The organism is Mycobacterium interjectum, from assembly GCF_900078675.2.
Taxonomy (GTDB): Bacteria; Actinomycetota; Actinomycetes; order Mycobacteriales; family Mycobacteriaceae; genus Mycobacterium; species Mycobacterium interjectum.
On the sequence record NZ_LT546236.1, the window covers coordinates 646027 to 701995 of the forward strand.

The 55969-nt window shown below is 67.8% G+C and carries 58 protein-coding genes, 1 other RNA gene and 5 pseudogenes; 26 read left to right on the forward strand and 38 right to left on the reverse strand.

All coding sequences use genetic code 11. From position 1 onward, the window contains the following. From BN4348_RS33075 to BN4348_RS33095, 5 genes and pseudogenes are all read left to right on the forward strand, one after another. Positions 1-528: DUF4129 domain-containing protein (locus BN4348_RS33075; RefSeq protein WP_142308636.1), on the forward strand; the 528-nt coding region annotated here is incomplete at its 5' end. Further along, a complete protein-coding gene (locus BN4348_RS33080; protein ID WP_066908681.1) occupies positions 525-1007 on the forward strand; it encodes a hypothetical protein in 483 nt (160 codons plus the stop codon). The genes BN4348_RS33075 and BN4348_RS33080, both read left to right, overlap by 4 nt. Beyond that, positions 1004-1981: an AAA family ATPase gene (locus tag BN4348_RS33085; RefSeq protein WP_066908684.1), complete on the forward strand. Its 978-nt coding sequence runs from the start codon at positions 1004-1006 to the stop codon at positions 1979-1981. The genes BN4348_RS33080 and BN4348_RS33085 overlap by 4 nt, the downstream gene beginning before the upstream one ends. 7 nt (positions 1982-1988) lie before the next feature. Then, a complete protein-coding gene (locus tag BN4348_RS33090) occupies positions 1989-3266 on the forward strand; it encodes a DUF58 domain-containing protein (RefSeq protein ID WP_066908686.1) in 1278 nt (425 codons plus the stop codon). Positions 3267-3419: 153 nt separating this feature from the next. After that, positions 3420-4682 (forward strand): annotated as a pseudogene (locus tag BN4348_RS33095) (hypothetical protein); the annotation flags it as partial. An 18-nt stretch (positions 4683-4700) separates the two neighbouring features. Here BN4348_RS33095 and nuoN read toward each other — a convergent pair. From nuoN to BN4348_RS33230, 27 genes are all read right to left on the reverse strand, one after another. Further along, a complete protein-coding gene (gene nuoN / locus BN4348_RS33100) occupies positions 4701-6281 on the reverse strand; it encodes an NADH-quinone oxidoreductase subunit NuoN (RefSeq protein WP_066908695.1) in 1581 nt (526 codons plus the stop codon). Next, positions 6278-7867, reverse strand: a complete 1590-nt coding sequence (locus tag BN4348_RS33105) for an NADH-quinone oxidoreductase subunit M (RefSeq protein ID WP_066908890.1) — start codon at positions 7865-7867, stop codon at positions 6278-6280. Before BN4348_RS33105 ends, nuoN begins: the two co-directional genes overlap by 4 nt. Next, complete coding sequence (gene nuoL, locus BN4348_RS33110; RefSeq protein ID WP_066908698.1) at positions 7864-9750, reverse strand: NADH-quinone oxidoreductase subunit L; 1887 nt, start codon at positions 9748-9750, stop codon at positions 7864-7866. The genes BN4348_RS33105 and nuoL overlap by 4 nt, the downstream gene beginning before the upstream one ends. 11 nt (positions 9751-9761) lie before the next feature. Continuing rightward, complete coding sequence (gene nuoK, locus BN4348_RS33115) at positions 9762-10061, reverse strand: NADH-quinone oxidoreductase subunit NuoK (protein ID WP_047313174.1); 300 nt, start codon at positions 10059-10061, stop codon at positions 9762-9764. Continuing rightward, the gene (locus BN4348_RS33120; protein ID WP_066908701.1) at positions 10058-10852 is read right to left on the reverse strand and encodes an NADH-quinone oxidoreductase subunit J; all 795 of its coding nucleotides are present in this window, start codon (positions 10850-10852) and stop codon (positions 10058-10060) included. The genes nuoK and BN4348_RS33120 overlap by 4 nt, the downstream gene beginning before the upstream one ends. Continuing rightward, positions 10849-11394 carry an NADH-quinone oxidoreductase subunit NuoI gene (nuoI, locus tag BN4348_RS33125; protein WP_066908703.1) on the reverse strand — a complete coding sequence of 182 codons (546 nt, stop codon included), beginning with the start codon at positions 11392-11394 and terminating at the stop codon, positions 10849-10851. The genes BN4348_RS33120 and nuoI overlap by 4 nt, the downstream gene beginning before the upstream one ends. Then, positions 11387-12646, reverse strand: coding sequence for an NADH-quinone oxidoreductase subunit NuoH (gene nuoH / locus BN4348_RS33130; protein WP_096866091.1), 1260 nt, complete (start codon positions 12644-12646; stop codon positions 11387-11389). Before nuoH ends, nuoI begins: the two co-directional genes overlap by 8 nt. A gap of 5 nt (positions 12647-12651) precedes the next feature. Next, complete coding sequence (locus BN4348_RS33135; protein ID WP_066908709.1) at positions 12652-14208, reverse strand: NADH-quinone oxidoreductase subunit G; 1557 nt, start codon at positions 14206-14208, stop codon at positions 12652-12654. Next, positions 14205-15536 (reverse strand): NADH-quinone oxidoreductase subunit NuoF, encoded by a 1332-nt coding sequence (gene nuoF / locus BN4348_RS33140; RefSeq protein WP_066908712.1) that lies wholly within the window; start codon positions 15534-15536, stop codon positions 14205-14207. Before nuoF ends, BN4348_RS33135 begins: the two co-directional genes overlap by 4 nt. After that, a complete protein-coding gene (nuoE, locus tag BN4348_RS33145; protein WP_066908715.1) occupies positions 15536-16300 on the reverse strand; it encodes an NADH-quinone oxidoreductase subunit NuoE in 765 nt (254 codons plus the stop codon). The genes nuoF and nuoE overlap by 1 nt, the downstream gene beginning before the upstream one ends. Next, on the reverse strand, positions 16297-17601 hold the full coding sequence (gene nuoD / locus BN4348_RS33150; RefSeq protein ID WP_066908718.1) for an NADH dehydrogenase (quinone) subunit D: 1305 nt from the start codon (positions 17599-17601) through the stop codon (positions 16297-16299). The genes nuoE and nuoD overlap by 4 nt, the downstream gene beginning before the upstream one ends. Then, the gene (locus BN4348_RS33155; protein ID WP_066908721.1) at positions 17601-18329 is read right to left on the reverse strand and encodes an NADH-quinone oxidoreductase subunit C; all 729 of its coding nucleotides are present in this window, start codon (positions 18327-18329) and stop codon (positions 17601-17603) included. Before BN4348_RS33155 ends, nuoD begins: the two co-directional genes overlap by 1 nt. After that, positions 18326-18880, reverse strand: a complete 555-nt coding sequence (locus tag BN4348_RS33160; RefSeq protein ID WP_055402988.1) for a NuoB/complex I 20 kDa subunit family protein — start codon at positions 18878-18880, stop codon at positions 18326-18328. Before BN4348_RS33160 ends, BN4348_RS33155 begins: the two co-directional genes overlap by 4 nt. Before the next feature lie 8 nt (positions 18881-18888). Then, the gene (locus BN4348_RS33165; RefSeq protein ID WP_066908724.1) at positions 18889-19266 is read right to left on the reverse strand and encodes an NADH-quinone oxidoreductase subunit A; all 378 of its coding nucleotides are present in this window, start codon (positions 19264-19266) and stop codon (positions 18889-18891) included. A 265-nt stretch (positions 19267-19531) separates the two neighbouring features. Further along, positions 19532-19930: an Rv3143 family two-component system response regulator gene (locus BN4348_RS33170; RefSeq protein WP_066908729.1), complete on the reverse strand. Its 399-nt coding sequence runs from the start codon at positions 19928-19930 to the stop codon at positions 19532-19534. A 29-nt stretch (positions 19931-19959) separates the two neighbouring features. Then, the gene (locus BN4348_RS33175) at positions 19960-20496 is read right to left on the reverse strand and encodes a YceI family protein (protein WP_066908732.1); all 537 of its coding nucleotides are present in this window, start codon (positions 20494-20496) and stop codon (positions 19960-19962) included. A gap of 35 nt (positions 20497-20531) precedes the next feature. Then, the gene (locus BN4348_RS33180) at positions 20532-20933 is read right to left on the reverse strand and encodes a nuclear transport factor 2 family protein (protein ID WP_066908734.1); all 402 of its coding nucleotides are present in this window, start codon (positions 20931-20933) and stop codon (positions 20532-20534) included. An 8-nt stretch (positions 20934-20941) separates the two neighbouring features. Further along, positions 20942-21283: a DUF6285 domain-containing protein gene (locus BN4348_RS33185; RefSeq protein WP_066908737.1), complete on the reverse strand. Its 342-nt coding sequence runs from the start codon at positions 21281-21283 to the stop codon at positions 20942-20944. Then, positions 21280-22359 carry a phosphotransferase family protein gene (locus tag BN4348_RS33190; RefSeq protein WP_066908740.1) on the reverse strand — a complete coding sequence of 360 codons (1080 nt, stop codon included), beginning with the start codon at positions 22357-22359 and terminating at the stop codon, positions 21280-21282. The genes BN4348_RS33185 and BN4348_RS33190 overlap by 4 nt, the downstream gene beginning before the upstream one ends. Further along, the gene (locus tag BN4348_RS33195; RefSeq protein WP_066908892.1) at positions 22356-23603 is read right to left on the reverse strand and encodes an acyl-CoA dehydrogenase family protein; all 1248 of its coding nucleotides are present in this window, start codon (positions 23601-23603) and stop codon (positions 22356-22358) included. Before BN4348_RS33195 ends, BN4348_RS33190 begins: the two co-directional genes overlap by 4 nt. A 22-nt stretch (positions 23604-23625) precedes the next feature. Further along, a complete protein-coding gene (locus tag BN4348_RS33200; RefSeq protein WP_066908743.1) occupies positions 23626-24237 on the reverse strand; it encodes a TetR/AcrR family transcriptional regulator in 612 nt (203 codons plus the stop codon). Then, positions 24237-25130 (reverse strand): hydroxymethylglutaryl-CoA lyase, encoded by an 894-nt coding sequence (locus BN4348_RS33205; RefSeq protein WP_066908745.1) that lies wholly within the window; start codon positions 25128-25130, stop codon positions 24237-24239. Before BN4348_RS33205 ends, BN4348_RS33200 begins: the two co-directional genes overlap by 1 nt. Beyond that, positions 25127-26326 (reverse strand): CaiB/BaiF CoA transferase family protein, encoded by a 1200-nt coding sequence (locus BN4348_RS33210; RefSeq protein WP_066908748.1) that lies wholly within the window; start codon positions 26324-26326, stop codon positions 25127-25129. Before BN4348_RS33210 ends, BN4348_RS33205 begins: the two co-directional genes overlap by 4 nt. Beyond that, positions 26323-27498 carry an alpha/beta hydrolase gene (locus tag BN4348_RS33215; protein ID WP_066908751.1) on the reverse strand — a complete coding sequence of 392 codons (1176 nt, stop codon included), beginning with the start codon at positions 27496-27498 and terminating at the stop codon, positions 26323-26325. Before BN4348_RS33215 ends, BN4348_RS33210 begins: the two co-directional genes overlap by 4 nt. Beyond that, positions 27495-28589 carry a homogentisate 1,2-dioxygenase gene (locus BN4348_RS33220; protein ID WP_066908753.1) on the reverse strand — a complete coding sequence of 365 codons (1095 nt, stop codon included), beginning with the start codon at positions 28587-28589 and terminating at the stop codon, positions 27495-27497. Before BN4348_RS33220 ends, BN4348_RS33215 begins: the two co-directional genes overlap by 4 nt. Before the next feature lie 153 nt (positions 28590-28742). Further along, positions 28743-29714, reverse strand: a complete 972-nt coding sequence (locus tag BN4348_RS33225) for an NADPH:quinone oxidoreductase family protein (RefSeq protein ID WP_066908755.1) — start codon at positions 29712-29714, stop codon at positions 28743-28745. Positions 29715-29736: 22 nt separating this feature from the next. Then, positions 29737-30735 (reverse strand): acrylyl-CoA reductase family protein, encoded by a 999-nt coding sequence (locus BN4348_RS33230; protein WP_066908759.1) that lies wholly within the window; start codon positions 30733-30735, stop codon positions 29737-29739. Between the two features lie 22 nt (positions 30736-30757). On the opposite strand from BN4348_RS33230, the gene BN4348_RS33235 reads away from it, so the two are divergent. Continuing rightward, complete coding sequence (locus BN4348_RS33235) at positions 30758-31615, forward strand: oxidoreductase (protein ID WP_066908760.1); 858 nt, start codon at positions 30758-30760, stop codon at positions 31613-31615. Here the strand turns inward: BN4348_RS33235 and BN4348_RS33240 are convergent. The 3 genes from BN4348_RS33240 to hisN (BN4348_RS33250) form a co-directional block, all read right to left on the reverse strand. Continuing rightward, positions 31608-32813 (reverse strand): acyl-CoA dehydrogenase family protein, encoded by a 1206-nt coding sequence (locus BN4348_RS33240; protein WP_066908761.1) that lies wholly within the window; start codon positions 32811-32813, stop codon positions 31608-31610. The two genes, BN4348_RS33235 and BN4348_RS33240, sit on opposite strands and share 8 nt — an antisense overlap. A 19-nt stretch (positions 32814-32832) precedes the next feature. Then, on the reverse strand, positions 32833-34239 hold the full coding sequence (locus BN4348_RS33245; RefSeq protein WP_066908765.1) for an acyl-CoA dehydrogenase family protein: 1407 nt from the start codon (positions 34237-34239) through the stop codon (positions 32833-32835). Between the two features lie 92 nt (positions 34240-34331). Further along, positions 34332-35111, reverse strand: coding sequence for a histidinol-phosphatase (gene hisN / locus BN4348_RS33250; RefSeq protein ID WP_066908767.1), 780 nt, complete (start codon positions 35109-35111; stop codon positions 34332-34334). 23 nt (positions 35112-35134) lie between these two features. Between hisN (BN4348_RS33250) and BN4348_RS33255 the strand changes: the two genes are divergently transcribed. The 4 genes and pseudogenes from BN4348_RS33255 to BN4348_RS33270 all read left to right on the forward strand — a co-directional run. After that, the gene (locus BN4348_RS33255) at positions 35135-35455 is read left to right on the forward strand and encodes a hypothetical protein (protein WP_066908770.1); all 321 of its coding nucleotides are present in this window, start codon (positions 35135-35137) and stop codon (positions 35453-35455) included. Between the two features lie 45 nt (positions 35456-35500). After that, positions 35501-35890 (forward strand): annotated as a pseudogene (locus BN4348_RS33260) (EamA family transporter); the annotation flags it as partial. A 32-nt stretch (positions 35891-35922) separates the two neighbouring features. Continuing rightward, positions 35923-36768, forward strand: coding sequence for a maleylpyruvate isomerase family mycothiol-dependent enzyme (locus BN4348_RS33265; RefSeq protein ID WP_066908773.1), 846 nt, complete (start codon positions 35923-35925; stop codon positions 36766-36768). Positions 36769-36902: 134 nt separating this feature from the next. After that, a pseudogene (locus tag BN4348_RS33270) lies at positions 36903-37406 on the forward strand (ferritin-like domain-containing protein); the annotation flags it as partial. On the opposite strand, the pseudogene BN4348_RS33275 reads toward BN4348_RS33270, so the two are convergent. Next, a pseudogene (locus BN4348_RS33275) lies at positions 37406-38515 on the reverse strand (acyl-CoA dehydrogenase family protein); the annotation flags it as partial. The pseudogenes BN4348_RS33270 and BN4348_RS33275 overlap by 1 nt on opposite strands. Before the next feature lie 92 nt (positions 38516-38607). Next, positions 38608-39387: a histidinol-phosphatase gene (gene hisN / locus BN4348_RS33280; RefSeq protein WP_066908767.1), complete on the reverse strand. Its 780-nt coding sequence runs from the start codon at positions 39385-39387 to the stop codon at positions 38608-38610. Positions 39388-39410: 23 nt separating this feature from the next. Between hisN (BN4348_RS33280) and BN4348_RS33285 the strand changes: the two genes are divergently transcribed. Further along, positions 39411-39731: a hypothetical protein gene (locus tag BN4348_RS33285; protein ID WP_066908770.1), complete on the forward strand. Its 321-nt coding sequence runs from the start codon at positions 39411-39413 to the stop codon at positions 39729-39731. Here the strand turns inward: BN4348_RS33285 and BN4348_RS33290 are convergent. Beyond that, on the reverse strand, positions 39728-40888 hold the full coding sequence (locus BN4348_RS33290; protein WP_066908778.1) for a PPE family protein: 1161 nt from the start codon (positions 40886-40888) through the stop codon (positions 39728-39730). The genes BN4348_RS33285 and BN4348_RS33290 overlap by 4 nt on opposite strands. A gap of 387 nt (positions 40889-41275) precedes the next feature. On the opposite strand from BN4348_RS33290, the gene BN4348_RS33295 reads away from it, so the two are divergent. Next, entirely contained in the window at positions 41276-42073 is a 798-nt protein-coding gene (locus BN4348_RS33295) for a universal stress protein (RefSeq protein ID WP_066908781.1), read from the forward strand. A gap of 22 nt (positions 42074-42095) precedes the next feature. Continuing rightward, positions 42096-42719 (forward strand): response regulator, encoded by a 624-nt coding sequence (locus BN4348_RS33300; RefSeq protein WP_066908784.1) that lies wholly within the window; start codon positions 42096-42098, stop codon positions 42717-42719. A gap of 9 nt (positions 42720-42728) precedes the next feature. Here BN4348_RS33300 and BN4348_RS33305 read toward each other — a convergent pair whose 3' ends face one another. Further along, positions 42729-44090 (reverse strand): FAD-dependent oxidoreductase, encoded by a 1362-nt coding sequence (locus BN4348_RS33305; RefSeq protein ID WP_066908787.1) that lies wholly within the window; start codon positions 44088-44090, stop codon positions 42729-42731. Between the two features lie 90 nt (positions 44091-44180). Here BN4348_RS33305 and prfB point away from each other — a divergent pair, with 90 nt between their 5' ends. From prfB to BN4348_RS33355, 10 genes and pseudogenes are all read left to right on the forward strand, one after another. Further along, entirely contained in the window at positions 44181-45293 is a 1113-nt protein-coding gene (gene prfB / locus BN4348_RS33310; protein ID WP_066908790.1) for a peptide chain release factor 2, read from the forward strand. After that, positions 45283-46278, forward strand: coding sequence for a mechanosensitive ion channel family protein (locus BN4348_RS33315; protein ID WP_066908793.1), 996 nt, complete (start codon positions 45283-45285; stop codon positions 46276-46278). Before prfB ends, BN4348_RS33315 begins: the two co-directional genes overlap by 11 nt. Further along, positions 46275-46754 (forward strand): hypothetical protein, encoded by a 480-nt coding sequence (locus tag BN4348_RS33320; RefSeq protein ID WP_066908797.1) that lies wholly within the window; start codon positions 46275-46277, stop codon positions 46752-46754. Before BN4348_RS33315 ends, BN4348_RS33320 begins: the two co-directional genes overlap by 4 nt. Before the next feature lie 43 nt (positions 46755-46797). Next, positions 46798-47487 (forward strand): cell division ATP-binding protein FtsE, encoded by a 690-nt coding sequence (ftsE, locus tag BN4348_RS33325; RefSeq protein WP_066908895.1) that lies wholly within the window; start codon positions 46798-46800, stop codon positions 47485-47487. Continuing rightward, positions 47488-48381: a permease-like cell division protein FtsX gene (ftsX, locus tag BN4348_RS33330; RefSeq protein WP_066908800.1), complete on the forward strand. Its 894-nt coding sequence runs from the start codon at positions 47488-47490 to the stop codon at positions 48379-48381. 2 nt (positions 48382-48383) lie between these two features. Further along, a complete protein-coding gene (gene smpB, locus BN4348_RS33335; protein WP_066908803.1) occupies positions 48384-48893 on the forward strand; it encodes an SsrA-binding protein SmpB in 510 nt (169 codons plus the stop codon). 92 nt (positions 48894-48985) lie between these two features. Continuing rightward, a complete protein-coding gene (locus tag BN4348_RS33340; RefSeq protein ID WP_211145666.1) occupies positions 48986-49735 on the forward strand; it encodes an EamA family transporter in 750 nt (249 codons plus the stop codon). Between the two features lie 32 nt (positions 49736-49767). After that, positions 49768-49911: pseudogene (locus tag BN4348_RS60690) on the forward strand (maleylpyruvate isomerase N-terminal domain-containing protein); the annotation flags it as partial. A gap of 532 nt (positions 49912-50443) precedes the next feature. Further along, positions 50444-50811, forward strand: a transfer-messenger RNA (tmRNA) gene (gene ssrA / locus BN4348_RS33350). Between the two features lie 44 nt (positions 50812-50855). Continuing rightward, complete coding sequence (locus BN4348_RS33355) at positions 50856-52013, forward strand: tyrosine-type recombinase/integrase (protein ID WP_066908898.1); 1158 nt, start codon at positions 50856-50858, stop codon at positions 52011-52013. Here BN4348_RS33355 and BN4348_RS33360 read toward each other — a convergent pair. From BN4348_RS33360 to BN4348_RS33375, 4 genes are all read right to left on the reverse strand, one after another. Continuing rightward, positions 52010-52285 (reverse strand): hypothetical protein, encoded by a 276-nt coding sequence (locus BN4348_RS33360; protein WP_066908812.1) that lies wholly within the window; start codon positions 52283-52285, stop codon positions 52010-52012. The two genes, BN4348_RS33355 and BN4348_RS33360, sit on opposite strands and share 4 nt — an antisense overlap. After that, on the reverse strand, positions 52285-52752 hold the full coding sequence (locus BN4348_RS33365) for a hypothetical protein (protein WP_066908815.1): 468 nt from the start codon (positions 52750-52752) through the stop codon (positions 52285-52287). Before BN4348_RS33365 ends, BN4348_RS33360 begins: the two co-directional genes overlap by 1 nt. Positions 52753-53083: 331 nt before the next feature. Further along, entirely contained in the window at positions 53084-53356 is a 273-nt protein-coding gene (locus tag BN4348_RS33370) for a hypothetical protein (RefSeq protein ID WP_160040278.1), read from the reverse strand. 80 nt (positions 53357-53436) lie between these two features. Beyond that, the gene (locus BN4348_RS33375) at positions 53437-53913 is read right to left on the reverse strand and encodes a single-stranded DNA-binding protein (protein WP_066908821.1); all 477 of its coding nucleotides are present in this window, start codon (positions 53911-53913) and stop codon (positions 53437-53439) included. A gap of 1281 nt (positions 53914-55194) precedes the next feature. Between BN4348_RS33375 and BN4348_RS33380 the strand changes: the two genes are divergently transcribed. The 3 genes from BN4348_RS33380 to BN4348_RS59880 are packed head-to-tail and all read left to right on the forward strand — an operon-like array spanning position 55195 to position 55761. Further along, positions 55195-55422 carry a hypothetical protein gene (locus BN4348_RS33380; RefSeq protein WP_066908824.1) on the forward strand — a complete coding sequence of 76 codons (228 nt, stop codon included), beginning with the start codon at positions 55195-55197 and terminating at the stop codon, positions 55420-55422. 46 nt (positions 55423-55468) lie between these two features. Continuing rightward, positions 55469-55621: a hypothetical protein gene (locus tag BN4348_RS59875; protein WP_160040281.1), complete on the forward strand. Its 153-nt coding sequence runs from the start codon at positions 55469-55471 to the stop codon at positions 55619-55621. Continuing rightward, complete coding sequence (locus BN4348_RS59880) at positions 55618-55761, forward strand: helix-turn-helix domain-containing protein (RefSeq protein WP_160040284.1); 144 nt, start codon at positions 55618-55620, stop codon at positions 55759-55761. The genes BN4348_RS59875 and BN4348_RS59880 overlap by 4 nt, the downstream gene beginning before the upstream one ends. Positions 55762-55969 lie beyond the last annotated feature (208 nt).

Here is a 55969-nt window from a genome sequence, read left to right on the forward strand (position 1 = left end):
GGCGGCCCCCCGCCAAGCCAACAGCAACACCGGCCGAACGACTCCGGGGACATGTTCGGGGTTTTGCTCGCCGGGGCGATCCCGATGATGCTGGTGATCGTCGCCGGTTCGGTGATCATGGCGCGACGGCGCTGGCGCGCGGCAACGCCGGCCGTGCGCGCCGACGATCAGGTCGAAGTTGCGGCGCCCGCGCCGCGCGCGGAATCGCTGGCCCGCGCGGCCGAGGTCGGGCTGGCCGAGATCGGCGACCTCAGCCGGGAACCTCGCCAGGCGATCATCGCCTGCTATGCCGCTATGGAGCGGGAGCTGGCCAACGTGCCGGGCGCCGCCCCGCAGGACTTCGACACGCCGACCGAGGTCCTCGTCCGAGCCGTCGAACACCACGCGCTGCGGGCCGATAACGCGGAGCGGTTGGTGAATCTGTTCGAAGAGGCGCGTTTTTCCCCGCACGTGATGAACGAGGAACACCGTGAGATGGCGGTAAACGTTCTGCGCCTGGTCCTCGCGGAATTGCGGAGCCCGGTATGAAAAAACTGTTGGCCCTGGGTGTTTGCCTGGTGGTGGGGATAGAGCTGTTGGCGTTGATTCTGCACGGTCACCGGTTCCTGCTCGCGGCCGCGGGCATTGCCCTGGCCCTGGTGCTGCTCAACGTCCGCCGCTACCTGGGGCGCGGCAACGAACCGGTCGCCGAGCCGGGCTACGACGACCTCGGGGACTCGTTGCGTCGCTGGCTGGCCACCACCGAGACGACGATCCGCTGGTCGGACTCCACCCGTGCCGACTGGGACCGCCACCTGCGTCCCATGCTGGCGCGGCGGTACGAAATGACAACCGGCCAAAAGCAATCCAAGGACCCCATGGCATATCACGCGACCGGCCGGATGCTGTTCGGCGCCGAACTGTGGGAATGGGTCAATCCCAACAACGTCACGCGCACCGGTGACCACCACCCCGGCCCGGGCCGCGCGGCGCTGGAAGAGATTCTGCGAAAGTTGGAGCAAATATGACACTGCCGGCCGCGACCACCACCGCACAGTGCGAGGCGGTGCTCGACGAAATCGAACGCGTGGTGGTGGGGAAGCGCTCGGCGCTGACGCTGATCCTGATCGCCGTCCTCGCGCGCGGCCACGTGCTCATCGAAGACCTGCCCGGCCTCGGTAAGACGCTGATCGCCAGATCCTTCGCGGCCGCGCTGGGGCTGCGATTCACCTGGGTGCAGTTCACGCCGGACCTGCTGCCCGCTGACCTGCTCGGCTCGACGATTTACGACATGCAGTCGGGTCGTTTCGCCTTCCGGGCCGGACCCATCTTCACCAACCTGTTGCTCGCCGACGAGATCAACCGCACGCCGCCGAAGACGCAGGCGGCGCTGCTGGAGGCGATGGCCGAAGGCCAGGTGAGCATCGACGGCGAAACCCACAAGCTGCCAACGCCGTTCATCGTCTTGGCGACCGACAACCCGATCGAGTACGAGGGCACGTATCCGTTACCCGAGGCTCAGCTGGACCGGTTTGCCATCCGCTTGGAACTTCGATACCTCTCCGAGCGCGACGAGACCTCGATGCTGCGCCGCCGCCTCGAACGGGGTTCGGCCGAGCCCATCGTCAGTCAGGTGGTGGACGCCAACGACCTGCTGGCGATGCGGGAGTCGGTCGAGCAGGTGACCGTGCACGAGGACGTCCTGCACTATGTGGTGTCGCTGGCCACCGCGACCCGGCACCACCCACAGGTCGCGGTGGGTGCCAGCCCCCGTGCGGAACTCGACCTCGTCCAACTCGCGCGCGCCCGCGCGCTGTTGCTCGGTCGCGACTACGTGATCCCCGAGGACGTCAAGGAGCTCGCCGTCGCGGCCGTGGCGCACCGGATCACCTTGCGCCCGGAGATGTGGGTGCGCAAGATCCAGGGCGCCGACGTCGTCGGGGAACTGCTGCGGCGCTTGCCGGTGCCCCGAACCGGCGGGGGGCACGGGGGGACCGGGTGAGGCCGGCGTGATCCGAAGCCGCGAAGTCGAGTTCGCGTGGCGCGCATCGCCATTGGCCCGTGCGATCGCGACGTGCGCCGGGGTCGCGCTGGCCGCCGCCGTGATAGGGGCCCGGTGGCAGCTGATCGCCTTCGCGGCTCCGCTGCTCGGCGTGCTGTGTTCGATCAGCTGGCAACGCCCGGCGCCGAAGATCCGGGTGCACGGGGAACCCGATTCGCAGCGATGCTTCGAAAACGACCGAGCGCGGCTCAAAGTCTGGGTGACCCAGGAGAGCGGGGCACGCGGGGCTTGCGGGGAAGCTGCGGTTGAACTCACCATGTCGCCGGTCGCGGGCATGGAACTCGAGGCGCTCGAGCCGGATGCCCGCCATGCGAAAACGGTTGCGGCAACCGCACAACGCTGGGGCCGCTATCCGGTGCGGGCCCGCATCGAGGTGGTCGCGCGCGGCGGGCTGCTGCTGGGGACCGCCACCGTCGACGCCGCCGACGTCCTCGTGTTCCCGCTGACGCCGCCGCAGTCGACGCCGATCCCGCAGACGGAGTTGCTCGATCGCCTGGGCGCCCACCTCACCCGGCACATCGGGCCGGGCGTCGAGTACGCGGACATTCGCCCCTACGTGCCCGGCGACCAGCTTCGGGCGGTGAACTGGCCGGTGAGCGCGCGCCGCCGCCAGTTGCACGTGACGCAGCGCTTGACCGACCGCGCCGCCGACGTGGTGGTGCTGATCGACACGTATCGGCAGCCGGCGGGTCCGGCGACCGAGGCCACCGAACGAGTCGTGCGCGGCGCGGCGCAGGTGGTCCAGACCGCGTTGCGGCACGGTGACCGTGCCGGCATCGTCGCGCTCGGCGGCAACCGCCCGCGCTGGCTCGGTGCCGACATCGGGCAGCGCCAGTTCTACCGGCTGCTCGACACCGTGCTGGCCGCCGGCGACCAATTCGAGAACACCACAGGCACACTCGCGCCGCGCGCGGCCGTTCCGGTCGGCGCCATCGTGATTGCGTTCTCCACGCTGCTCGACACGGAATTCGCGCTGGCGTTGATCGACCTGCGCAAGCGCGGCCATGTGGTGATCGCGGTGGACATCCTCGACAGCTCACCATTCGACACCCAGCAGGACCCGCTGATCGACCGGATGTGGGCGCTGCAGCGCTCCGCGATGTATCGCGACATGGCGACCGTCGGCGTGGACATCGTGGGTTGGCGGGGGGACAGCACCCTGGATCAGTCGATGGGTCTGCTGCCGGACCGCCGCCGTCGCGTGCGGGGACGGCTGAGGGGATAGCCGTGGTATGAAATCGATCCCGCGTTCGGCCGCACTCGCGGTCTCGACGGTTTTCGGCGTGCTCATGGTCGGGCTGGCCGGCGTCGGCACCCACGGACCGGCACTCGTCGCGGCGACCGCGGCCCTGGCGGCGGTCGGCGCCGGGGTGGCNACCTGGGCGGCGGCAACATCGGCAACGTCAACCTGGGCGGCGGCAACCTGGGCAATTTGAACCTCGGCAGCGGCAACTTCGGCTTCGCCAACCTGGGCAGCGGAAATATCGGAAACACGAACCTGGGCCTGGGAAACTTCGGCAACTCCAACCTGGGTAGCGGGAACCTCGGCTCCGCCAACCTTGGCCTCGGCAACGGTGGCGGCGCGCTCGGCATCGGGAACGGAAATATCGGCAGCGGAAACTCGGGCAGGTTCAACCTCGGCGGCGGAAACCTGGGATCGTTCAACGTCGGCTTCGGCAATCAGGGCTCCTCCGACATCGGCGTCGGCAACCTCGGCAGCTTCGACTTCGGCTTCGGCAACGCCGGCAGCAACGACATCGGCTTCAACCTGCCGGCCGACAACATGATCGGCATCGGCGGGCTGAACGGGGGCCTCAACAACATCGGTTTCGGAAACTCGGGCAGCGGCAACATCGGACTCTTCAACTCGGGAAACGGAAACGTCGGCATCTTCAATTCGGGGAACGGCAACTTCGGATTGTTGAACTCGGGCAGCAACAACGCGGGCTTTTGGAACTCGGGCAACTTCAACACCGGCTTCGGGAACGGCGGAAGCCAGAACGTCGGGTTTGTCAACGCGGGGCCTGCCAACGTGGGGTTCGGTAATTCGGGTATCGAGAACGTCGGCATGGCAAACGCGGGCACCTTCAATACCGGAAGCTTCAACTCCGGCGGCTCCGCGAGCGGCGCGGGCGCAAACACAGGCTGGTTCAACGCGGGCAACGTGAACACGGGCTGGTTCAACTCGGGTAACACCAACACGGGTCTGTTCGATGCGGGCACCCTGAACACCGGGGTAGGCAGCTCGGCGGATCTCACCGGGATGGTCACCAACTCCGGCTTCGGCAACAGCGGCACCGGTGTTTCGGGCTTCTACAATTCGGGCGTCGACGTCTCCGGCTTCCAGAACAAGAACACCGGCGCATTGGGCCTGCCGACGTCGGGCTTGCTCAATGTGGGTGACGGGGATGTGGGCATCGACAATTCGGGGAGCCAGCTGATCGGCTTTGCCAATATGGGCGCCTTCAACGTCGGGATCGCGAACTCGGGCATGGACAACTCCGGTATCGCGAACTCGGCGCCCAACCCCGCCTCCACGGCCTCCGTGGGCGTCGGGAACTCGGGCAGCAACAGCGTGGGGCTGTTCAACGCGGGCGACGACCTGGTCGGCATCCTGGGTGGCGTCTTCGGCCAGCTGTAGCCGACCGGCGCGACCGATTCAGTGCAGCAGCTGGGCCGCCTGATCGGCGAGGTCGAGCAGCGGCTGCGGGAAGATCCCCAACAGCACGGTGACCAAGGCGCATACGGCGATCGCGGCCTTGCTCAGGATGCCGGGCGCCACCACGTGTGGGGTGTCGTCGGTCGCCTCGGTGAAGAACATCGAGACGATGACCCGCACGTAGAAGTACGCGGCGACGCCGCTGGCGACGACGCCGACGATGACCAGCGGCACCGCGCCGCCCTGGGCGGCGGCCTTGAACACCGCGAGCTTGCTGACGAAGCCGCTCGTCAGCGGGATGCCGGCGAACGCCAGCAGGAACATCGAAAACATCACGCCGACGATGGGGGAGCGCTGCCCGAGCCCGGCCCAGTGCGCCAGCGTCGCGTCCTCGACGCCGTCGGCGTTGCGAATCAGGCTCACGATGGCGAACGCGCCGACGGTGCTGAAGCTGTAGGCGACCAGATAGAACAGCGTGGCCGACAGGCCCGCCGCGTTGTCCGCGATGACGCCGGTGAGGATGAACCCCACGTGCGCGACCGACGAATAGGCCAGCATCCGCTTGACGTCGGTCTGGTTGACGGCCGTGATGGTGCCCACCGCCATCGTCAGGATCGAAATCGTCCACAGCACCGGGCGCCATTGATCGTGCAGCGGGGGCAGCGCCACGTAGACCACCCGGAGCAGCGCGCCGAACGCCGCCACCTTGGTGGCCGCCGCCATGAACCCGGTGATCGGGGTCGGTGCGCCCTGGTAGACGTCGGGAATCCAGGAGTGGAACGGCACCGCACCCACCTTGAACAGCAGCCCGACCGACAGCAGCGCGACGCCGATCAACGCCATCGAGCTATCACCATGCGCGGCAAGGGCATCCCGGATCCCGGACAGCAGCAGCGTGCCGGTCGCGCCGTAGAGCAACGCCACGCCGTAGAGGAAGAACGCCGAGGAGAACGCGCCCAGCAGGAAATACTTCATCGCCGCTTCCTGGGACAGCAGGCGGCGATGACGGGCCAGCCCGCACATCAGGTACAGGGGCAGCGACAGGACCTCCAGCGCGACGAACATCGTCAACAGGTCGTTGGACGCGGGGAACACCATCATGCCGCCGACGGACAGCATCAGCAGGGGGAAGAGCTCGGTCTGCGCCGCGCCGGCCCGCTCCGCCTCCCGCTCGGCGTCGCTGCCGGGAACCGCGGACGCCTGCGGCGTAAAGGAATCCAACCCGGCCGAACCGGCGGCGACGGCCACCTTGGCATCGGCCTTGGCCTGCGTCCGCTCGGCGATGAAGATCACCGCCAGGACGGCGACCAGCAGGACGGTGCCCTGCAAATACAGCGTCGGCCGGTCGATCGCCACCGCGCCCAGCACCGCGGCGCGACCCGACGCGGGGATCGACTCGGCGACCTCCACGTCCGCGAAAAACGCCGCGATCAGGCCGGCGAGGGCCAGCGTCACCTGGGTGGCGTAGCGAATCCGCCTGGGCGCAAACGCTTCCACGAGCACCCCGGCGATAGCGACGCCGAAGACGATGAGCATCGGGCAGAGCAGGAAGTATTCGACGCTGGGGGTCGGAAGGGTCATCGGTGCGGTCCTTCGGCTGTCCGGGGCACGCCAGTACCCGGTGGCACGCTCGGCGCGGGGTCATGCTGGCCGATGGTGGTCATCGTGTTCTCGACGGCGGGATTGATCAGGTCCAGTACCGGCTTGGGGTAGACGCCGAGCACGAGCAACAACGCGATCAGCGGGGCCACGACGATCAGCTCGCGCGCCTTCAGGTCGCCGATGCGTTCGTTGCCGGCGGCCACCGGCCCGGTCATCACCCGCTGGTAGAGCCACAACATGTAGATCGCCGAGAGCACCAGCGCGGTGACGCCGAACGCCGCGGCCAGCCAGTACCGGTTGAAAGTGCCCAGCAGGACCAGGAATTCGCTGATGAACGGCGCCAGGCCGGGGAGCGACAGGGTGGCCATGGCCGAGACGAGGAACGTGCCCGCCAGGATGGGCGCCACCTTCTGCACCCCGCCGTAGTCGGCGATCGCCCGGCTGCCGTGCCGGGAGATCAGGAAGCCCGCGATCAGGAAAACCGCCGCGGTGGACAGGCCGTGGTTGAGCATGTACAGCGTCGACCCGCTCTGGCCCTGCGTGGTCATCACGAAGATGCCCAGGATGATGAACCCGAAGTGGGAGATCGAGGTGTAGGCGATCAGGTGCATGATGTCGGCCTGCCCGATCGCCACGACCGCGCCGTAGATCACCCCGATCACGGCCAGCACGATGATCAGCGGACGGAAATACGTTGAGGCGCTCGGGAACAGCTGCAGGCAGTAGCGCAGCATGCCGAAGGTGCCGACCTTGTCCATCACCGCCATCATCAGCACCGCGGTCGCCGGCGTGGCCTCGACGGCGGCGTCGGGCAGCCAGCGGTGGAACGGCCACAGCGGCGCCTTGATCGCAAAGGCGAACATGAAGCCGAGGAACAGCGCCTTGAACACCGCGGGGTCGGCGCCGTAGCGGCCCGACGCGACGCCGGCGACGATGTCGCGGAAGTCGAACGTGCCCGACCCGTGCTGCGCGGTCACCACGTAGAGCCCGATGACGGCCGCCAGCATGATCAGGCCGCCGAAAAGGTTGTACAACAGGAACTTCACCGCCGCGCGCGACCTGCCCGGGCCGCCCCCGAAGCCGCCGATCAGGAAGTACATCGGCACCAGCATGGCCTCGAAGAACACGTAGAACAGCAACACGTCCAGCGCGACCACCGAGACCAGCACCATCGACTCGATGGCCAGCGTCAGCGCGACGTAGGCGTGCACGCTACGGGTGTTTTCCCGGGTGCGCTGGCTGCCGTCGTTCCAGCCGGCCACCTGCAGCAGCGGAATCAGCACCGCGGTCAGCAGCACCAGCACCACCGCGATGCCGTCGACCCCGAGGGAGTAACCCGCGCCGAACGCCGGGATCCACTGGTGGCTTTCCACGAATTGATAGGTGGGGCCGCCGGTTTTGAAGCCGACCGTGACGACGATCGCCACCGCCAGCGTCAGCACGCCGACCACCAGGCCGGCCCACTTGGCGAGCTGTCGCAGCCCGGGGGGCAGCACGACGATCAGCACCGAGCCCGCCAGCGGCAGCAGCCACAGGACGCTCAGCCACGGGACGTTCGAGCTCACCATCCCCGCACCGCCAGGATCAGCGCCACCACCAGCACCGCGCCCGCCAGCATGGACAGGGCGTAGTTGCGGGCGAAGCCGGTTTGGAAGCGCCGCAGGACGTTTGACGTCCGGCTCACCAGCGCCGCCAGCGCGTTGACCGAGCCGTCGACACCCGCGTTGTCGACTTCGACCAGCGCTTCGGTCAGTTGCGCACCAGGGCGCATGAACACCTCCTCGTTGAAGGCGTCGCCGTAAAGGTCGGCGCGCGCGGCGGTGGTGAGCGCCGAGACGCGGACCGGGGCGACCCTGGGGACCGGCGCGGTGGCGTACATCCGGTAGGCCACCGCGATGCCGATCGCGACGACACCGAGCGCCACGACGGTGGTGACCCAGGCCGGCAGGGCGTGCGCGGCCTCCTCGCGCACCCCGACGACGGGTTCGAGCCAGTGCTGCAGGGCGCCCCCCCACCACAGCAGCAAGCCGGAGAACGCCGAGCCGACGGCGAGCAGGATCATCGGCCACGTCATCACGGCCGGCGCCTCGTGCGGATGGCTGCCGGGGGCCCAACGCTTTTCACCGAAGAACGTCATCAGCATGACGCGGGTCATGTAGAAGGCGGTGACGCCGGCACCCAGCAGCGCGGCCCCGCCCAGCACGTAGCCCCGGGTGTCCCCGGTGGACAGCGCCGCCTCGATGATCTTGTCCTTGGAGAAGAAGCCCGCGAACGGCGGCACCCCGATGATCGCCAGGTATCCCAGGCCGAACGTGGCGAAGGTGATCGGCAGCGCCTTGCGCAGGCCGCCGTAGCGGCGCATGTCCTGCTCCTCGTGCATCGCGTGGATCACCGCGCCGGAGCCGAGGAACAGGCCGGCCTTGAAGAAGCCGTGGGTGAGCAGGTGCATGATGGCGAAGGCGTAGCCGGCCGGGCCGAGGCCGGCGGCCAGCACCATGTAGCCGATCTGGCTCATCGTCGATGCCGCCAGCGCGCGCTTGATGTCGTCCTTGGCGCAGCCGATGAACGCCCCGAACAGCAGGGTGACGGCGCCGACGATGACCACGCCCAGTTGCGCGTCGGGCGACAGGTTGTAGAGCGGATTGGACCGCACGATCAGATACACGCCGGCGGTCACCATGGTGGCGGCGTGGATCAGCGCGGACACCGGCGTCGGGCCCTCCATCGCGTCACCCAACCAGGCCTGCAGCGGAACCTGCGCGGATTTGGCGCAGGCGCCCAGCAGCAGCAGCAACCCCATCGCCGTCAAGGCGCCCCGGCCGGCGGCGGGCGCGCCGGCGAACACCCCGGCGTACGACAGCGTGCCGAAAGTGCTGAACATCAAGAACATTCCGAGGGCGAGCCCGGCGTCCCCGACGCGGTTCATCACGAACGCCTTCTTGGCCGCGGTGGCCGCCGTGGGCTTGTGATACCAGAAACCGATGAGCAGATAGGAGGCCAGGCCGACGCCCTCCCAGCCGACGTAGAGCACCACGTAGTTGTCGGCGACGACCAGCAGCAGCATCGAGGCCAGGAACAGGTTGAGGTAGCCGAAAAACCTTCGGCGATCCGGGTCTTCGGCCATGTAGCCGACCGAATAGATGTGGATCAGCGACCCCACCCCGGAGATCAGCAGCACGAAACACACCGACAGCTGGTCGATCTGCAGGCCGAGGTCCACCTGCAGTTGGCCGACCGGAATCCAGGTGAACACCTTCTGGTGGATGACCCGGTCGTCGGTGCCGCGGCCGAGCAGCTCGGTCAGCAGGCTCAGCCCGACGCCGAATGCCGCCAGCGCGGTGGCGCAGCCCAGCAGGTGGCCCCACCCGTCGGTACGCCTGCCCCCGAACAACAAGATCGCGGCGCCCGCCAATGGCAGTGCCACCAGCAGCCAGGTGTAGTCAGTCATCGTGGCGTTGTTCAGCCTTTGAGTAGGTTCGCGTCGTCGACCGACGCGGATTTGCGGGCACGGAAAATCGTCATGATGATGGCCAGGCCGACGACAACCTCGCACGCGGCCACCACCATCGTGAAGAAGGCGATCATCTGGCCGTCGAGGTGGCCGTGCATCCGCGCGAAGGTGACGAACGCCAGGTTGACGGCGTTGAGCATCAGCTCGACGCACATGAACATCACGATGGCGTTGCGGCGCAGCAGCACGCCCGCGGCACCGATGGTGAACAGCAGCGCCGAAAGGTACAGATAATTGGCCGGATTCACGACGCACCGCCCTTCACGGCCTCGGCGGGCCGGGTCCCCTCGGTCTGGGCAAACACGGTGCCGTCCGCGCCACGGATCCGCAGGATCGGGGACACCGACAGTTCCGAGTAGGAGCCGTCGGGCAGCATCGCGGCCACGTCGACGGCGTTGTGGCGTGCGTAGACACCCGGGTTGGGCAGCGGGGTGGCGTGCCCGCCGGGGCGGAACCGCTCCTCGGACATCTCGCGTTGCGTCTTGCGGCGTTCGAAACGCTCGCGGTGCGCCAGCACCATCGCGCCGACGGCCGCGGTGATCAGCAACGCGCTGGTCAGCTCGAACGCCCACAGGTAGCGCGAAAAGATCAGCGCGGCCAAGCCTTCCACGTTGCCGTTGGCGTTGGCCGTGGTCAGCCCCACGAAGCCACCGGTCGCCACGCTGCCGATACCTGCCAGCAACAGGACGCCGAACCCGACTCCCGTCAGCACCGCCGCAACGCGCTGGCCGCGCAGCGTCTCCTTCAGTGATTCCGCGGAGTCCACGCCGATCAGCATCAGCACGAACAGGAACAGCATCATCACCGCGCCGGTGTAGACCACGACCTGGACGACACCCAAGAACACCGCATCCTGGATCATGTAGAACACCGCCAGGATGATCATCGTCATCGCCAAGAACATCGCGGAGTAGACCGCGTTGACCGCCAGCACCACGCCGAGCGCCCCGACCAGCGCCAGCGCACCCAGCACCCAGAACGTGACGGCTTCGCCGGTCGAGGTGCGAACGATGGTGTCGGCGGCGAGCGTTGCGATCATCTTGTGTCTCCGGCGCTCTCGTGCTCGCGCAGCCCCTGCGCGGTCACGTTGCCCTGGTAGTAGTCCTTGTCGGTGGCGCCGGGCGCCCTCGGGTGCGGCGGCGCGAGCATGTCCTGCAGCAGGGGGGCGAGCAGCCGGTCCTTCTCGTAGATGAGGTCGGCGCGGTTGTCGTCGGCCATTTCGTAGTCGTTGGTCATCGTCAGCGCCCGGGTGGGGCAGGCCTCGATGCACAGGCCGCAGCCGATGCAGCGCAGGTAGTTGATCTGGTACACGCGGCCGTAGCGTTCACCCGGCGAGTAGCGCAGCTCCTCGGTGTTGTCGGCGCCCTCGACATAGATCGCGTCGGCCGGGCAGGCCCAGGCGCACAACTCGCATCCGATGCACTTTTCGAGGCCATCGGGGTACCGGTTGAGTTGGTGACGGCCGTGATACCGGGGCGCGACCGGGCCCGGCTTCTCCGGATATTCCTCGGTGACCCGCTTTTTGAACATCGAGCCGAGCGTCACGCCGAATCCGGCTACGGCGTCGAGAAATCTAGGCACGTGCTTCCTCCTTGCTGGCGCCGACCTTCCGCGCCGGCAGCGGCGGCGTCGGGAACGCCGGCTCGGTGGTTGCGGGGGAGGGGGTTTCGTCGCGCTGCCGGCGCAGCTGGCGCTCCATCGCGCGAATACTGGGTGCTGTGAACGGTTTTCGCAACAGCAGCACGAGCGCACCGGCCACGACGACGCTGCTGACCACCAGCACCGGCGTCCAATGCGCGTATCCCTGGTTGCGGGCCGTGCGGATCACCGCCGCGATCAACACCCACACCAGCGAGGCCGGGATCAACAGTTTCCAGCCCAGCGCCATGAACTGGTCGTAGCGCAACCGGGGCAGGCTGGCGCGCAGCCAGAAGTAGATGAACAGGAAGGTCCACATCTTGGCGGTGAACCAGAGCACCGGCCACCATCCGGTGTTGGCGCCGGCCCACATGTTCAGCGGCCAGGGCGCATGCCAGCCACCGAAGAACATGACCGTGGCCAGCGACGAAACCGTCATCATGTTCACGTACTCGGCCAACATGAACATCGCGAACTTCAGCGACGAGTACTCGGTGTGGAACCCCGCGACCAGCTCGCCCTCGGCCTCGGGCAGGTCGAAGGGCGCGCGGTTGGTCTCGCCGACCATGGAGATCAGGTAGATCACGAACGACGGCAGCAACAGGAACACATACCAGACCCGGTCCTGGGCGGCCACGATTTGCGACGTCGACATGGAGCCGGCGTAGAGAAACACCGCGGCGAAGGACAGCCCCATCGCGACTTCATAGGAGATGACCTGGGCGGTGGAGCGCACTCCGCCCAGCAGTGGGTACGTGGATCCCGACGCCCAGCCGCCGAGCACGATGCCGTACACGCCGATCGCCGAGAGCCCCAGGATGAACAGCACCGCGACCGGCAGGTCGGTCAGCTGCAAGGGCGTGCGGTGGCCGAACACCGACACGACCGGGCCGAACGGGATGAACGCGAACGCGGTGAACGCGGGAATAACCGAAAAGACCGGCGCCGCAAAGTAAACGAACTTGTCGATGCCGCCCGGGGTGATGCTCTCCTTGAGGGCCAGCTTGATTCCGTCGGCCAGGCTTTGCAGGACGCCCCACGGCCCCGCCCGGTTGGGGCCGGGCCGCAGCTGCATCCAGCCGAGAATCTTGCGTTCGAGCAGGATCGCGACCAGCACGTTGAGCATGAGGAACACGAAGATGGCCAGCGCCTTGCCCAGCACCAACCACCAGGTGTCGTGCCCGAAGGCGGCCAAGGCGGTCATATGCCCACTCCGATTTTCACTGTGCTGCCGATGGTTACGCCCAATTTCCGGTGCACCGCCGAACCCGGTGAGTTCAGCGGCAGCCACACCACCCGGTCGGGCATGTCGGTGATGTTCAGCGGCAGGCTGATCGATCCGCGCGGTGTGCTCACCGTGACGTTGTCGCCGTCGGCGGCGGCGATCTCGGCCGCGGTGTCGGCCGACAGCCGGACGACGGGCTGGCGCGCGGTGCCGGCCAAATGCGGCTCGCCGTCCNCGCGGGTGGCGAACGGCGCGATCGCGTACACAGCCAGCCCGTGCTTGCGGGCGGCCTTGCGCAGCCGCAGGAACACGATGGGCGACTCGTCTTCCGGCTCGAACCCGACCAGCACCACCACCGGCGCGGCCTCCAGGTCGGCGTAGCTGACCGTCACCGGCCGGCCGGCCACCCGGGCTGCCAGGAAGGCGGCCTCCTCGGCCGAGTGTGGCCGGGCGCGGAAGTCGATGTCGTTGGTGTCCAACGTGATTCGCGCGAACTTGCTGTAGGCGTAGGCGTCTTCCCACGTCGCCCGTCCGCCGACCAGCACGCCGGTACGTCCCCGGGCCGCCTCGAGCCCCTGGGCAGCCGCGACGATCGCGTGCGACCACGACGCCGGCTGCAGCTCGCCGTTCGCGTCCCGGACCAGCGGGGTGGCGATCACGTCCGCCTGGGTCGCGTAGGTGAAGGCCCACCGGCCCTTGTCGCAGTTCCATTCCTCGTTGACTTCGGGGTCGTCGCCGGCCAGCCGGCGCAGCACCTTGCCGCGGCGGTGGTCGGTGCGCTGCGCACACCCCGAAGCGCAGTGCTCGCACACGCTCGGGCTGGAGACCAGGTCGAAGGGGCGGGCCCGGAAGCGGTACGCGGTCCCGGTCAGCGCGCCCACCGGGCAGATCTGCACGGTGTTGCCCGAAAAGTACGAATCGAACGGCTCATTGGCGTAGATGCCGACCTGTTGCAGGGCGCCGCGCTCCTGCATGTCGATGAACGGGTCGCCCGCGATCTGCTCGGAGAACCGCGTGCAGCGGGCGCACAGGATGCAGCGCTCGCGATCCAGCAGCACCTGCGCGGAGATGTTGATCGGCTTGGCGAAGGTGCGCTTGACGTCGGTGAAGCGGGAGTCGGTGCGGCCGTTGGACATTGCCTGGTTCTGCAGCGGGCATTCGCCGCCCTTGTCGCACATCGGGCAGTCCAGCGGGTGGTTGATCAGCAGCAGCTCCATGACGCCGTGCTGGGCCTTGTCCGCGGCCTCGGAGGTGAGCTGGGTGCGCACCACCATGTCGTCGGTGGCGACCGTCGTGCACGACGCCATCGGCTTGCGCTGTCCCTCGACCTCGACCAGGCACTGGCGGCACGCGCCGACCGGGTCCAGCAGCGGGTGGTCACAGAACCGTGGGATCTGGATGCCCATCAGCTCGGCCGCGCGGATCACCAGAGTCCCCTTGGGAACGCTGATCTCGGCGCCGTCGATGGTCAACGTCACCATCTCCGGCCGACTAACCCCGTCGCCGGTCTGAGGTTTGGCCGCCTGGGTCACGCGTTACCTCCGTTGAGCATGGAATCCCGGGGGTCGAATGGGCAGCCGCCCCCCTCGACGTGGGCGACGTACTCGTCGCGGAAATACTGGATCGACGACATCACCGGGCTGGCGGCGCCATCGCCCAACGCGCAGAACGACTTTCCGAGAATCGTGTCGGAGATGTCCATCAATTTATCGATGTCCTCGCTGGTGCCCCCGCCGGTTTCCAGCCGCTCGTAGATCTTGTCCAGCCAGAAGGTGCCCTCGCGGCAAGGCGTGCACTTGCCGCACGACTCGTGCTTGTAGAACTCGGTCCAGCGGCGCACCGCGCGCACCACACACGTTGTCTCGTCGAAGATCTCCAGCGCCTTGGTGCCCAGCATCGAGCCGGCGGCGCCCACGCCCTCGTAGTCCAGCGGCACGTCGAGGTGCTCGTCGGTGAGCAACGGCGTCGACGACCCGCCGGGCGTCCAGAACTTGAGCCGGTGCCCGGCCCGCACGCCGCCGGCGTAGGCGAGCAACTCGCGCAGCGTGATCCCCAGCGGGGCCTCGTACTGGCCCGGCCGGGTGACGTGCCCGGACAGCGAATACAGCGTGAAGCCAGGCGATTTCTCGCTGCCCATCGAGCGGAACCATTCGGCGCCGCCCAGGATGATCGGCGGGACACTGGCGATCGTCTCGACGTTGTTGATCACCGTCGGACAGCCGTAGAGGCCGGCCACCGCGGGGAACGGCGGCCGCAGCCGGGGCTGCCCGCGCCGGCCCTCCAGCGAGTCGAGCAGCGCGGTCTCCTCGCCGCAGATGTAGGCGCCCGCGCCGGCGTGCACCACCAACTCGAGGTCGAAGCCGGAACCGTTGATGTCGCGGCCCAGGTAACCGGCGGCATAGGCCTCGGCCACCGCGTTCTGCAACCGGCGCAACACCGGCAGCACCTCGCCGCGCACGTAGATGAACGCGTGGCTGGCCCGGATCGCGTACGCCGCGATGATCACGCCCTCGACGAGCACGTGCGGCGTCGCGAGCATCAGCGGAATGTCTTTGCACGTGCCGGGTTCCGACTCGTCGGCGTTGACCACCAGGTAGTGCGGCTTGGCGGCCGCGCCGGTGTCGCCCTGTGGGATGAACGACCACTTCGTCCCCGTCGAGAAGCCCGCGCCGCCGCGGCCGCGCAGGCCGGAGTCCTTGACGACCCCCATCACCGCGTCGGGCTCCATGCTCAGCGCCTTCTGCATCGCCCGATAGCCGTCGTTGCGGCGGTAGGTCTCCAGCGTCCACGACTCGGGATCGTCCCAGAAGCGGCTGATCACCGGCGTCAGCGGCGTCGCCTGGGCGGTGGGGGCGGCCATCACTGGTCCTTCCCGGACGACGGGGCTTCGGGCGCCTCCATGCCGAGCTCCCTCGCCACCCGCAGGCCGGCCAGGGTCGCGGCGCCCGCGCCGCCCTGGCCCTGGTCCGGACGCTCGTCGGGCAGGCCGGCCAGGATGCGCGACGTCTCGCGGAAGGCGCACAGCGGGGCCCCGCGGCTGGGCGACTTCGGCTCGCCGGAGAGCAGCGAGTCGACCAATTCGCGCGCCGACTCGGGGGTCTGGTTGTCGAAGAACTCCCAGTTGACCATCACGACCGGTGCGAAATCGCACGCGGCGTTGCACTCGATGTGTTGCAGGGTGATCTTGCCGTCGGGGGTGGTCTGGTCGTTGCGGACGCCGAGATGGTTGACCAGCGTTTCGAAGATGGCGTCGCCGCCCATCACCGCGCACAGCGTGTTGGTGCAGACACCGACCAGGTAATCGCCGGTGGGTCCGCGGCGGTACATCGTGTAAAAGCTTGCCACCGCGGACACTTCGGCGCCGGTCAGCCCCAGCTGCTCGCCGCAGAACTCCAGGCCCGCCGGGGTCAGGTACGAGTCCTCGGATTGCACCAGGTGCAGTAGCGGCAGCAGCGCGGAGCGCTTGTTGGGGTAGCGGCCCATGATCTCTTTGGCGTCGACCTCGAGCCGAGCCCGCACCTCCGGCGAATACGACTGCGGCGCACCCTCGACCACGAACGCGTTGGGCTCGTCGGGCGGCGGCCCGAGCCGGATGAACACCGGCTGCCCCTGCGGCCCCGTCATCGGTCGACCCCGCCCATCACCGGGTCGATGCTGGCGACGGCGGCGATCAGGTCGGCGACCATCCCGCCCTCGCACATCGCGGCGACCGACTGCAGGTTGGTGAAGGACGGGTCCCGATAGTGCACGCGGTACGGCCGGGTGCCGCCGTCGCTGACCATGTGCACACCGAGCTCGCCGCGCGGCGATTCCACCGCGGTGTAAACCTGGCCCGCGGGAACGCGGATGCCCTCGGTGACCAGCTTGAAGTGGTGGATCAGCGCCTCCATCGAGCTGCCCATGATCTTCGCGATGTGCTCGGGGGAGTTCCCCATGCCGTCCGGGCCCACCTTCAGGTCGGCCGGCCAGGCGATCTTGCGGTCGGAGATCATCGTCGGGCCCGGCCGCAACTTGTCCAGACACTGCTCCACGATCTTGATCGACTCCCACATCTCTTTGACGCGAATGATGTAGCGCCCGTACGCATCACAACCGTCGTCGGTGATCACGTCGAACTCGTAGTTCTCGTAGCCGCAGTAGGGCTCGCTCTTGCGCAGGTCGTGCGGCAGCCCGGTGGAGCGCAGGATCGGGCCGGTGATGCCCAGCGCCATGCAGCCGGTCAGGTCCAGGTAGCCCACGCCCTCGGTGCGCGCCTTCCAGATGGCGTTCTCGTTGAGCAGCTCGCCCATTTCGCGCAGCGGTTGCTTCAACTGCTCGAGGGCCTCGGCGATCTCGGTTTCCGCGCCTAGCGGCAGGTCCTGCGCGACGCCGCCGGGCCGGATGTAGGCGCTGTTCATCCGCAGACCCGTGATGGACTCGAACAGGTTCAGGACGATCTCGCGGCCGCGGAAACCGACGAACATCGGGGTCATCGCGCCCAATTCCATGCCGCCGGTCGCCAGCGCGACCAGATGCGACGAGATCCGGTTGAGCTCCATCATCATCACCCGGATGACGTTGACGCGCTCCGGGATCTCGTCGGTGATGCCGAGCAGTTTCTCGACGCCCAGGCAGTACGCCGTCTCGTTGAAAAACGGTGACAGGTAGTCCATTCGGGTCACGAAGGTGACGCCCTGGGTCCAGTACCGGTATTCGAGGTTTTTCTCGATCCCGGTGTGCAGGTAGCCGATTCCGCAGCGGGCCTGGGTGACGGTCTCGCCCTCGATCTCGAGGATCAGGCGCAACACCCCGTGGGTGGACGGGTGCTGGGGCCCCATGTTGACGACGATGCGTTCACCCGGGTCTGCGTTGCGGGCGGCCTCTACGACCTGGTCCCAGTCCTGACCGCCCGCGACCAGGACAGTGCCAGTGTCGGTGTCGCTCATCAGTTGTAGCCTCTGCGCTCGTCGGGTGGGGGAATCTGCGCGCCCTTGTATTCGACCGGGACGCCACCCAATGGGTAGTCCTTGCGCTGCGGATGCCCTTGCCAGTCGTCGGGCATCTCGATCCGGGTGAGCGACGGGTGGCCGTCGAAGATGATCCCGAAGAAGTCGTAGGTTTCCCGCTCGTGCCAGTCGTTGGTCGGGTAGACCCCATACAGCGACGGGATGTGCGGATCGCTGTCCGGCGCAGCCACTTCCAGCCGCAGCCGACGGTTATGGGTGATCGATTGCAGCGGATAGACGGCGTGCAATTCGCGGCCGGTCTCGTGCGGATAGTGCACGCCGCTGACGCCCAGGCACAGCTCGAAGCGCAGGTCCGGTTCGTCGCGCAGCCGCTGGGCGACCTGCGGCAGCAGATCGCGGCGGACGTGCAACGTCAGTTCGCCGCGGTCGACCACGACTTTCTCTATCGCGTCGTCGAATTCGACACCGCTGCGGCCCAGCGCCTCGGCCAGCCGGTCGGCGATGTCGTCGAAGTAACCGCCGTAGGGCCGGGGGCTGCTGCCGGGCAGCGTGACCTCGCGCACCAGCCGCCCGTACCCGGAGGTGTCGCCGGTGCCCCTGACCCCGAACATGCCGCGACGAACGTCGATGACCTCTTCGTCGGCGCTGGGGACCGATCCCCCCACCTCGCTGGCCGCTACCTTCGGGTCGTGGTCCGGCGAGCTCATCGCAGCAGCCCGCGCATCTCGATGGTGGGCCGGGCGGCCAGCGCCGCCTGCTCGGCCTCGGCGATGGCTTCTTCGCGGTTGACGCCCAGCGGCATCTGTTGAATCTTCTCGTGCAGCTTGAGGATTGCGTGCAGCAGCATCTCCGGCCGCGGCGGGCAGCCGGGCAGGTAGATGTCCACCGGCACCACGTGGTCCACGCCCTGCACGATCGCGTAGTTGTTGAACATCCCGCCCGACGACGCGCACACACCCATGGCCAGCACCCACTTCGGCTCGCCCATCTGGTCGTAGATCTGGCGCAGCACCGGGGCCATCTTCTGGCTGACCCGCCCGGCCACGATCATCAGGTCGGCCTGCCGCGGTGTGGCCGAGAACCGCTCCATGCCGAACCGCGCGATGTCGAACCTCGGCCCCGCGGTCGCCATCATTTCGATCGCGCAGCAGGCCAGCCCGAAGGTGGCCGGCCACAGCGAGTTCTTGCGGACGTAGCCCGCCACCTTCTCGACCGTCGACAGCAGGATGCCACCGGGCAGCTGTTCTTCCAGCCCCACGTCTTACCTCAATCCCACGTCAGGCCGCCGCGGCGCCACACATAGGCGTAGGCCACGAAGACCGTGAGCATGAACACCACCATCTCGACCAGAGCAAAGGTCCCCAGCGCGTCGTAGCTGACCGCCCAGGGATACAAGAACACGATTTCGATGTCGAAGACGATGAACAGCATTGCGGTCAGGTAATACTTCACCGGGAACCGCTGCCCGGCCGTCGCGTGCGGGCCGCTCACGGGGGATTCGGTGGGCTCGATGCCGCACTCGTACGCCGCCAGCTTCGACTTGTTGTACCGGGTCGGGCCCGCCAAACTCGCGATCGCCACCGAGCCCACGGCAAAGGCGGCGGCGATCGCGCCCAGCACCAGGATGGGTATGTAGACGTTCAACTCGCTCCATGATCCGTCGTAATGTGGCCGCCCTCCCAAACTGAGCGGGCGGCCAGGCGGTAACCGGGCTGCTGTGACGGACCGGGTCTGTAGCCCGTCGCAGTGACCTTCAACATAGCGTCGTTGCGGCCGGCCCACGTGCCCGGGGTGGTGCTATTTGCCCGGTTTTAACGTGCCCGCATCCGGGCGCGTCACGGCGCGGATGCCAAGCGACCGCCCACACGGCGCGTGTTTCCGTGTCGGCGCAGGTGAAAGTGCTAAACGCTTAGCGAGTGGGGGTGCGGAGCAGCCCAAGCACCGTGCGGCCCAAAACGATGGGGTCCAGCGGGTGCGGCACCGCGCCCTCGGCGCGCGACCAGCTGGCCAGCCACGCGTCGTCGCGGCGGCCGGTGAGCACGACGATGGGCGGGCAGGTCGGCAGTTCGTCCTTGAGCTGTTTGGCGATGCCCATGCCGCCGGTCGGGGTGGCTTCCCCGTCGAGGATGGCCAAGTCGATGCCGCCCTCGTCCATCGTGCGGATCACCATCGGGCCGGTCGCCACCTCCACGTAGCTCAGCTCGGGGAGGTCCGGGTGCAGCTGCTTGCCCAGTGCCCGCATCACTTCCTCGCGGGTTTCGGCGTTGTCGCTGTAGACAAGGATCCGCAGGGCGTTGGAGTCGGCCACGCTCAGATGGTAGCGGTGGCGCGGCAGCCCTACCGGGTCGCCCGAACGAAGACTGCCCGCGCGGCCGCGGTGGCCGTCGCGCCGACCATGCCGAACCTGTTCCAGCCCAGGTCGAATTGGGATCGATCGACCTTGGTCTCGCCGGAGATCTGGATCGAGCCGTCCTCGAGTTCGGTGACCGTGACGGGCAGGGGCAACGCCGCGGTGACGCCCTTGATCGTGAAGTTGGCGCGCAGGTCCGCGGCGTTCCCCTTGGTCGGGTGCACCCCGGTGACGACGACGCTGATCTCACCGAAGCGCTCGACGTCGAAGAAGTCGGCCGAGCGCAGGTGCCTGTCGCGGCGGCCGATGCCCGTGCTCAGTGACGCGGTCGCGATGTCGAGGCGGCCGAACACGGCGCCCTTGCCGGTCAGCTGCCCGTCGCCGGTGAACTCGGTGAAGCGGCCCTTGACGTTCAGCAGGCCCCAGAAGTTTCTGACCTTGAAGGTGATGGCCGAGCGTTCTTTAACGATGTTCCAGACGCCGGCCACGTCGGGATCGTGCAGCAGTGTTTCCAGAGTCGTCATTGTGACCCCCATCTGACTCGTGGCGAATCTAACCCCTAGCCGAGCAGCGGCGCGATCTCGGCGGGGTCGAAGTACTCGTCGATCCGGTCGATCAGGCCGCCCGTGCCCACCCTGATCACGATGCAGACGCGCATGGAGATCGATTGGCCGGCATGGCCCGTGGCGTGCAGGATGTGCTGCTGAACGAAGCCGCCGTCGAAAAGTTGGCGGTCGAGGATCTCGTAGCGACGCTGGGTGGTCGCGGTGACGAACCAGTCGATTACCCGCATCGCGCGGCCCTTGTCATCGGAGGCGGTGGGGCCGCGGCGCGCGCCGACGCGCCACACCGCAACGTCGTTGCTCCACAGGCGATCGACGCCCACCACGTCGCCCCGCTCGATCGCCGCGAACAGGCGGTCGGCCACGTCGAGGATGGTTTCCGCGGTGGTGGTCGGCATGGTGGCTCCTAATCTGTTCGGTCGTATCCGGGGTGGGCGACCGCCAGCCGGTTTCGTACCAGCGTGCGCAGGCAGGCGGTGACCTCGTCGGCGCGCCCGTCGAGCTCGCCGGCCCGGATCGCGGCGGCGAGTTGGTCCTCATCGGCGAAGCCCACGCCGGCCAAGGCGGCGGCGGTCTCCGCCTCGCTCTCGTCGAGCAGTTCGCGCTCGACGATGCGCAACGCGTTGGCGGCCACTCTGGCGTGAAAGTGGACCTGCCCGCTGGTCGCCTCCCGGACGTCGGTCTCCAGGAATTCGGCGACCGCCGCCACGAGTTCGGCCGCGAGCGGCCGGCCATAAGAGCCGATCATGCGCGCACCTCCTCCGATTGCCCGCCTCCTCCTCGCGCCGCTGCGCGGCTGGGGGTGCCCCCACCTCGCGCCGCTGCGCGGCGCGCATCGTCACCGGGCGCTTCGAGCAGGTCGAGCAGGTCCCACTCCGTTTCGCAGACGCGGCGGCCGATCGTCGCCAACTCCACCGAGCGGAATTCGCCGCTGAGATGCCGCTCGGCCTGGTAGCGGCAGATGACGCCCCAACGCAGCGTCGCCAGCACCAGCCACCAGTGCAACGCCACCCGGTCGACGGTGGTCGCACTGGCCTCCTCATAGGCCCGCACGAAGCTTTCGATGCTGCCGAGCCCGCCGGCGCTCAGGCTGGCCGGGGCGCCGAACCGCCACGCCCGGATGCAGAACCAGGCCAGGTCTTCGCATGCCTCGCCGACGTGCACCAGCTCCCAGTCGAGGACGGCGGCCAGGTTTGACCCGTCGACGATCAGGTTGCCCATTCGGTAGTCCCCGTGCACCAGGACCGGGGTCGACGGCTGGGGCCGGTGGGCGCCCAGCCAGCGGAACGCCCACTCGAAGGTGGCGGTGGTGTCGCCCATGGCGTCGAGCCGCTCGCGCCACTGCACGAGTTGGTCCTCGTGGGCAAGGCCGGGGATTTTCGGATCGGCCCGGTGGATGGCGGCCAGCGCTTGCGCGCATTGCCGCAGCAGCTCGGTTCGACGCGCGTGCCCGCCGTCGGCTTCGAGCCGGCGCTGGATGCGCCGGACGATGGTCTCGCCCTTGATCTCGTCGCAGATCAGGAACGGGTTGCCCAGGGCGGCAACCGAATCGGCGGCCACCAGGATGTGGGGGACCGGTGCGCCGGACGCGGCGGCCGCGGCCTGGGCGCGGGCCTCGAGCTCCATGCCGGCGTGCACGTCGTCGGGCGGGCCGGTGCGCAGGATCAGCGCACGGCGCCCGTCGCCGGTCACGGCGTCGAACGCCCACGTGGTGCGGCTGGCGCCGCCGGTCAACGCGCGCAACCGCTCGATCGCGACGCCCGCGCCGAGCTCGGGCGCCAGGACCCGCGCCAACTTGGCGGCCAACTCTTGGGTGTCGGTCACCTGTGGCCAAACTTGAACAGCCGCTGCGCGACCCGGCGGATCTGGATCTCCTCGGCGCCCTCGGTGATCCGGTAGCGGCGGTGGTGGCGGTAGATGTGCTCGAACGGTTCGTGGCGGCTGTAGCCGAGGCCCCCGAAGATCTGCATCGCCCGGTCGGCGGCGTCGCAGACCAGCCGGTTGGCCCGGTAGTTGGCCATCGACACCTTGTCCGAGACCTCCATGTGGTGGTCGCGGTCCAGGTGCCAGGCCGCGTACTGCACCAACAGCCGCACCATCTGCGCCTCGGTCTGCAGCTCGGCCAGCGGCCATTGCACGGCCTGGTTGACCGAGAGCGGCTTGCCGAAGACGGCGCGCTTGCCGGCGTAGTCGGCGGCGCGGTCGATGCAGTATTGCGCGGCGCCCAGGCTGCTGGCCGCCTGCCGAATCCTGTTCTCGTGCAGGAATGTCTGCGCGACCTCCAGCCCGCGGTCCACCTCCCCGAGCACCGCATCGGACGGCACCCGCACGTCGGTCAGCTCGACTTCGCCGTGGTCGGTGGGCATGTTGAACGTCCACCAGTAGTAGGGGATGTTGAATCCCGGGGTATCGGTCGGGACCAGGAACGCGGTGATGCCCAGCGCGGCCCCGGGCTCGCCGGAGGTGCGGGCGAAGATCAGGTCGTGGGTGGCGCGGTGGACGCCGGTGTTGAATCGCTTGGAGCCGTTGATCACCCAGCCTCCATCTCCCGAGCCGTCGGGTTGTGCGTTCGTCTCCAGCCACGTCGCGTCGGAGCCGTGCCGCGGTTCGGTGAGGCCGAACGCCATGGACCGCTCCCCGGTGATCAACGCCTCCGACCACCCGCGGCGTTGTTCGTCGGTGCCGAAGCGCTCCATCATGATCACCTGCGGGAAATTCCCGACGATCGACGACTCGTTCTGCAGGTCATTGTGCAGGCCGAGGCCCTTGTGCGCCAGGTGCTCCCGGATGACGGCCATGTCGAGGTTGGTGCCGTCGCGGCCGCCCAGCGACGCCGGCAATCCGTAGCGCAGCCAGCCAGCCTTGTCGGCTCGCCTGCGCATCTCGGCGAGCAGGTCCTCCCATTCGCGCGTCGGGATGCCGTCGTTGTCCCAATCGGTGCGGGCGTGCTCCCGGCGCTGGTCGAAGTACTGGATGTGGTCGCGTTCCAGCGGCTTGATCTCGGCCTCGATGAACGCGTCCATCTCGTCGAGCAGTCCCGGAAGATGCTCTGGGAGGGTGAAATCCACGGTGATCACTCCTTTGGCTGGCTCAAGCGCCGTACAGGGTCTTCTTCCACACCGTCGACAGGGTGGCGATGGCGTCCTCGTCGTTGATCTCCAGGCCCAGGCCCGACGGCCCGACGAACACGGTGGTGAAGTTCTCGAACAGCAGCGCGATGGCCGCCGCGGTGTGTTCGGGGTTGAGCTCGGCGCCGTAACCCTGCTCCTGGGCGCGCCGGACCGACGCGGCCACGATGTCCATGCCGAAGCGCCGGAATTCGTTCTGGACGGTAGCGAAGCGCCGCTGGGTGGCGGCGAGCTGGGCCACGGCGATCATGATGCCGATGTTCTGCTTGAACATGCTCCAGTACCCGGTGACCACCCCGGTGAAGAACGCGTCGTCGTCCGGCGATTCCGGCAGCTCGACGCTCAGCCCGGACGGCCTGACGACCTCGTGCAGAAACGACTCCGCCAGTGCGGCCAACAGGTCTTCCTTGTCGGCGAAATACCGATAGAACACGGCGGACGATTTGCCCGCCGCCGACGTGATGTCGGCCAGGGTGGTGCCATGAAAGCCGCGTTCCGCGAACAGTTTTCGGGCGGCTTGTTCGATGGCCTGCCTGGTCTGGCGGCCCTTGGCGGTCAGGGTTTCGGCCGGCATCAGTTCCGGATCCGGTCGCCGGCGCGCAGCAGCGCACTCGGCAAGTCGTGGCCCACAACGGATTTGGCGATCTCGGCGGCGGCGATGGCGGCCCGCAGGTTGACGTCGACGTCGACGTCGCTGTCGCTGAGTAAATAGACCAGGTCTTCGGTGGCGATGTTGCCGGTGGCGCCGGGTGCGAAGGGGCAGCCGCCCAGCCCGCCGACCGAGGCGTCCAGCCTGGTGACCCCGGAGCCGACCGCGGCGTAGGCGCTGGCCAGGCCGGTGCCGCGGGTGTTGTGGAAATGCCCGCCCAGCGGCATGTCGCCGATCACCGGACGCAGTTGTGCGATCAGCGAACTGACTCGCCGCGGGGTGGTGGTGCCGATGGTGTCGGCGATCGAGAAACGGTCGACGCCGTTGTCGCGCGCGGCCGCGCCGATCTCGAGCACTTGTCGCGGCGCGGTCGGCCCCTCGAACGGGCAGTCCCACGCGGTGGCGACGATGACCTCGACGGTGACGCCGGCGTCGTGGGCGATGGCGACGATCTCCTCGATCTGGCCGGTGGCCTCGGCGGTGGGCCGCCCGACGTTGGCCTCGCTGAACGCGTCGCTGGCGGCCACCACGTACTCGATCGACCGTAGCCCCGCGGCAACGGCGCGCTTGGCGCCGTTCGGACTGGCCACCAGGGCGGAGAACTCGATGTCGGGGTAGTCGCGCAGGTGCGCGGCGAGTTCGGCGGCGTCGGCCATCGAAGGCACCTTGGACGGGGACACGAACGCCGTCGCTTCGACCTCGCGCACCCCGGTGGCGGCCACCGCGGCCAGCAATTCCAGCTTGGCGGCCAACGGGATTGGTTTTTCGATCTGCAGGCCGTCGCGCAGCGACACCTCGCGGATGTCCACGTGAGTCATAGCACCTCCTCGGCCCTTAGCCCCTCGAGCTCGTCGTCGGTCTTGCCCAGCAGTCCGAGGTAGACGTCGTCGTTGTGCTGGCCCGGGCGCGCGGGCCCGGCGTTGCGGACACCGCCCGGGGATTCCGAGAGCACCGGGACGACGCCCGGCCCCAAAACGCTCCGCTGGACCCTTTCATCGAAGTGCTCGACCAGCATGCCGCGGGCCCGCAGCTGCGGGTCGTTGACCACCTCGGCGACCGTGTTGATCGGACCCGTGATCACGCCTGCGGCGGAGAGGGTTTCGATGATGTCGGCGGGTTGCCGATCGGCGGCCCATGCGCCGATGATCGTGTCGAGTTCGTCTTGATTGCGGCCGCGGGCGACGTGCGTGGCGAACCGGTCGTCGGTGACCAGCTCCGGGCGCCCCATGGCCTTGCACAGGCGGGCGAACACGGTGTCCTGGTTGGCGGCGATCACCACCCAGGACCCGTCGGCGCTGCGGTAGATGTTCGACGGCGCGATGCCCTCCAGCCGGGTGCCCGACGGCCCGCGCACCACGCCGCCGACGTCGTAGTCGGGAATCGTGGATTCCTGCACGGCCAAGCATGATTCGGTCAGCGCGACGTCGACCACCTGTCCGTGCCCGGTGACGCTGCGGCGGTACAGCGCGGCCAGCGCGCCCTGGGCGCCGAACATGCCGGCGAGGCTGTCGCCGAGCGAGAGCGCGAGCCGGGGCGGCGGGCCGCCCGGGAAGCCGTTGAGGTGCCGTAGGCCGCTGGCGGCCTCGGCCACCGAGGCGTAGCCGGCCTTGTGCGCCTCGGGCCCCGTCTGTCCGTAGCCGGACACCCGGACCAGGATGATGCCCGGGTTCCGCTCGCTGAGCACGTCGTAGCCCAGGTTCCATTTCTCCAGCGTGCCCGGGCGGAAGTTTTCCACCACGATGTCGGATTTCGCGACGAGGTCTAAGAACAACTCGCGGCCGCGCGGCTTGCGCAGGTCGAGCGTGATGGCCCGCTTGTTGCGCGCGTGGACGGTCCAGAACACGTGGTGTCCGTCCAGTTCGGACTGCCCCCAGGTCCGCAGCGGGTCCGGGGCGCCGGGCGGTTCCACCTTGATGACGTCGGCACCCATGTCGCCGAGCAGCCGGCCGGCGAACGGGCCGGCGATCAGGGTGCCCAGCTCGAGCACCCGGATGCCGTCCAGCGCACCTGTCACTCTTTGCTCGCGAAGTCGTGCCGGATCAGCCAGTCGGTGACGACGTCGACGGCGTGCCGCAGCTTGTCCCGTTGGTCGGGACCCGCGTAATAGTGTGTGGCACCGGGAATCTCGTGCATCTCCTTGTCGGGGTGCCCGATCGCCTCGAAGAGCCGTCGGGTGTGGCTGGGTGTGCAGGCGTCATCGGCAAGGTTACCGATCACCAGCGCCGGGACCGCAAGGTCGCGCCCGCACGCCACCCCGTCGCCGCGCGCGTCGTCGTAACTCCATTGCGACAGCCAGCCGCGCAGCGTGGAAAACCGGGCCAGCCCGACCGGGCTCATGTTCACCACTCGAGGATCGCCCAGATAGCAGGTTCCCGGGGGGCGTTCGTTGGGATCGACGGTCGGGTCGAGCCAGCGCGGGTCGGCCATGGTGCCGTGCACGACGAAGCAGAATTCGTCATCCGGGCGCCCGGCGGCTGTGAGTTCCGCCAACTTCTCTTTCACCCACGCGGTGATGCGGCGGTTGCGGTCGATCTGCGCCTGCCGGTAGCGGGCCAGGAATTCCTGGCTGTAGGGCGGTTGGTTGGGATTGTCCGGGTTGTACAGGTCCAGTTCGGGATCGCGCTTGGTCGGGTCGGATTCGTCGAGGATGGACGCGTCCAGCCATTCGGTCAGCGTGCCGTGTCGGCTGACGTGCGCGGCCAGCAGCATGATCCCGTCGGCCTCGGGCAGGTCGAGCTTGGTGAGGTCGGGACCGTCGCCGGACGGGCTCGCCGTGATCGTCGGTTTCTGGGCCTGCTGCTGGTAGAACATCGACAGCGAGCCGCCGCCGCTCCACCCGGCCAGCACCACTTGGGAGTAGCCCAGCCGGTTCTTGGCGTCCTTGATGCACTCGCCGAGGTCCTCGACCACCTTCTCCATCAGCAGCGCGGAGTCGGTGCCGCGGAACCGGCTGTTGCAGTAGATGACGTGGTGACCCGCCCGGGCCAGCGCGCCCGTCATCGGCAGGTACGCGCCGCCGCCGATCGGGTGCATGAAGACCAGCACGGTGTCCGACGGCTTGTCCTTCGGCTTGAGCAGATAGCTTTCCAGCACGGTGATCTCGGCCAGACCGCCGTAGACGTCGCGCACCGCGGAATTGTTCTGGAAGGCAACCAGATACGGGATTCGGTCGTAGTCGTGCTTCACGAGTGCTGCCCGAGGTCGTGGGCGAGCACCTCGGCGGACGGTGTCAGCCGGCGGCGGGTGTCGACGGCGATCACCTGCCAGTCCACCCGCGAATGTTCGTCGAACTTGCGGCGCGCCCGTTCCCGCGCCTTCTCCGGCGCGCCGTGGTGAACCCCTTGCGGCGCGTGCGTGATCAGCCCGGGCGGCATCGGGATGCCGTAGAGCGACCCGCCGTGGAAGAACGCGATCTCGTCGTAGTCGACGTTGCGGTGATACCAGGGCGTGCGCTCGGTACCGGCGACGCCCTCGGCCGGCTTGGGCAGGAAGTTCATCACGTAGACGCCGGTGGCCTGCATGAAGAGGTGGACCGTGGGCGGCAGGTGGACACTGTCCGAGGTGATCACGTTGTAGTCGGCGATGTTGAAGGTGAACGCGAAGTTGTCGCCGCGCCAGCCCTCGACGTCCAGCGGATTGTGTTGGTAGAACAGCGTTGTCGGACCGCCCTCGTGGACGAGCCTCACCTCGTACTCGTCGCGTTCGTCGTCGGTGATCGGGACCGGCTCCGGAATGGTGGCCTGCGACGGGTCGAACGGGAAGTGGCGGCCCAGCGCGCCGGGCGGCGGCACCCGGAATTCGTCGCTGGCCTCGATCATCAGCAGGGTGGTCTCGCTGTCGGGTAGCTGACGCCAGGTGCACGCCTTCGGGAGGTAGACCCAGTCGCCCTCCCGGTAGCGCAGCGGCCCGAACTCGGTCTCCAGCAGCCCCGCCCCGCGGTGCACGAAGCACAGCAGGTCGCCGTCGACGTGCCGGGCGTAGAACGGCATCGGCTCGTGACGGCGGCTCAACGAGATTCGGCAGTCGTCGTTGCTGAACATCAGCAGCGGCCCGCCGTTGGCGTCGGTGGCGTCGCCGGGCTTGAGCTCGCCGGCGAGCACGTCGACCGGGCGCAGGGGACCGACGGCCCGATAGGCGGTGGGGTCGTTGCGGCGGTACATGTTCGCGGTCCGGCCGGTGAATCCACCCCGGCCCAGTTCGTCGTCCTTGAGCCCGTCGAGGTCGGCGTGCAGCCGGCGCGGTGTTTTCCCTTTTCGCAGGTGAACGAAGGATTCCATGAAGACTCCAGGCTCGGCGGGCTACAAAACTGAAAGTGACATTACTTTTTGTTTATCCGCCGCACAAGGTGCTCGGCGGTCCAACTCCGCGAGACATCATCCGTTGCGCACCGCGTCGGCGTGTCGTTGCAAACGTTTCTGTGTCGCGCGGTCTCAATCGCGGACGCGCACCACGACTTTGCCTTTGGCCGTGCGGTTCTCGAGCGATGCGACCGCCGCGCCGGCCTGCTCCAGCGGGTAGACCTCGGGCGTCGGGGCGGCCAGCCGGCCCGAGCTGAGCAGGGCCTCCAGTCCCGCCCACTGCTCGGCGAGCGCGTTCGGGTGCGTCCCCGCCCAGGCTCCCCAGCCCACGCCGACGACGTCAATGTTGTTGAGCAGCAGCCGGTTCACCTTCACGGTCGGGATCTCCCCGCCGGTGAACCCGATGACCAGCAGCCGGCCGGCCGGGGCGAGGGAGCGCAGCGAATCGGTGAACCGGTCGCCGCCGACCGGGTCGACCACCACGTCGACGCCGCGGCCGCCGGTGAGCTCCTTGACCGCGTCCTTGAACCCCTCGGCCAGCACCACATCGGTGGCGCCGGCCGCCGTCGCCACGTCCGCCTTGTCTTCGGTGCCGACGACCGCGATGCTGCGCGACGCCCCGAGCAGCGACCCCAGCCGCAGCGCCGACGTCCCGATGCCGCCCGCCGCGCCGTGCACCAGCATCGTCTCGCCCTGGGCCAACCGGCCGCGCACGGTCAGCGCGAAGTACACGGTCAGGTCGTTGAACAGCAGGCCGGCGCCGGCCTCGAAGCTGACGTTGTCCGGCAGCTTGAACACCCGGTCGGGCTGCAGGATCGCGACCTCGGCCATGCCCCCGGACAGCATCGTCAGCCCGACGACCCGGTCGCCGGGTTGTACGTGCGCGCCCTCCGGCGCCGACCGCACCACGCCGGCGATTTCGGCTCCGAGCACGAACGGCGGCTCCGGCCGGTACTGGTAGAGGCCGCGGGTCAGGAGCGCGTCGGGAAACGCCGCGCCCGCGGCGTACACGTCGACGACCACACCGTCACCCGAGGGTTCGTCGACCTCGGACACCTCGATCGCGTCCGGACCATCCAGTCGCGTCACCCGTGCAGCCCGCATGGTCGGTCAGCCTACTGCCGACTCAAAATCCGCCGGCGACCCGCACCACCGCGCGGCCGGAGAAGGCGCCGGCGCGCAGCTGATCCAGCACGCCGACGACGTCCTTGACGTCGACGTCGCTGATCACCGCCTCCAGGTGACGCGGCCGCAACGAATCACCCAGCAGCGCCCACAATTTGCGGCGCCGGCCGATCGGCATCAGCACCGAGTCCATCCCGAGCAGCGCGATGCCGCGCAGGATGAACGGCATCACCGTGGTGTGCAACCCCGGCCCACCCGTCAGGCCGCTGCAGGCCACCGCCCCGCCGTAGTCGACGGCGCTGAGCACGTCGGCCAGGGTCGCCCCGCCCACGCAATCCACGGCGCCCGCCCAGCGCGCCTTGGCCAGGGGCCGCGGCTTGGCGTCGGGGTCCTCGGGCAACCTCCCGATAACCTCCGCGGCGCCAAGCTCTTTCAGCAGCCCGCCCGCCCGCTCCTTGCCGGTGGACGCGACCACCCGGTAGCCGGCTCCGGCCAGCAGGTCCACGCTCACGGAGCCGACGCCGCCGGAGGCGCCGGTGACGACGACCGACCCGGCGCCGGGTTGAAGGCCCCAGTCGATCAGCGCCTGCACGCTCATCGCGGCGGTGAAGCCGGCGGTGCCGATCGCGGCGCCCTCGCGCGGCGTCAGGTCGCCGAGCGCCACCACCTGGTCGGCGGGCAGCCGCGCATATTCGGCGTAGCCGCCGTGGTGGCCGGTGCCGATCGCGTACCCGTGGGCCAGCACCTTGTCGCCGACGACGAAGTCGGGGGAGTGCGATTCGACGACTTCGCCGGTCAGGTCGATGCCCGGCACCACCGGGTAATTGCGGACCACGCCGCCGCCCGGCGTCAGCGCCAGCGCGTCCTTGTAGTTGACGCTCGAGTACTCCACCCGGATCGTCACCTCGCCGGGCGGTAGGTCGGAGGCGCTCAGCGTCTCGACCGACGCGGTGATCCGGTCACCATCTTGGCGCGCGACGAGCGCCTGAAACGTGTCCATACGACGACGCTAACCTCACCCCATGGATTCCTTTCCACTCGGTGGCTTTTCCGTCGCGCGCATCGGCTTCGGCGCGATGCAGCTGCCCGGCCCGAACGTGTTCGGGCCGCCGCGGGACCGCGACGAGGCGCTGGCGGTGCTGCGGCGCGCCGTCGAACTCGGCGTCGACCACATCGACACCGCCCAGTTCTACGGTCCCGACGTCGCCAACGAGCTGATCCGCGAGGCGCTGCACCCCTACCCGGACAACCTGGCCCTGGTGAGCAAGGTCGGCGGGCGCCGCGACGACACCGGCGCCTGGCTACCGGCGGGCGAACCCGCCGAGTTGCGCAGCGACATCGAAACGAACCTGCGGACTTTGGGGGTCGACCGGCTGGCCGCGGTCAACCTGAGGCTCTTCGAGAGCAACGGGCCGGATCAGCTGTTCGACGATCAGCTGACGGCCATGGTGCAGGCCCGTGACGAGGGTTTGATCGGCGGGATCGGGCTGAGCAACATCAACCGTGAACACCTGCTGCACGCCCTGGGTCGCACCCAAATCGTTTGTGTGCAGAACGCTTTCAACCTTGTTGATCGCGACTCAGCCCCCGTGCTCGAAGAGTGCACGAGGCAGGGCATCGCGTTTGTCCCGTTCTTCCCGCTGGGGGCGGCGTTCGCGCGGCCGAACCCGGTGCTGAGTCACCCGTTGGTGACCGAAACCGCCGAGCGACTCGGCCGCACACCCGCGCAGGTCGCCCTGGCGTGGACGCTGAGCGTGGCGCCCAACGTGCTGCTGATCCCGGGCACCTCGTCGGTGCGGCACCTGGAGGAGAACGTGGACGTCGCATCCATCGAGCTCGACGCGGACACCCGCGAGCGGCTGAACGCGGTCGCTACTTGAGTTCGGCCGACGACAGCCCCAGCAGGCGACGGGCGACCACCAGTTGCTGGATCTGCTGGGTGCCCTCGAAGATGTCCAGGATCTTGGAATCGCGCGCCCACTTCTCCAGCAGCGACTGCTCGGAATAGCCTGCGGTGCCGGCCAATTCGACGGACTTGAGCGTGACGTCGCTTGCCATCCGCCCCGCCTTGGCCTTGCTCATCGACGCCTCTTTGGAGTTGGGGATCTTGTTGTCGGCCTGCCACGCCGCCCGCAACGACAACAGGTAGGCGGCCTCCCAGTCGGCCTCCATCCGCAGGAACTCGGCCGCCGCGGCGCTCTGGGCGTGTGACGGCCGGTCGTAGCAGATCTCGACACCCGCCTCGGTGAGGATCTTGCGGATCTCCTCCAGCGCGGCGCGGCCGACCCCGATGGCCATGGCGGCCACGATCGGCCGGGTGTTGTCGAAGGTCTCCATCACACCGGAAAAGCCCTTGCCGACCTCGATTTCGGGGTTGCCCAGCAGGTTGTCCTTGGGGATGCGGACGTTGTCGAACCGGATCGCCGCGGTGTCGGAGCCCTTGATGCCGAGCTTGTGCTCGAGGCGCTCGACCGTGACGCCCGGATGGTCGCGCGGCACGATGAACGATTTGATCGCGGCGCGGCCCGCCGACTTGTCCAGCGTGGCCCACACCACGATGTGGGTGGCCCGCGAGCCGGCCGTGACGAAGATCTTCTCGCCGTTGATCACGTACTCGTCGCCGTCCAGCTTGGCGGTGGTGGACACCGCCGCCGAATCGGATCCGAACCCGGGCTCGGTGATGGCCATCGCCGCCCACACCTTGCCGAGGCGCTCCAGCTGCTCGTCGGTGGCGACCGCGGAGATCGCCGCGTTACCCAACCCCTGGTAGGGGACCGACAGCATCATCGCGACGTCGCCCCAACTGGCCTCCAGTGTCTGCAGCAGCGCGGCCATGTTGGCGCCGTTGTGGTTTCGGTCCCTGTCCTCGTCCTCGTCGCGAAGCGCGTCGGCCCCGGCGAAGGCGACCGATTCGGAGGCGCCCTCGAACAGGTTGATCAGGGTGTCCAGCTCGACCGGATACGCGTGCTCCTTGAGGTCGTACTTGCGCGCGATCGGCCGCATCATCTCGGCGGCGCCCTGATGGGTCTTGACGCTCACCGCCTGCAGCTTGCGGGGCAGTTCCAGATTGATTGCCATGATTGGTCTTTCGCTCGAGTTAGATTACGACGACGCCCTCGGCCACGCCGATGGCCCGCAGGTCGCGGTACCAGCGCTCGACCGGGTGCTCCTTGGTGTAGCCGTGACCGCCGAGCAGTTGCACGCCGTCCAGGCCGATCTGCATGCCCTTGTCGGTGCCGAGCCGCTTGGCCAGCGCCGCCTCGCGGGCGAACGGCAGGCCCTGTTCGGCGCGGGCGGCGCCGCGCCAGGTGATCAGCCGCAGGCCGTCCAGTTCGATGGCGATGTTCGCGCACATGAAGGCCACGGCCTGGCGGCGCGCGATCGGCTCGCCGAAGGCCTCGCGCTCCTTTACGTAGGGGACCACGTAGTCGAGCACCGCGTGCGAGGTGCCGACCGCCAGCGCCGCCCAGCCCAGCCGGGACAGCGCGATCGCCTCGGAGTAATCGTGATCGGAGGCCTCGTCCTCGCCCAGCCGCGCACCCAGCGGCACCGTCACGCCGGACAGCTCGACCCGGCCCAGGGCCGCCGCGCGGATTCCCATGCTCGGATCCGCTTTGACCGTAAGGCCTTTGGTGGACGACTCGACGATGAACAGCGCGGGCTTGCCGTCCAGCTGCGCGGCGACGACGAACAGCTCGGCGTCGGCCGCGGCGGGGACCAACGACTTCACGCCCTCGAGCCGGTAGCCGCTCGGGGTGCGCACCGCGGTGGTCTTCAAGCGGGTGGGGTCGAACAGCGGTTGCGGTTCGGCGATGGCCACGCAGGCCTGCGGGACGTTCTCGCCGGCGAACTCGTGCAAGTAGGTCGCCTGCTGGTCGGCGCTGCCCCAATGGGTGAGCGCCGACGCCACGCCGCCGGGCGCGAGAATCGGCAACGCCAGGCCGATGTCGCCGTAGGCGAGCGCCTCGGCCACGAGCACGTTGGTGACGCTGGAGCGGTGGGCGGCGATGCCCTCGAAGTCCTCGGGGATGTTGATCGCGGTGATGCCCAGCTCGGCGGCCTTGGCGATCAGATCGGGCGGGTAGGCGGCCGCCTCGTCGGCGTCGTGGGCGGCGGGGCGCAGCACCTCCTCGGCGAACTCCTCGAGGGTCTCGACGATCATCTTCTGCTCGTCGTCGGGCGTCAGATCGAAATAGTCCTTGCCGCTGGACTTGAGCCGGGTCGGTCCGCCCCGGAGGTTCTGGACCCGCTTGAACTGGCGGGACGCGGCCCCCGCCGTGGAGAAGACCGTCTTCGTGCCGTAGCGCAGGCCGCGGTTGAGCGGGTCGCGCAGGTGGTATTTGTCCAGAAACTCCTGGCCGACGAGCGGGGTGAGCAGCGCCAGGGTGATGTCGATGCCGGTCCGCTTGTGCGGTTGCAGCCCGACGCCGGTTTTGCGGCCGCGCCGTCTCGAGCGTGCGCGGGTGGTCTTTGAAGTCTGTTCCGAACCGGAGGTCTCGGTCATTTCAGCAGCCTCTGTCGTTGGGGCGATGCGGATATTCCTATCTTACTCCGGAGTAAGATAGATGGGACTGCGTGTTAACTAATTCACAAAGACTAGGCCCGCAGGCGGGAAAGCACCTGCTCATGCAAGAGGCCGTTGGTGGCCACGGCGCTGCCGGCGTGCGGGCCCGCGGTCCCGTCCAGGCCGGTGAAACTTCCGCCCGCCTCGCGCACCAAGATGTCGAGGGGCGCCAAGTCCCACACCGACACCTCCGGTTCGGCCGCGATGTCCACCGCGCCCTCGGCGACCAGGCAATAGGACAGGAAGTCGCCGTAGGCTCGGACCCGCCACAGCGCGTCCGTCAGCCCGATGAAGCGATCACGCAGGCCGCGTTGCGCCCACCCCGACAGGCTGGAGAACGACAGGCTCGCCGAATCCAGCTGTGCCACAGAGGAAACCGTGAGCCGCCGCGCTGGGCCGCCGTCGACGGCGGCGAACGCGCCCAGTCCCCGCGCCGCCCACCAACGCCGGTGCAGCGCCGGCGCGCTCACGACGCCGACCGAGGGGACGCCGTCCTCGAGCAACGCGATCAGACTGGCCCACACCGGCACCCCGCGCACGAAGTTCTTGGTGCCATCGATCGGGTCGATGATCCACTGCCGCCCGCTGAAGGTGGCGGTCCCGCCGAACTCCTCGCCGACGACGCCGTCCGCCGGCCGTTCGCCCCCCAGCACGTCGCGCAGGTCGGTCTCGACCCCGCGATCGGCGTCGGTCACCGGCGTCAGATCCGGTTTGGTGTCGATCCGCAGGTCGAGCGCCCCGAACCGGGCTGTGGTCAGCGCGTCGGCGCGGTCGGCCAGGGCGAGCGCCAGCGTCAGATCGTCGCGACTCATGGGAGCAGTCCTACCATGGCCGGGTGTGGGAATTCGGTGTGCTGATCCTGCTGGTGGCGGTTCTGGGGGTGCTCCTGGCCCAGCGGTTCATCCCGCGCGGTGAGCTGGCGAGCGGGACGCTGCTGGTGACCGGGGTCAGCCCGCGGCCGGACGCCACCGGCGAGCAATTCGTCACCATCGCCGGCGTCATCAACGGGCCCACCGTCAGCGAGCACGCCGTCTATCAGCGCATGGCGGTCGACGTCGACCACTGGCCGACGATGGGTCAGCTGCTCCCGGTGGTGTATTCGCCCAAGAACCCGGACAACTGGCGGTTCGCACCGGCCGAGCCGCCGGCCGCCTAGCCGCCCGCGGGCGGGCGCGTCATCACGGTGAGCCGGGTCCCTGTNACTGTGCTGGCCGGGTCGGCGATGGGGCTCAACATGGTGTTCCTTCATCAGGCGCCACACGCGACCAAGCTCTGGCCGCTGGTGTTCGCCCGGCTGGCGGCCACCGCGGTGGTGGTCGGCATGTCCGCGATGAGCAATAACTTGCGACTGCCGCAGGGCAGGCCGATGAAGATGGCGCTGACGGTGGCCCTGCTGGACATCTGCGCCAACGTGACGATGCTGCTGGCGCTGCACACCTGGCTGCTCTCGCTGGCCAGCATCTTGATCTCGCTGTATCCGGCCGCGACGGTCGTGTTGGCGATGGTGGTGCTCCGCGAGCGGGTCAGTCGCCTGCAGGGTGTCGGCATGGTGATGGCGATGGGCTCGGTCGCGATGATCGCCGCTAGCTGACGATTGGCCCGTGATCGGCCTACTATCCGTCCATGGCCGATCGACCGGTGACCAAACTCGACAAATCCGAGGTGCTCGCTGGCCTCTTCGCGGTGTGGGACGACATCGACGCCCTGCTGGACGGGCTTGAGGAGGCCGACTGGCAGGCGGCCAGCCCGCTGCCCGGGTGGGACGTCAAGGCGCTGGTGGCGCACATGATCGGCACCGAGTCCTTCCTCGCCGGCGTCGCCGCACCCCAGCCCGACATCGACGTCGCGGCGCTCGAGCACGTCCGCAACGACATCGGCGTCATGAACGAGTGCTGGGTCCGCCACCTCAACTCGGAAGCCGGCGCCGACGTGCTGGCACGGTTCAGGGACATCACCAGCGACCGGCGCAAGGCCCTGACGAGCATGTCCGCCGAGGAGTGGGACGCGGTGACGCCGACGCCGGTCGGCCCCGAAAGCTACGGGCGGTTCATGCGGGTCCGGGTGTTCGACTGCTGGATGCACGAGCAGGACATCCGCGAGGCCCTGTCGCGGCCGTCGCCGGACGACGCGCTGCGCGGCCCCGCGCCGGAGCTCTCCCTCGACGAGATCGCATCCACGATGGGATATGTGGTGGGCAAGCGCGCCAAGGCGCCCGACGGTTCACGCATCTTGTTCGAGCTGACCGGCCCGGTGGCCCGCGACATCCGTGTCAACGTCGACGGCCGCGCTCAGCTGGTCGATGACTTCGGCGGCCAACAGCCGACGGCGACGATCCGGCTGGATGGCCTGCAGTTCACCCGGCTTTCCGGCGGGCGCCCGATGAGCCCGGCCCGCGACCGGGACATCGAACTCGGCGGCGACAAAGACGTCGCCACCCAGGTCGTCGAAAATCTCAATTTCGTGATCTAACAGCACTTTTCGCCGCGACATAAATCACATGCGCGGCGTATGTGTATCCACGCCACCTCATTGGGTAGCCGACAACGTACAGGCGCGCCTCTCGCGCCGACACCGAATCGTCAACGCCAGGAGGGCCGATAGTAATGACTGCACCCGATACCACCCGTTTGCTCGCGCAGCTGCGCACGCTGCTCGATCTGACCAACACCGAGATCCAGGTCGCGGAAACACGCGTCGTCCAGGCTCGCACCGAGGCGGTGCGCCGGGAACTCTCGCAGAACGCCGCGAACGGCCGCAAGCGGGCCGACGCCCTCGAGGCCGCGATCCGCAAGCTGGGCGGTTACCCCGACGTGATCGGCCCGTTCCTGGGGCGCGCCGCCGCGGTGGTCAAGGCGCTCACCGAGCAGGCGGAACCGTTCGACGAGGCGCTGTTGGGTGACCTCGCGCTGGAAGACCAGCTGCTGGACCGCGCGCGCTACACCAAGGCATTGGCCGTCGCCGCCAAGCGTCAGGACATCGAGAACCTGGCGGAGCGCCTGATCACCGCGCACGCGGCGACGGTGGACTGGCTGACCACCGTGCTGGCCGAGGATGCGCTCGGGGGGCCGGCCGCGCTGCGTCGCACGCCGCTGCAGGCCGCCGCCGGCGCNTCGCGCTCCTTTACGTAGGGGACCACGTAGTCGAGCACCGCGTGCGAGGTGCCGACCGCCAGCGCCGCCCAGCCCAGCCGGGACAGCGCGATCGCCTCGGAGTAATCGTGATCGGAGGCCTCGTCCTCGCCCAGCCGCGCACCCAGCGGCACCGTCACGCCGGACAGCTCGACCCGGCCCAGGGCCGCCGCGCGGATTCCCATGCTCGGATCCGCTTTGACCGTAAGGCCTTTGGTGGACGACTCGACGATGAACAGCGCGGGCTTGCCGTCCAGCTGCGCGGCGACGACGAACAGCTCGGCGTCGGCCGCGGCGGGGACCAACGACTTCACGCCCTCGAGCCGGTAGCCGCTCGGGGTGCGCACCGCGGTGGTCTTCAAGCGGGTGGGGTCGAACAGCGGTTGCGGTTCGGCGATGGCCACGCAGGCCTGCGGGACGTTCTCGCCGGCGAACTCGTGCAAGTAGGTCGCCTGCTGGTCGGCGCTGCCCCAATGGGTGAGCGCCGACGCCACGCCGCCGGGCGCGAGAATCGGCAACGCCAGGCCGATGTCGCCGTAGGCGAGCGCCTCGGCCACGAGCACGTTGGTGACGCTGGAGCGGTGGGCGGCGATGCCCTCGAAGTCCTCGGGGATGTTGATCGCGGTGATGCCCAGCTCGGCGGCCTTGGCGATCAGATCGGGCGGGTAGGCGGCCGCCTCGTCGGCGTCGTGGGCGGCGGGGCGCAGCACCTCCTCGGCGAACTCCTCGAGGGTCTCGACGATCATCTTCTGCTCGTCGTCGGGCGTCAGATCGAAATAGTCCTTGCCGCTGGACTTGAGCCGGGTCGGTCCGCCCCGGAGGTTCTGGACCCGCTTGAACTGGCGGGACGCGGCCCCCGCCGTGGAGAAGACCGTCTTCGTGCCGTAGCGCAGGCCGCGGTTGAGCGGGTCGCGCAGGTGGTATTTGTCCAGAAACTCCTGGCCGACGAGCGGGGTGAGCAGCGCCAGGGTGATGTCGATGCCGGTCCGCTTGTGCGGTTGCAGCCCGACGCCGGTTTTGCGGCCGCGCCGTCTCGAGCGTGCGCGGGTGGTCTTTGAAGTCTGTTCCGAACCGGAGGTCTCGGTCATTTCAGCAGCCTCTGTCGTTGGGGCGATGCGGATATTCCTATCTTACTCCGGAGTAAGATAGATGGGACTGCGTGTTAACTAATTCACAAAGACTAGGCCCGCAGGCGGGAAAGCACCTGCTCATGCAAGAGGCCGTTGGTGGCCACGGCGCTGCCGGCGTGCGGGCCCGCGGTCCCGTCCAGGCCGGTGAAACTTCCGCCCGCCTCGCGCACCAAGATGTCGAGGGGCGCCAAGTCCCACACCGACACCTCCGGTTCGGCCGCGATGTCCACCGCGCCCTCGGCGACCAGGCAATAGGACAGGAAGTCGCCGTAGGCTCGGACCCGCCACAGCGCGTCCGTCAGCCCGATGAAGCGATCACGCAGGCCGCGTTGCGCCCACCCCGACAGGCTGGAGAACGACAGGCTCGCCGAATCCAGCTGTGCCACAGAGGAAACCGTGAGCCGCCGCGCTGGGCCGCCGTCGACGGCGGCGAACGCGCCCAGTCCCCGCGCCGCCCACCAACGCCGGTGCAGCGCCGGCGCGCTCACGACGCCGACCGAGGGGACGCCGTCCTCGAGCAACGCGATCAGACTGGCCCACACCGGCACCCCGCGCACGAAGTTCTTGGTGCCATCGATCGGGTCGATGATCCACTGCCGCCCGCTGAAGGTGGCGGTCCCGCCGAACTCCTCGCCGACGACGCCGTCCGCCGGCCGTTCGCCCCCCAGCACGTCGCGCAGGTCGGTCTCGACCCCGCGATCGGCGTCGGTCACCGGCGTCAGATCCGGTTTGGTGTCGATCCGCAGGTCGAGCGCCCCGAACCGGGCTGTGGTCAGCGCGTCGGCGCGGTCGGCCAGGGCGAGCGCCAGCGTCAGATCGTCGCGACTCATGGGAGCAGTCCTACCATGGCCGGGTGTGGGAATTCGGTGTGCTGATCCTGCTGGTGGCGGTTCTGGGGGTGCTCCTGGCCCAGCGGTTCATCCCGCGCGGTGAGCTGGCGAGCGGGACGCTGCTGGTGACCGGGGTCAGCCCGCGGCCGGACGCCACCGGCGAGCAATTCGTCACCATCGCCGGCGTCATCAACGGGCCCACCGTCAGCGAGCACGCCGTCTATCAGCGCATGGCGGTCGACGTCGACCACTGGCCGACGATGGGTCAGCTGCTCCCGGTGGTGTATTCGCCCAAGAACCCGGACAACTGGCGGTTCGCACCGGCCGAGCCGCCGGCCGCCTAGCCGCCCGCGGGCGGGCGCGTCATCACGGTGAGCCGGGTCCCGTAGCGCGGCAGGACCCCCGACGCTCGCGCCAACGTGCCCGCCGGCATCCCGGGCACGCCGGGATAACTGGAACCGGCCAACTCGTCGGTTCCCGCGAGGGTGGTCAGGCCGGCGGGTTCCAGCGCCGCGATGCGGCTCGTCGACGGCGCGGACCAGCCGGCCGGCACCGACATCGGACCGATCGCGTTTGCCCGGCTCATGCTCGCCGTGACCGCGTTAGTCAGTCCGCCGAGTCCCGATCCGGGTGTCCCGCCGCCGAGCCCGATGGGCCCGAGCGCGGGCGCAGGTCCCGCGAGGCCGGACAGGTACGCCATATTGGCTTGCATGCCGAGCAGATTGGCGGCCTGGCCGCTCATCGACGCCGGAAGCCCCGAAAACGTTCCGATCCCGCCGATTGACGCGTTCGCGAGCTGTATGGAGTCCAGCACGCTGAGCGGGTTCGCGCTGATCGGAATCGGGCTGAGGTTCAGCACCGAAGCCAGCGCGCTGCTCAGCTGCGTGCTCAACCCCTGCAATGCCGAGTACACGTTCGTGAAGGGGTCGGCGGCCGCCTGGGAGGCGGCCGCGTTTTGGGCGGCCACCCCGTCGGCGTTGGTGGTCTGTTGCGGTGAAGCGAACGGTGTCAACCGGCTGGCCGCCGCCGACGTGGCGGCGTAGGCGTTCATCGCGGTGGCGTCCTGGGCCCACATTTCGGCGTAGTGGGCCTCCGTGGCCGCGATCGCCGCGGTGTTCTGGCCAAAGAAGTTCGTCGCGATCAGCGCCTGCAGCTGCGCGCGGTTGACCGCGATGACCGGCGGGGGCACCGTCATCGCGAACGCCTGGTCGAACGCCGCCGCTGCCGCCCTGGCTTGCATGGCCGTCTGTTTGGTCTGCTGGGCGGTCGTCGTCAGCCACTGCACGTAGGGCGTGGCCGCCGCCGTCATCGATTCCGACGCGGGGCCGCGCCACTGCAAGGTGGTAAGGGTCGTGAGCACGGATTCGTAAGTCTGGGCCGTGGTGCCCAGTTCGGCGGACAGCGAATCCCAGGTTCCCGCGGCGGCCAACAGCGAGCCCGATCCCGGGCCGCTGTAAATCCGGGCGGAATTGATTTCGGGCGGAAAAAAAGCGTAATCCATTGTCAGGTCTCCCTGTTTGGTGTACGTGCTGAATCGTGCCGGGCCCGATTCGGCACTTTGTCCACCGCCGCCGCGCTGGCGGCGGTGATAAGAATGTAGGCGCCGGCCCCCGTCTGTACTGGAGATTTAGGCCCAAACGTCCAGCGTGTCAGGCCGCTTGGTTGCCGCCACGTGAAAATCTCCAGATTCACTCACGGCGGCTGGGCGCCCGTGGCGCCCCAGCCACGGTGGCTGGCGCTTGGCTGGCCGGCAACGCAGCTTCTAGCCGTTGATAGGGACCAATGGCCCCCAATTGTGAACCGAATGTCTCTGGGTAACCCCCGCTTCCGGGCCATAGCGTGGGGTGGACACGATCGTCGAGCAGTCCGAGCAGCGCAGGAGACCCCGATGGGTGATTCAGCTCCGAGCGTCGTCGTCGGCGTCGACGGATCGAAAGCGGCCATTGCCGCGGCGCGCTGGGCGGTTGACGAGGCGGTGAGCCGCGACATACCGCTGCGATTGGTTTACGTGACCGAGCCACCAGAATCCCGGGCGGCCGGGGATCGCGAGGGCCGGTTGGCCACCGCGCGTTCGGCGTTACAAGACGCCCACCGCGCGGTCGAGGCGACCGGGCAACAGGCGAAGGTCGAAACCGAAATCCTTTGGGGGAAGCCGCTTGCCAGTCTGATAGAAGAGTCCAGGTCGGCGGCGATGATGTGTGTCGGCTCGATCGGACTCAATCATGCCGCGCACGGCGTGGGCTCCCTGTCCGCGAGCCTGGCCGCGTCCGCGTTGTGCCCGGTCGCCGTCATCCGCCGCCCGGCGGGCAGACGGGCAGCCGCCAAAGTCCGGCGCGTCACCGTGCAAGCCGACAACGCCGGCGCCCTGCGCCACGCTTTCGAGGAGGCGAGGTTGCGGCAGGCCCCGCTGCGCGCGATCGCGGTATCCCATTCCGCGGGGCCGGACGACGTGGACGCCAAACGTGCGGCCCAGGCTCAGCTGACGCGGCGAATTGCCCGGTGGACGCGGCAGTACCCCGACGTGCGCGTCGAGTCCGCCGTCGTACGGGGGACTGTCGAGGAATATCTGGCCGCTCACCACGGGCCGGATCAGCTTTACGTCACCGACGCGGGCACTTGCTACGACCTGTGCGGTGCGCACAGCGCCGGAACCTCCGTTCTCGCCACGCGTTCGAGCAATCTGTAGAGGCCTTCGGGTGGACACTCGGATGAGCCTAGGGTTCTTTTTGGTCGACGATCACGAGGTGGTGCGGCGCGGACTGATCGACCTGCTTTGTGCGGACCCCGAACTCGACTGCGTTGGGGAGGCCGCATCCGTCGCCGAGGCGATGACCAAGATCCCCGCGGCCAATCCCGATGTCGCGGTGCTCGACGATTGGCTGCCCGATGGCCACGGAGTCGAGTTGTGCCGCGACCTGTTGTCGTCAATGCCGGATCTGCGCTGCCTGATGATGACGTCGCATACCTCTGACGAGGCGATGCTGTATGCGATCCTGGCCGGCGGCAGCGGATATGTCGTCAAAAACATCAAAGGCATGGAATTGGCTTCTGCCATCAAGGATGTGGGCGCCGGGCGATCTCTGCTCGACCCGCGCGACACGGCCGCGCTGATGAGCAGACTGTGGCGGATCGCCGAAAACAACGACGGGCTCTGGGGCCTCAACGACCAGGACCGCGCGTTGTTGAGTTTGCTCGCTGACGGCCTGACCAACAAGCAGATCGCCGAGCGGACGAGTTTGGCCGAAGACATCGTGCGCAAGCACGTGTCACGCCTGCTGGTCAAATTGGGTGTGACGCGCTATCCGTATTCGCTTGATCGCCAATGGTTCTGAAGCGCCCGGTCAGCCGTGTCCGATGCGCAGCAGTTCAGCCAGGCTCGGTAGCTTGACGCGGGGACGCCCGTGCGGCTCACCGGCCGCTCGCTCGTGGCGGTCGATGACCTCCCAGTGCGCGGAGGTGACCAGCCTCGGCTGGCGCGACGCCAGCCACTCGGCCAGCTTGCCGGCGTGGTCGTGGGGGAAGTCCGCGAGTTCCTCGGCAGCGGCCAAGTCGTCCAGCAGGGTGTCGACGGTGTCCTGGGAGTCCTTCTTATTGGTGCCGATCACCCCGGTCGGCCCGCGCTTGATCCACCCGACGACGTACTCGTTGCGGCTGCCCTCCACCCGGCCGTCGGTGTTGGGGATGGTCGCGCTCTTGTCGTCGAACGGCAGCCCCGCGGTGGGCACGCCGCGGTAACCGACCGACCGCACCACCAATTGAGCCGGCAGCTCCTCGCGCTCGCCGGTGTCCTTGGCCGATACCCGCCCGCTCTCGTCGCTGACCAGCTCGTTGCGGCCGAGCACGATGCTCTCCACCTTTCCGTCGCCCTTGATCTCGATCGGAGAAGTCAGGAATCGGAAGACGATTCGGCGATGCCCGGGCCGCGGGGCGCGCTGGGAGTAGTCGCGCAGCACCTTGATGTTCTGCTTCGTGGTCTTGCCGACCGCGGCCGCGTCCTCGTCGCTGATGCCCTCCAGTTGGGCCGGGTCGACGATGACGTCGACCCCCTCGAGGTCGGCGAGCTCGCGCAGCTCCAGCGTCGTGAACGCCGTTTGCAGCGGCCCGCGTCGGCCGATGATGACCACCTCGTCGACACCGCAGGGTCGCAGCGACTCCAAGGCGTGGTCGGCGATGTCGGTCTGCCCGAGTACGTCCGGATCGGTGACCAGGATGCGCGCCACGTCGAGCGCCACGTTGCCGTTGCCCACGACGACGGCCCGGGTGCCCGACAGGTCGGGCGTGCTGCGCTCGAAGCTCGGGTGTGCGTTGTACCAGCCCACGAAGTCGACGGCGGCGACACTGCCCGGCAGATCCTCACCGGGAATGTTCAGCGCGCGGTCGGACTGCGCCCCCACCGCATAGACCACGGCGTCATAGCGTTCGGCGAGTTCGGCCGCCTCCACATGCTCGCCCACCACCACATTGCCGAAGAAGCGGAACCGGGGATCTTCCGCGATCTTCTCGAATTGCTTGCTGATCGACTTGATCTTCGGGTGGTCGGGGGCGACGCCGGAGCGGACCAGCCCCCAGGGCGTCGGCAGCATCTCCAGCATGTCGACGGCCACGTCGACGTTCTCCGACGCGTCGGCGGCCTTCAGCAACGATGCCGCGGCGAAGAATCCCGACGGTCCGGAGCCGACGATCGCGACGTGATATGGGCGCATCCTCGAGCCTTCTGTTCGTGTGGGGCTGGTCACTTGATGCTAAACGCTGGCGCCCGGGCCATGACCTGAGCATTGGTAACGTGGGCGCCTGTGGAACCCGACCGTCAAGCCGACATCGCCGCCCTTGACTCCACCCTGACCACGGTGGAGCGGGTGCTCGATGTGGACGGTCTGCGTACCCGCATCGAGAAGCTGGAGCAGGAGGCGTCCGATCCCAAATTGTGGGACGACCAGGCCCGCGCCCAGCGCGTGACCAGCGAGCTGTCCCACACGCAGGGTGAGCTGCGCCGGATCGAGGAGCTGCGGCAGCGCCTCAACGACCTGCCGGTGCTCTACGAGCTGGCGGCCGAAGCGGGAGGGGGCGGCGCCGACACCCTCGCCGAGGCCGACGCCGAGCTCAAGGCGCTGCGCGCCGATATAGAGGCCACCGAGGTGCGCACGCTGCTCTCGGGTGAGTACGACGAGCGCGAGGCGCTGCTGACGATCCGTTCGGGCGCCGGCGGCGTGGACGCCGCCGACTGGGCCGAGATGCTGATGCGGATGTACATCCGCTGGGCCGAGCAGCACAAGTACCCGGTCGAGGTGTTCGACACCTCCTACGCCGAAGAAGCGGGCATCAAGAGCGCCACCTTCGCCGTGCACGCTCCCTTCGCCTACGGCACGCTGTCCGTCGAACAGGGCACCCACCGGCTGGTCCGGATCAGCCCGTTCGACAACCAGAGCCGGCGCCAGACCTCGTTCGCCGAAGTCGAGGTGCTCCCCGTGGTGGAGACCACCGACCACATCGATATTCCGGAAGGCGACGTGCGGGTGGACGTCTACCGCTCCAGCGGCCCGGGCGGTCAGTCGGTGAACACCACCGACTCCGCGGTGCGTTTGACCCACATCCCGACGGGTATCGTCGTGACTTGCCAGAACGAAAAATCGCAACTGCAGAACAAGATCTCGGCAATGCGAGTGCTTCAGGCAAAGTTGTTGGAGCGCAAGCGATCAGAAGAGCGCGCCGAGCTGGACGCCTTGAAGGGTGAAGGCGGCAGCTCCTGGGGTAACCAGATGCGCTCCTACGTACTGCACCCGTATCAGATGGTCAAGGATCTGCGAACCGAGTACGAGGTGGGCAATCCGACCGCCGTTCTGGACGGGGACATCGACGGATTCCTGGAAGCGGGAATCCGGTGGCGCAATCGAAAAGATGCTGACTAACACGACACTTACCGCCGCAACCGCCTCGATACAGGCGCTGGGCTGGCACGAATTCTGGCGCGGCGACGCCGGCCAGTGGATCATCACCCGCGGTCTGCGGATCGTGATGGTGTTGATCGCGGCGGTGCTCGCGGCCCGCTTCGTCACCTGGGTGGCGCAGCAGGTCACCCGCCGGCTCGACCTGGGCTTCGCCGAAAGCGATGCGTTGGTGCGCTCGGAGGCCACCAAGCACCGCCAGGCCGTGGCGTCCGTGATCTCCTGGGTATCGATCGTGATCATCGGCATCTGGGTCATGTTGCAGATCGCCGACATCCTGCGTTTTTCGGTGAGCGGCCTGGTCGCGCCGGCGACGGTGGTGGGCGCGGCGCTCGGTTTCGGTGCCCAGCAGCTGGTGCGAGACCTGCTCTCCGGGTTCTTCATCCTGGTGGAAAAGCAGTATGGGTTCGGAGACCTGGTCAACCTCACTGTCGTTGCGTCAACGGAGGCCAGCGGCACGGTCGAGAACGTCACGTTGCGGGTGACCCGACTGCGCTCGCCGGATGGCGAGGTGTTGACCATTCCCAACGGGCAGATCGTCAAGGTGGTCAACCTGTCCAAGGATTGGGCCCGTGCGGTGGTGGACATCCCGGTGTCGACCAGCGCCGACCTGAACCGGGTCAACGAGGTCTTGCACCAGGAATGCGACCGCGCAATGGACAACCCGGTGCTGGGGGAATTGCTGTTGGATCCGCCGACCGTGATGGGCGTGGAAAGCATCGAGGTCGACACCGTCACCCTGCGCATGGTGGCCCGCACCCTGCCCGGCAAGCAGTTCGAGGTGGGCCGGCAGTTGCGCGTTCTCGTCATTCGAGCGCTGGCCCGTGTCGGCATCATGACCGCGGCCGACGCGAAGGTGGGCCTGGTCGAGGATCCCGCCGTCCCCGCCGCCCAGGCCGCCGAAGCGCGAGCGGAGGATGACGTCCAGGACGCGGTGCAGGGCCGATGAAGTTCACCGTGAGCATCCTCGAGAGGCGTGCCGAGGACAAGCAACGGCGCTGGAGCCACCTGTTCGGCGGCCGCATGCGCACCTCGACGCTGATCTTGATCGTGGTCTTCCTGGCGACGTGGTGGGTGTACGACACCTACCGCCCCGAACCGGCCGCCAAGCCACCGGCCCCGCAGGTGGTGCCGCCGGGCTTCGTGCCGGACCCGAACTACACCTGGGTGCCGCGCAGCCGGGTGCAGCAGCCGCCGGCCACCGTCACGTTCACCCCAACCCCGACGACGACCGTGCCGTCGAGCACCACCGTGCCGCCGCCCACGACGACGACCACGACGCCCCCGCCGTTCGCCCCGCCGCAGCTGCCGTGCCTGCTGCCGGCGCCCTTCTGTCCGCCGAGCACCAGCCCCACGCCGTCCCCGCCGCTGCTGCCCCAGCCGGGGCCGGGTCCGGCGCCGAGTTCGCCGGCGCCGGCCGGCTGACTTCGCTTGCCAGCGAAATTCACCGCTACACTGGCGTGCCGTGATGATCACCCTTGACAATGTCAGCAAGAAGTACAAAGCGTCGGCTCGCCCGGCGCTGGACGACATCAACGTCAAGATCGACAAGGGTGAATTCGTCTTCCTGATCGGCCCCTCGGGTTCGGGCAAATCGACGTTCATGCGGCTGTTGCTGGGCGAGGAGTCGCCGAACACCGGTGACATCCGGGTCTCGAAGTTCCACGTGAACAAGCTGCCCGGACGACACATCCCGAAGCTGCGCCAGGTGATCGGATGCGTGTTTCAGGATTTCCGGTTGCTGCAGCAAAAGACGGTCTATGAAAACGTCGCTTTCGCGCTCGAGGTCATCGGCAAGCGCCGAGACGCGATCAATCGGGTCGTTCCCGACGTGCTCGAGACGGTCGGCCTGTCCGGCAAGGCCAACCGGCTGCCGCAGGAACTGTCGGGTGGTGAGCAGCAGCGGGTGGCGATAGCCCGCGCCTTCGTCAACCGGCCCCTGGTGCTGCTGGCCGACGAGCCCACCGGCAACCTCGACCCGGATACCAGTAAGGACATCATGGATTTGTTGGAGCGGATCAACCGCACCGGCACGACGGTGCTGATGGCGACGCACGACCACCACATCGTGGACTCGATGCGGCAGCGGGTCGTCGAGCTGTCGCTGGGCAGGCTGGTGCGCGACGAGCAGCGCGGCATCTACGGGATGGATCGCTAAGTGCGCTTCGGCTTCCTGCTCAACGAGGTCCTGACCGGCCTTCGTCGCAACGTCACCATGACGGCAGCGATGATCCTGACGACCGCGATTTCCATCGGCCTGTTCGGCGGAGGCCTGCTGGTGGTCCGGCTGGCCGAACACTCCCGCGCCATCTACCTCGACCGCGTCGAGACGCAGGTCTTCCTCACCGAGGACGTCTCCGCCAACGACCCTTCCTGCACCGCCAACCCGTGCAAGGCGCTGCGGGAGAAGATCGACAAGCGTGAGGACGTCAAAGCGGTTCGGTTCCTCAACCGGCAGGACGCCTACGACGACGCGATCCGAAAGTTCCCGCAGTACAAGGACGTTGCCGGAAAGGACTCCTTTCCTGCGTCTTTCATCGTCAAGCTAAATAACCCCGAGCAGCACAAGGACTTTGACACCGCGATGCAGGGGCAGCCCGGGGTGCTGTCCGTGCTCAACCAGAAGGACCTGATCGACCGGCTGTTCGCGGTGCTCGACGGATTGAGCAATGTCGCGTTCGCCGTGGCCCTGGTGCAGGCCGTCGGCGCGATCCTGTTGATTGCCAACATGGTCCAGGTCGCGGCCTTCACGCGGCGCACCGAGATCGGGATCATGCGCCTGGTAGGCGCCAGCCGCTTGTATACGCAGCTGCCGTTCCTGGTGGAGGCGATGGTTGCCGCTGCGCTGGGCGTGGCCATCGCGGTAGCCGGCCTAATCCTGGTCCGGGCAACGTTTTTGGACAACGCGCTGAACCAGTTCTATCAAGCCAACCTGATCGCCCGGGTCGACTATGCCGACATCATTTACATCTCGCCGATCCTGTTCCTGCTCGGCGTGTCGATGGCCGGACTGACCGCCTATGTGACATTGCGCCTGTACGTACGGCGGTAGCTGTGGCGAAAGACTCGGGCCGGAGCAGGGCGGCGGGCGACAAGCGCGGCAGCAAACAGGTCGTGGCCACCAACCGCAAAGCGCGCCACAACTATTCGATCGAGGAGCTTTACGAGGCCGGTGTGGCTTTGCAGGGCACCGAAGTCAAGAGTCTGCGCGAGGGCCACGCGTCGTTGGCCGACGCGTTCGCAACGGTTGACGACGGCGAAGTGTGGTTGCGCAACCTCTACATTCCCGAGTATCAGCACGGTAGCTGGACCAACCATGACCCTCGTCGCAATCGAAAGTTGTTGTTACATAGGCAACAAATCGACAGACTGGTCGGCAAGATAAGAGATGGTAACCTCGCGCTCGTGCCAATGTCTCTGTATTTCTCCGAAGGAAAGGTCAAAGTCGAGCTCGCGCTCGCGCGCGGCAAGCGGGCATACGACAAGCGCCAGGACATGGCCCGTCGCGACGCCAATCGCGAACTGCATCGAGAGTTGGGCCGGCGAGCCAAGGGCATGAACTGATCGGGGCGGCTTACGCCCAGCTGTCTGCCGTTACGTACGGCGTCAGCGATTTCGTGGGCGGTGTGGCCGCTCGACGGGTGGCCGCGCTGCGGGTGATGCTGGTGGCCTACCCGCTCGAGGCACTGATTCTGGGCATGCTGGCCATCGGCGTGGGCGGCCCGATCCAGCCCGGCGCGATCATCTGGGGCAGCCTGTACGGCGTCGGTATGGCGTTCGGGATGTGGGCCTTCTTCGCCGCGCTGGGATCCGGGCCCATCTCGGTGGTCTCGCCGCTGGCCGCCGTCCTGAACGCGGCCGTGCCCGTCGCCGTCGGCGTGGCGCTCGGCGAGCGACCCGGCCACGCCGCCTCGGTGGGCGTCGTCCTGGCCCTGATCGCGGTGATGCTGGTCAGCCGCGAGGCCACCGCCGACGGCGTGACGCCCTATCGATTCACCCCGAAAGTGGCCTGGCTCACTGTGCTGGCCGGGTCGGCGATGGGGCTCAACATGGTGTTCCTTCATCAGGCGCCACACGCGACCAAGCTCTGGCCGCTGGTGTTCGCCCGGCTGGCGGCCACCGCGGTGGTGGTCGGCATGTCCGCGATGAGCAATAACTTGCGACTGCCGCAGGGCAGGCCGATGAAGATGGCGCTGACGGTGGCCCTGCTGGACATCTGCGCCAACGTGACGATGCTGCTGGCGCTGCACACCTGGCTGCTCTCGCTGGCCAGCATCTTGATCTCGCTGTATCCGGCCGCGACGGTCGTGTTGGCGATGGTGGTGCTCCGCGAGCGGGTCAGTCGCCTGCAGGGTGTCGGCATGGTGATGGCGATGGGCTCGGTCGCGATGATCGCCGCTAGCTGACGATTGGCCCGTGATCGGCCTACTATCCGTCCATGGCCGATCGACCGGTGACCAAACTCGACAAATCCGAGGTGCTCGCTGGCCTCTTCGCGGTGTGGGACGACATCGACGCCCTGCTGGACGGGCTTGAGGAGGCCGACTGGCAGGCGGCCAGCCCGCTGCCCGGGTGGGACGTCANGCTGCGCTCCACCGGTCCGGCGCTGGGCGACCTGGTCAAGCGCGGCGGCAATGCGGGCGAGATTGCCGCGAAGGCGCTGTCCGCGTCGCAGAGCGCCGCCTTGAAGGCCGCGGAGCGCGTCACCAGTTCCGAGGGTGCAGATAAGGCCGCCGACGCGTTGCACGCGGGTCGCACGGCCGCCGGTGTCCTGGACGCCAAGGAGTTGCCGATCCGCAAGTACGACGACCTGAACGTCGGCGAGGCGGTGGCCGCGATCAAGGAGCTGACGGCCCCCGACGACGTGCGCGCGATCCTTGCCTACGAGGAGGCGCACAAGAACCGGCAAGGCATCGTCTCGGCAGCGCAGACCCGCGTGGCCGCCATCGCGCAGGACGTCGTCGGGATCAAGTAACGCTTCGGCACCGAGTACCCCTGGTAGTCGTAAGACCCGGGGGTACTCGGCTAGGGCGGTCTCGGGAAGTTAATTGCGTTGCCGGGCGTTGGTGACCGCGTACCATTGATTGTCCCGCCGAAAGTCGGCGGGGATGCGAGGGGCTGAACGGCTTCGACTTCGCGCATCGAATCAAGGGAAGCGTGCCGGTGCAGGCAAGAGACCACCGTAAGCGTCGTTGCAACCATATAAGCGCCGATTCACATCAGCGCGACTACGCTCTCGCTGCCTAAGCGACAGCTAGTCCGTCAGACCGGGAACGCCCTCGACCCGGAGCCTGGCGTCAGCTAGAGGGATCCACCGGTGAGTTCGGTCGCGGGACTCATCGGGACATGCACAGCGACTGGGATCGTCATCCTGGCTGGTTCGCGTGACCGGGAGATCCGAGTAGAGGCATAGCGAACTGCGCACGGAGAAGCCTTGAGGGAATGCCGTAGGACCCGGGTTCGATTCCCGGCAGCTCCACCCTTTGACCTGCGGTTATGGTACGATTCCGCAGTATGACAAACGGAATGACAAACGGGGGCGGTGCCCCGGAGGACTTTTGGGCCTCGATTCGTGAGCGCACCCGCAAAAACGGGGCCGTGTCCTACACGGTGTTGTGCCGCGTTGACGGGCGACAGTTCCCGATGACGTTCCGCGACCAGAAACAGGCCCACGCCTTTCAGGCCCTCGTCAAGGCTCATGGCGTTCGTCGGGCGCTGGAGATGAACGGGTTGAGCGCCCCGGCCCGGTCGCCTAAGTCCTTCACTGTCGCCGGCTGGGTCGATCAGCACATCGAGAGCCTGTCCGGTGTCGAGCAGAAGACCATCGCGGAGTACCGCCGGTTTTTGACGCGGGACATCACCCCGACGCTCGGTGACGTACCGCTGGAGACGCTGACGCGCGAAGACGTCGCCCGCTGGGTGAACAAGCTGTCCGCCGCCGGCAACAGCGGCAAGACGATCGGCAACAAAATCGGGTTTCTGTCGGGATGCTTGAACGCCGCTGCCACCCGAACGCCGGCGCTGATTCCGGCCAACCCGGCGGCCGGAATCCGGCTGCCCCGAACGCCGCGACGACAAATGACCACGTTGACGCCGGGGGAGTACCAACTCCTCAAGGCACTGTTCACCGAACGCTGGCACCCGTTGCTTGATTTCCTGGTCACGTCCGGTTGCCGGTTCAGCGAGGCCACCGCGCTGACCCCGGGCGACGTTGACCGCGAGGCCGGGGCGGTGCGGATCTGGAAATCGTGGAAGCGGACGCCGGGCGGCTATGAGCCCGGTGCACCCAAAACGAACGCGGGTAACCGGACGGTGTTCGTTCCCGGCTGGGTGATCGACAACCTTGACCTGACCGGCGAGTACGTGTTCACCAACAGTCAAGGCGGTCCGATTCGGCTCTATTCGTGGCGGTCCAACGTGTGGAATAAGTCACTGGCCAAGGCCCGCACGAAGCCCGACGATGACACAACGCCTTACCTGACGAAAAAACCCCGTATCCACGATCTGCGGCACACGGCGGCAAGCCTGTGGCTCAGCCAAGGCGTCCCCTTGATCACCGTGTCCGCGCAACTCGGACACGAAGACGTGGCCACGACGAGCCGGATTTACGCGCACCTGATCGACGGCGCCGGGAAGGCCGCCCCCGACGCAATGACCAAGGCGCTGGGGATGCCGGCCTGCTAGATCGATCTCAGCCGCCTCCGGGTTTGCGGGGACAGGCTGTCCAGAAACGACACCGCCTCCGGCTCTGCAGGTTCCGGCGCGGGCCGTACTTCGTCGTCGGTGCCCAACACCTTGAGCATGGCCCGGATTTGATCGTCGGTCATCACCCAATGACGGCCCACGCGGGTGCCGGGGAACACCCTGGCGTTCAGCCGGCGTCGTAGCCATCGTTCTGGATCGCGGAGTTTGGCCGGCAGCAGCTCCGCAACCTCCGACAGTTCGTAGCGCCTCATCAGAATGGCGGGTCGCCGTCGTTTGCTTGATCGTCTGGTTGCTCAAGCTGGTCGAGGACGGCGGCGACCCTGGATTCACTGGCCGCGTCCAAGCCGTCGAGATACTCGGCATACAACTCGCCGTCACCGCCGGCCCGATCATCGTCGGCAGTCGCGGCGTCGCCGACTTGGAGTTCATTGGCCTGCTCCAGGTGGCGGCGGATGGCGTTGAAGTCGCCGCGTTCGAGGGCGGTGATTAGCTGACGCTGCGCGGCGATCAGGGAGTTGAGGCGGGTGCGGGATGCGGGGCCGGCGTCGAAGTTGTCGCGCAGGATTTCGAGTTGGTGGATCGTTTTCTCGGCTGCTTGGCGCGGGATGCGGCGCAGGTGATCAATGATCTCCTGGGACTCGTACCACAGCGCAAGCCGCACGGTGATTTCGTCATCATTCATGTCGCGCAGCGTACGCGTGTTTTCGCGGGGATCCAACCAATTCCGTTGTACCACAGTACATTTAGGTTTACCTTGCTGGCATGTCAAGCCAACGTAATTGCAGGGGAATGGATTTCGACATAGTTGTTGACTGGTCGCATGGCTCGTGCACCACCAACACCCGAAATATCCCGCGCCCGCGCCCGCCTCGCCGGCCTGGGTAACAGGAAATGCCCGCCCGACGACCCCGACGTGGTCGCCGCGCGGTAAGCGCTCAAGGCGGCGAACGAATGGGCCACCCTGGCCGGCTACGTCGACCAGGTAAATCAAATCATGGCCGGCGCTGGACGATGCGCAACCCGCCCGCGCCGCCCGCTGCGCTCGGCGCTCATGCGCCGGTGTCGTGGTTTTCGTCACCGTCACCGGCGGCCTCGCGCGCTGCCCGGGCCAGGTCTCGGGCCAATGCCCTTAGGGCGGGCGTGGGTGTGGCATCGTGCGCGGCGCGCACGACGGCAATATCGGTCACGGTGACGGTGCGCGGCAACCCGTTGGGCCAGGAGATCGGCTCGCTGATTTTGAACGCATAGCCGGCGCACGGCCCGTCGTGACCGTGCAGCCGCGTGCACACGCCCGTGTCCCCGTCAACGCGCAGCGCGAACACGGCGCCCCTTCCGTGCCAGGCGGCCTGGTCGCGGTCGAATCCTGACACGGCTGCGGGATTAACTCGGTCGCAATACATATTCAGAAGGGGGGCTGGTCGTTGCCGCCGCCGAACGTCCCGGAGGCTGGGGCGCTGCCCCGTGGGTCGTCGCGGGGGCCGCTGCTCGTCTGCGCCGGCACGGAGGCGGCCCGGCTGGCCTTATTGACCTTGGCGATGGCGTACCGAAGCGAGGCCCCGACCTCGTCGGCGTCGACTTCGAGGACGGTGCGTTTCCCGCCGCCCTCGCGGGGTTCGAAGGACCGCTGCTTGAGCCGGCCGGTGACGATCACCCGGGCGCCGCGAGTGAGACTTTCCGCGACGTTCTCGGCGGCCTCCCGCCAGATGCTGCACCGCAGGAACAGCGCCTCGCCGTCCTTCCATTCCCCGGCCTGCCGGTCGTAGATCCGCGGCGTCGACGCCACGGTGAAGTTCGCCACGGCAGCACCCGAGGCGGTGAACCGTAGTTCAGGGTCGGCGGTCAGGTTGCCGACGACGGTGATAGTGGTGTCGCCGGTCATTGCTCGGGGCCCGTGTCACCGAGGTATGCGAGGCCGATTGGCTCGTCGTCACTGCCGTCGAGTTGGTCGTCGTCGCACCAGTCAATTTCACTCACGTCGCGGAAGCGTACGCCCGATTACGGCGTTCACCTACCCCTAATTTCGCCGCTAATCCCGCAGCGCCACAACGGTTATCGCACCCGAGTGGCATTTAGCACGGCGTGGACCTGGCGAATTAGCTTGCGCATAACCACATTCAATGTGCCACCCGAGTGAGATATAAATTGGGACAACAACATTCGGACACGCCGGCGCGGCGCCGATATCCACCGAGTACTGGAAAACCTGACGTAAACAAGTAAGTGCGAGCAAGTAATTGAGCGCCGACGTTCTTATCCACGATCTCCGTCGTAAAACCAAGCCGTGGTCCGGAACTGGGCGGCGTACCTCATACGGCGCCGCGCAGAGTGCTCGTGGACACTAAGTCGCCAGTCCGGAGGCGAGCCGACCGCGTTGGTGTACAAAACGCGCAGGGTTCCCCAACAGGTAGCCGCTCGTCAAAACCGACGAGGGGCTATGAGGCGTGGAGATGGCGACGGCGAGCGGAAAAAGGGGGCCAGCCCTGGGGGGCCATAGCAAGGCGACCCAAATACCCCTACGGGGCTAGGGCATGTGCGTGTTTGGTGCTACAGTTGGGGGCAAGCCCCCGCGCGCCAAAAAGACTTGCTCGCAACTCGTTTTTCGTCGGCCTCGCGGGGGCTCACTAATTTTCCTACCGGACTTGCCCGGACATCATCACCGGAAAGCGTGGCGGAAGCCTTACCGTTAATTCATGCAGACTTGTGCATGGGTTGAGACGGTCGGGTGGCCCCGCCGCCTTTGGCCTCCCGCCTACGCCGGGTGCATCGCGCGGCCCTGCTCGGTGTGCGGCGCGGCCCCGATGCAGCAATGCCTCAACCGCGTCAGCGGCACACCCCGCGCCTGCCCGTGCCTTGGGAGACTCCGCGATGCCGCCGCGTAAAGGATTTAGGTGAACCGTGTGGGGACATAAGCATTGCCGCGCCGACGGCTGCGTGAACGACCCGAGCCCTGGCCGACCGGACGGACTGCTACCGAACACCGAACCCGCCCGGATGCCTGTATTTGGTCCACGCCGCCGACCTACACCACCCACACGAGTTTCCACGCCACCCGTGAGCGTGCCGACGTGGCGGCGAAGGCCATCGCGGGCGCGTTCGTGGTGGACTGCGCCAAATCTTGCAAGTGGGAGGCCTCCGACGACTTTGACGAGGACGAGGACTTATGACCACGTGGATCGCCACCATGCGCGACGGCTCACAAATTGACATCACCGCCGATGAAGTGATCACCGATGCTGCTGGGCACGCCCGATTCGTCAACGACGGGGAAACCGTCCGCGCGATTATTTGCGCCGGGTCGTGGTTGCGCGTCGAGGCCGCCGACGCCGGTTTAGTTATCCATCAGCCGCCGGCGCCGGTGCCGCCGCCGCTACGGGGTGGCGTCGCCTAAGCGCGCCTACACGCCGGTACCGGAAAACCGGTTCTACCCTCGCTAAATGGCTAGATTGCAATTGACTGAAAATGATGCCCGCCGTTTATCGATGATCGACCCGGACGACCCCGGCGTGAAACTCGCATGCGAACAAACCGCGGAAAAGGCGCGTCACGACTGGCAGATTTGGGAACAGTGGGGTCAGAAACGCCGATGACCGACGATGAATGGGAACGTCTTCGCGCGCTGCATGCCGAAGGCCACTCGGTGCGCGAAGCATTTGCCCTAATGGGGGTTGTCGCGGACCCAGTAGATATCGACTACCTGCAATCCAGGTTGAACACCATAGACCTGTAAACGTAATTTAATGTCTGCCCAACATAACCAGTATGTCCGCTCAAACGGCCAACCGTTCCAGGTGAATCTCACCGGGAAGAAATTGGATCCGCACCGCCCCATCGATTGGGGGGCCGCACTTGAGCGGCTTTACGCGATGCTCAACGAGCTGTGCTCGCCAGACGGGCACGAAACGCCCGAAAATGGGCGCGAACAATAACGGCGGCGC

What these genes read in the sequence shown, in the direction of transcription:
- BN4348_RS33080 (WP_066908681.1), top strand. Translation starts at nt 525, where the DNA reads ATGAAAAAACTGTTGGCCCTGGGTGTTTGCCTGGTGGTGGGGATAGAG.
- BN4348_RS33085 (WP_066908684.1), top strand. Translation starts at nt 1,004, where the DNA reads ATGACACTGCCGGCCGCGACCACCACCGCACAGTGCGAGGCGGTGCTC.
- nuoN (WP_066908695.1), bottom strand. Translation starts at nt 6,281, where the DNA reads ATGACCCTTCCGACCCCCAGCGTCGAATACTTCCTGCTCTGCCCGATG.
- nuoL (WP_066908698.1), bottom strand. Translation starts at nt 9,750, where the DNA reads ATGACTGACTACACCTGGCTGCTGGTGGCACTGCCATTGGCGGGCGCC.
- BN4348_RS33120 (WP_066908701.1), bottom strand. Translation starts at nt 10,852, where the DNA reads ATGATCGCAACGCTCGCCGCCGACACCATCGTTCGCACCTCGACCGGC.
- nuoF (WP_066908712.1), bottom strand. Translation starts at nt 15,536, where the DNA reads ATGGCCGCCCCCACCGCCCAGGCGACGCCGCTGACGCCGGTGATCAGC.
- nuoE (WP_066908715.1), bottom strand. Translation starts at nt 16,300, where the DNA reads ATGACGGGGCCGCAGGGGCAGCCGGTGTTCATCCGGCTCGGGCCGCCG.
- nuoD (WP_066908718.1), bottom strand. Translation starts at nt 17,601, where the DNA reads ATGAGCGACACCGACACTGGCACTGTCCTGGTCGCGGGCGGTCAGGAC.
- BN4348_RS33155 (WP_066908721.1), bottom strand. Translation starts at nt 18,329, where the DNA reads ATGAGCTCGCCGGACCACGACCCGAAGGTAGCGGCCAGCGAGGTGGGG.
- BN4348_RS33175 (WP_066908732.1), bottom strand. Translation starts at nt 20,496, where the DNA reads ATGACGACTCTGGAAACACTGCTGCACGATCCCGACGTGGCCGGCGTC.
- BN4348_RS33180 (WP_066908734.1), bottom strand. Translation starts at nt 20,933, where the DNA reads ATGCCGACCACCACCGCGGAAACCATCCTCGACGTGGCCGACCGCCTG.
- BN4348_RS33185 (WP_066908737.1), bottom strand. Translation starts at nt 21,283, where the DNA reads ATGATCGGCTCTTATGGCCGGCCGCTCGCGGCCGAACTCGTGGCGGCG.
- BN4348_RS33200 (WP_066908743.1), bottom strand. Translation starts at nt 24,237, where the DNA reads ATGCCGGCCGAAACCCTGACCGCCAAGGGCCGCCAGACCAGGCAGGCC.
- BN4348_RS33205 (WP_066908745.1), bottom strand. Translation starts at nt 25,130, where the DNA reads ATGACTCACGTGGACATCCGCGAGGTGTCGCTGCGCGACGGCCTGCAG.
- BN4348_RS33220 (WP_066908753.1), bottom strand. Translation starts at nt 28,589, where the DNA reads ATGGAATCCTTCGTTCACCTGCGAAAAGGGAAAACACCGCGCCGGCTG.
- BN4348_RS33225 (WP_066908755.1), bottom strand. Translation starts at nt 29,714, where the DNA reads ATGCGGGCTGCACGGGTGACGCGACTGGATGGTCCGGACGCGATCGAG.
- BN4348_RS33230 (WP_066908759.1), bottom strand. Translation starts at nt 30,735, where the DNA reads ATGGACACGTTTCAGGCGCTCGTCGCGCGCCAAGATGGTGACCGGATC.
- BN4348_RS33235 (WP_066908760.1), top strand. Translation starts at nt 30,758, where the DNA reads ATGGATTCCTTTCCACTCGGTGGCTTTTCCGTCGCGCGCATCGGCTTC.
- BN4348_RS33240 (WP_066908761.1), bottom strand. Translation starts at nt 32,813, where the DNA reads ATGGCAATCAATCTGGAACTGCCCCGCAAGCTGCAGGCGGTGAGCGTC.
- BN4348_RS33245 (WP_066908765.1), bottom strand. Translation starts at nt 34,239, where the DNA reads ATGACCGAGACCTCCGGTTCGGAACAGACTTCAAAGACCACCCGCGCA.
- hisN (WP_066908767.1), bottom strand. Translation starts at nt 35,111, where the DNA reads ATGAGTCGCGACGATCTGACGCTGGCGCTCGCCCTGGCCGACCGCGCC.
- BN4348_RS33265 (WP_066908773.1), top strand. Translation starts at nt 35,923, where the DNA reads ATGGCCGATCGACCGGTGACCAAACTCGACAAATCCGAGGTGCTCGCT.
- hisN (WP_066908767.1), bottom strand. Translation starts at nt 39,387, where the DNA reads ATGAGTCGCGACGATCTGACGCTGGCGCTCGCCCTGGCCGACCGCGCC.
- BN4348_RS33290 (WP_066908778.1), bottom strand. Translation starts at nt 40,888, where the DNA reads ATGGATTACGCTTTTTTTCCGCCCGAAATCAATTCCGCCCGGATTTAC.
- BN4348_RS33295 (WP_066908781.1), top strand. Translation starts at nt 41,276, where the DNA reads ATGGGTGATTCAGCTCCGAGCGTCGTCGTCGGCGTCGACGGATCGAAA.
- BN4348_RS33300 (WP_066908784.1), top strand. Translation starts at nt 42,096, where the DNA reads ATGAGCCTAGGGTTCTTTTTGGTCGACGATCACGAGGTGGTGCGGCGC.
- BN4348_RS33305 (WP_066908787.1), bottom strand. Translation starts at nt 44,090, where the DNA reads ATGCGCCCATATCACGTCGCGATCGTCGGCTCCGGACCGTCGGGATTC.
- BN4348_RS33315 (WP_066908793.1), top strand. Translation starts at nt 45,283, where the DNA reads ATGCTGACTAACACGACACTTACCGCCGCAACCGCCTCGATACAGGCG.
- BN4348_RS33320 (WP_066908797.1), top strand. Translation starts at nt 46,275, where the DNA reads ATGAAGTTCACCGTGAGCATCCTCGAGAGGCGTGCCGAGGACAAGCAA.
- ftsE (WP_066908895.1), top strand. Translation starts at nt 46,798, where the DNA reads ATGATCACCCTTGACAATGTCAGCAAGAAGTACAAAGCGTCGGCTCGC.
- BN4348_RS33355 (WP_066908898.1), top strand. Translation starts at nt 50,856, where the DNA reads ATGACAAACGGGGGCGGTGCCCCGGAGGACTTTTGGGCCTCGATTCGT.
- BN4348_RS33360 (WP_066908812.1), bottom strand. Translation starts at nt 52,285, where the DNA reads ATGAGGCGCTACGAACTGTCGGAGGTTGCGGAGCTGCTGCCGGCCAAA.
- BN4348_RS33375 (WP_066908821.1), bottom strand. Translation starts at nt 53,913, where the DNA reads ATGACCGGCGACACCACTATCACCGTCGTCGGCAACCTGACCGCCGAC.
- BN4348_RS33380 (WP_066908824.1), top strand. Translation starts at nt 55,195, where the DNA reads ATGACCACGTGGATCGCCACCATGCGCGACGGCTCACAAATTGACATC.
- BN4348_RS59875 (WP_160040281.1), top strand. Translation starts at nt 55,469, where the DNA reads ATGGCTAGATTGCAATTGACTGAAAATGATGCCCGCCGTTTATCGATG.
- BN4348_RS59880 (WP_160040284.1), top strand. Translation starts at nt 55,618, where the DNA reads ATGACCGACGATGAATGGGAACGTCTTCGCGCGCTGCATGCCGAAGGC.